Source organism: Streptococcus infantis, from assembly GCF_018499575.1.
GTDB lineage: Bacteria > Bacillota > Bacilli > Lactobacillales > Streptococcaceae > Streptococcus > Streptococcus infantis_K.
Genome location: NZ_JAHDAP010000003.1, coordinates 1 through 55,546, shown reverse-complemented (window position 1 = coordinate 55,546; position 55,546 = coordinate 1). Strand labels below are relative to the sequence as shown.

At 40.0% G+C, this 55,546-nt stretch carries 71 protein-coding genes and 1 tRNA gene (1 of these 72 cut by a window edge); 62 read left to right on the top strand and 10 right to left on the bottom strand.

Annotated elements, in window-relative coordinates; translation table 11 throughout:
* From KJR31_RS07900 to KJR31_RS07880, 5 genes are all read right to left on the bottom strand, one after another.
* Positions 1-116: the 5' end (the start) of a DUF1700 domain-containing protein gene (locus KJR31_RS07900; RefSeq protein ID WP_214262825.1), read on the bottom strand. The gene continues 478 nt to the left of window position 1, outside the view; only the first 116 of its 594 coding nucleotides appear in the window; it begins with the start codon at positions 114-116; its stop codon lies off the left edge, out of view.
* Positions 103-429: a PadR family transcriptional regulator gene (locus tag KJR31_RS07895; protein WP_006154805.1), complete on the bottom strand. Its 327-nt coding sequence runs from the start codon at positions 427-429 to the stop codon at positions 103-105. Before KJR31_RS07895 ends, KJR31_RS07900 begins: the two co-directional genes overlap by 14 nt.
* A gap of 172 nt (positions 430-601) precedes the next feature.
* Entirely contained in the window at positions 602-1,027 is a 426-nt protein-coding gene (locus tag KJR31_RS07890) for a hypothetical protein (RefSeq protein ID WP_214262824.1), read from the bottom strand.
* Positions 1,028-1,068: 41 nt separating this feature from the next.
* The gene (locus KJR31_RS07885; RefSeq protein ID WP_214262823.1) at positions 1,069-2,565 is read right to left on the bottom strand and encodes a gliding motility protein; all 1,497 of its coding nucleotides are present in this window, start codon (positions 2,563-2,565) and stop codon (positions 1,069-1,071) included.
* Between the two features lie 350 nt (positions 2,566-2,915).
* Positions 2,916-4,082, bottom strand: a complete 1,167-nt coding sequence (locus KJR31_RS07880; protein WP_214262822.1) for a CynX/NimT family MFS transporter — start codon at positions 4,080-4,082, stop codon at positions 2,916-2,918.
* A 213-nt stretch (positions 4,083-4,295) separates the two neighbouring features.
* Between KJR31_RS07880 and KJR31_RS07875 the strand changes: the two genes are divergently transcribed.
* From KJR31_RS07875 to KJR31_RS07855, 5 genes are all read left to right on the top strand, one after another.
* Positions 4,296-5,126 (top strand): glycosyltransferase, encoded by an 831-nt coding sequence (locus KJR31_RS07875; RefSeq protein ID WP_214262821.1) that lies wholly within the window; start codon positions 4,296-4,298, stop codon positions 5,124-5,126.
* Between the two features lie 78 nt (positions 5,127-5,204).
* Entirely contained in the window at positions 5,205-7,055 is a 1,851-nt protein-coding gene (locus KJR31_RS07870) for a polysaccharide biosynthesis protein (RefSeq protein ID WP_214262820.1), read from the top strand.
* Between the two features lie 163 nt (positions 7,056-7,218).
* Positions 7,219-7,674, top strand: a complete 456-nt coding sequence (locus tag KJR31_RS07865) for a DUF805 domain-containing protein (RefSeq protein ID WP_214262819.1) — start codon at positions 7,219-7,221, stop codon at positions 7,672-7,674.
* Between the two features lie 177 nt (positions 7,675-7,851).
* Complete coding sequence (locus KJR31_RS07860) at positions 7,852-8,316, top strand: DUF805 domain-containing protein (RefSeq protein WP_214262818.1); 465 nt, start codon at positions 7,852-7,854, stop codon at positions 8,314-8,316.
* A gap of 73 nt (positions 8,317-8,389) precedes the next feature.
* Positions 8,390-8,749 carry a DUF805 domain-containing protein gene (locus KJR31_RS07855; RefSeq protein WP_214262817.1) on the top strand — a complete coding sequence of 120 codons (360 nt, stop codon included), beginning with the start codon at positions 8,390-8,392 and terminating at the stop codon, positions 8,747-8,749.
* A 70-nt stretch (positions 8,750-8,819) separates the two neighbouring features.
* Here the strand turns inward: KJR31_RS07855 and KJR31_RS07850 are convergent, their stop codons facing one another.
* From KJR31_RS07850 to sdaAB, 3 genes are read right to left on the bottom strand one after another with little or no spacing between them, the layout of a single operon-like run.
* Complete coding sequence (locus tag KJR31_RS07850; RefSeq protein ID WP_214262816.1) at positions 8,820-9,452, bottom strand: HAD hydrolase-like protein; 633 nt, start codon at positions 9,450-9,452, stop codon at positions 8,820-8,822.
* Between the two features lie 23 nt (positions 9,453-9,475).
* Positions 9,476-10,348, bottom strand: coding sequence for an L-serine ammonia-lyase, iron-sulfur-dependent, subunit alpha (sdaAA, locus tag KJR31_RS07845; RefSeq protein ID WP_214262815.1), 873 nt, complete (start codon positions 10,346-10,348; stop codon positions 9,476-9,478).
* 8 nt (positions 10,349-10,356) lie between these two features.
* A complete protein-coding gene (gene sdaAB, locus KJR31_RS07840; protein ID WP_004251057.1) occupies positions 10,357-11,028 on the bottom strand; it encodes an L-serine ammonia-lyase, iron-sulfur-dependent subunit beta in 672 nt (223 codons plus the stop codon).
* A 240-nt stretch (positions 11,029-11,268) separates the two neighbouring features.
* Between sdaAB and KJR31_RS07835 the strand changes: the two genes are divergently transcribed.
* Both KJR31_RS07835 and KJR31_RS08570 read left to right on the top strand, forming a co-directional pair.
* Entirely contained in the window at positions 11,269-11,901 is a 633-nt protein-coding gene (locus KJR31_RS07835; RefSeq protein ID WP_214262814.1) for a LysM peptidoglycan-binding domain-containing protein, read from the top strand.
* A gap of 276 nt (positions 11,902-12,177) precedes the next feature.
* Complete coding sequence (locus KJR31_RS08570; protein ID WP_349815561.1) at positions 12,178-12,387, top strand: hypothetical protein; 210 nt, start codon at positions 12,178-12,180, stop codon at positions 12,385-12,387.
* 178 nt (positions 12,388-12,565) lie between these two features.
* On the opposite strand, the gene KJR31_RS07830 is transcribed toward KJR31_RS08570, so the two are convergent.
* Positions 12,566-13,369 carry a hypothetical protein gene (locus KJR31_RS07830; protein WP_214262813.1) on the bottom strand — a complete coding sequence of 268 codons (804 nt, stop codon included), beginning with the start codon at positions 13,367-13,369 and terminating at the stop codon, positions 12,566-12,568.
* A gap of 305 nt (positions 13,370-13,674) precedes the next feature.
* On the opposite strand from KJR31_RS07830, the gene mnmA reads away from it, so the two are divergent.
* The 52 genes from mnmA (at position 13,675) to gap (ending at position 51,320) form a co-directional block, all read left to right on the top strand.
* A complete protein-coding gene (gene mnmA / locus KJR31_RS07825; protein WP_214262812.1) occupies positions 13,675-14,796 on the top strand; it encodes a tRNA 2-thiouridine(34) synthase MnmA in 1,122 nt (373 codons plus the stop codon).
* A gap of 18 nt (positions 14,797-14,814) precedes the next feature.
* Positions 14,815-15,426, top strand: coding sequence for a MarC family protein (locus tag KJR31_RS07820; protein WP_214262811.1), 612 nt, complete (start codon positions 14,815-14,817; stop codon positions 15,424-15,426).
* 148 nt (positions 15,427-15,574) lie between these two features.
* Positions 15,575-16,030, top strand: a complete 456-nt coding sequence (locus KJR31_RS07815) for an NUDIX hydrolase (RefSeq protein WP_214262810.1) — start codon at positions 15,575-15,577, stop codon at positions 16,028-16,030.
* An 8-nt stretch (positions 16,031-16,038) separates the two neighbouring features.
* Positions 16,039-16,470 carry an NUDIX hydrolase gene (locus KJR31_RS07810; protein WP_214262882.1) on the top strand — a complete coding sequence of 144 codons (432 nt, stop codon included), beginning with the start codon at positions 16,039-16,041 and terminating at the stop codon, positions 16,468-16,470.
* On the top strand, positions 16,460-18,376 hold the full coding sequence (gene mnmG, locus KJR31_RS07805; RefSeq protein WP_214262809.1) for a tRNA uridine-5-carboxymethylaminomethyl(34) synthesis enzyme MnmG: 1,917 nt from the start codon (positions 16,460-16,462) through the stop codon (positions 18,374-18,376). The genes KJR31_RS07810 and mnmG overlap by 11 nt, the downstream gene beginning before the upstream one ends.
* A gap of 88 nt (positions 18,377-18,464) precedes the next feature.
* Positions 18,465-18,599: a hypothetical protein gene (locus KJR31_RS08595; RefSeq protein WP_284444680.1), complete on the top strand. Its 135-nt coding sequence runs from the start codon at positions 18,465-18,467 to the stop codon at positions 18,597-18,599.
* Between the two features lie 44 nt (positions 18,600-18,643).
* Complete coding sequence (locus KJR31_RS07800; RefSeq protein ID WP_214262808.1) at positions 18,644-20,197, top strand: damage-inducible protein CinA; 1,554 nt, start codon at positions 18,644-18,646, stop codon at positions 20,195-20,197.
* Between the two features lie 125 nt (positions 20,198-20,322).
* The gene (gene nrdD / locus KJR31_RS07795; protein WP_214262881.1) at positions 20,323-22,530 is read left to right on the top strand and encodes an anaerobic ribonucleoside-triphosphate reductase; all 2,208 of its coding nucleotides are present in this window, start codon (positions 20,323-20,325) and stop codon (positions 22,528-22,530) included.
* Between the two features lie 11 nt (positions 22,531-22,541).
* Entirely contained in the window at positions 22,542-22,682 is a 141-nt protein-coding gene (locus tag KJR31_RS07790; protein WP_214262807.1) for a hypothetical protein, read from the top strand.
* 37 nt (positions 22,683-22,719) lie between these two features.
* Entirely contained in the window at positions 22,720-23,220 is a 501-nt protein-coding gene (locus tag KJR31_RS07785) for a GNAT family N-acetyltransferase (RefSeq protein ID WP_214262806.1), read from the top strand.
* 4 nt (positions 23,221-23,224) lie between these two features.
* Complete coding sequence (gene nrdG, locus KJR31_RS07780; RefSeq protein ID WP_214262805.1) at positions 23,225-23,821, top strand: anaerobic ribonucleoside-triphosphate reductase activating protein; 597 nt, start codon at positions 23,225-23,227, stop codon at positions 23,819-23,821.
* A gap of 315 nt (positions 23,822-24,136) precedes the next feature.
* Positions 24,137-24,445 (top strand): 30S ribosomal protein S10, encoded by a 309-nt coding sequence (gene rpsJ / locus KJR31_RS07775; protein WP_003009585.1) that lies wholly within the window; start codon positions 24,137-24,139, stop codon positions 24,443-24,445.
* Between the two features lie 82 nt (positions 24,446-24,527).
* Positions 24,528-25,154, top strand: a complete 627-nt coding sequence (rplC, locus tag KJR31_RS07770; RefSeq protein WP_004251088.1) for a 50S ribosomal protein L3 — start codon at positions 24,528-24,530, stop codon at positions 25,152-25,154.
* A gap of 24 nt (positions 25,155-25,178) precedes the next feature.
* Positions 25,179-25,802: a 50S ribosomal protein L4 gene (gene rplD / locus KJR31_RS07765; RefSeq protein ID WP_214262804.1), complete on the top strand. Its 624-nt coding sequence runs from the start codon at positions 25,179-25,181 to the stop codon at positions 25,800-25,802.
* Positions 25,802-26,098 carry a 50S ribosomal protein L23 gene (locus KJR31_RS07760; protein WP_001055347.1) on the top strand — a complete coding sequence of 99 codons (297 nt, stop codon included), beginning with the start codon at positions 25,802-25,804 and terminating at the stop codon, positions 26,096-26,098. The genes rplD and KJR31_RS07760 overlap by 1 nt, the downstream gene beginning before the upstream one ends.
* Positions 26,099-26,115: 17 nt before the next feature.
* Complete coding sequence (gene rplB, locus KJR31_RS07755; protein ID WP_006144707.1) at positions 26,116-26,949, top strand: 50S ribosomal protein L2; 834 nt, start codon at positions 26,116-26,118, stop codon at positions 26,947-26,949.
* Between the two features lie 102 nt (positions 26,950-27,051).
* Entirely contained in the window at positions 27,052-27,333 is a 282-nt protein-coding gene (gene rpsS / locus KJR31_RS07750) for a 30S ribosomal protein S19 (protein ID WP_000533766.1), read from the top strand.
* A gap of 11 nt (positions 27,334-27,344) precedes the next feature.
* Positions 27,345-27,689 carry a 50S ribosomal protein L22 gene (gene rplV, locus KJR31_RS07745; RefSeq protein ID WP_000818137.1) on the top strand — a complete coding sequence of 115 codons (345 nt, stop codon included), beginning with the start codon at positions 27,345-27,347 and terminating at the stop codon, positions 27,687-27,689.
* A 12-nt stretch (positions 27,690-27,701) separates the two neighbouring features.
* Positions 27,702-28,355 carry a 30S ribosomal protein S3 gene (rpsC, locus tag KJR31_RS07740; protein WP_000529936.1) on the top strand — a complete coding sequence of 218 codons (654 nt, stop codon included), beginning with the start codon at positions 27,702-27,704 and terminating at the stop codon, positions 28,353-28,355.
* A gap of 3 nt (positions 28,356-28,358) precedes the next feature.
* Complete coding sequence (gene rplP / locus KJR31_RS07735) at positions 28,359-28,772, top strand: 50S ribosomal protein L16 (RefSeq protein WP_214262803.1); 414 nt, start codon at positions 28,359-28,361, stop codon at positions 28,770-28,772.
* Positions 28,773-28,781: 9 nt separating this feature from the next.
* Positions 28,782-28,988: a 50S ribosomal protein L29 gene (gene rpmC / locus KJR31_RS07730; protein WP_000772918.1), complete on the top strand. Its 207-nt coding sequence runs from the start codon at positions 28,782-28,784 to the stop codon at positions 28,986-28,988.
* 24 nt (positions 28,989-29,012) lie between these two features.
* Positions 29,013-29,273, top strand: a complete 261-nt coding sequence (gene rpsQ / locus KJR31_RS07725) for a 30S ribosomal protein S17 (protein WP_000440801.1) — start codon at positions 29,013-29,015, stop codon at positions 29,271-29,273.
* Between the two features lie 25 nt (positions 29,274-29,298).
* Positions 29,299-29,667 carry a 50S ribosomal protein L14 gene (rplN, locus tag KJR31_RS07720; protein ID WP_000616547.1) on the top strand — a complete coding sequence of 123 codons (369 nt, stop codon included), beginning with the start codon at positions 29,299-29,301 and terminating at the stop codon, positions 29,665-29,667.
* A gap of 72 nt (positions 29,668-29,739) precedes the next feature.
* Complete coding sequence (rplX, locus tag KJR31_RS07715) at positions 29,740-30,045, top strand: 50S ribosomal protein L24 (protein WP_000497691.1); 306 nt, start codon at positions 29,740-29,742, stop codon at positions 30,043-30,045.
* Between the two features lie 23 nt (positions 30,046-30,068).
* Positions 30,069-30,611 carry a 50S ribosomal protein L5 gene (rplE, locus tag KJR31_RS07710; RefSeq protein WP_000013542.1) on the top strand — a complete coding sequence of 181 codons (543 nt, stop codon included), beginning with the start codon at positions 30,069-30,071 and terminating at the stop codon, positions 30,609-30,611.
* Between the two features lie 17 nt (positions 30,612-30,628).
* Positions 30,629-30,814: a type Z 30S ribosomal protein S14 gene (locus KJR31_RS07705; RefSeq protein WP_001085699.1), complete on the top strand. Its 186-nt coding sequence runs from the start codon at positions 30,629-30,631 to the stop codon at positions 30,812-30,814.
* Between the two features lie 212 nt (positions 30,815-31,026).
* On the top strand, positions 31,027-31,425 hold the full coding sequence (gene rpsH / locus KJR31_RS07700) for a 30S ribosomal protein S8 (RefSeq protein WP_004251095.1): 399 nt from the start codon (positions 31,027-31,029) through the stop codon (positions 31,423-31,425).
* 186 nt (positions 31,426-31,611) lie between these two features.
* Positions 31,612-32,148: a 50S ribosomal protein L6 gene (rplF, locus tag KJR31_RS07695; protein ID WP_004251096.1), complete on the top strand. Its 537-nt coding sequence runs from the start codon at positions 31,612-31,614 to the stop codon at positions 32,146-32,148.
* 83 nt (positions 32,149-32,231) lie between these two features.
* Positions 32,232-32,588, top strand: a complete 357-nt coding sequence (rplR, locus tag KJR31_RS07690; RefSeq protein ID WP_004251098.1) for a 50S ribosomal protein L18 — start codon at positions 32,232-32,234, stop codon at positions 32,586-32,588.
* A 17-nt stretch (positions 32,589-32,605) separates the two neighbouring features.
* Positions 32,606-33,100 carry a 30S ribosomal protein S5 gene (rpsE, locus tag KJR31_RS07685; RefSeq protein WP_195183502.1) on the top strand — a complete coding sequence of 165 codons (495 nt, stop codon included), beginning with the start codon at positions 32,606-32,608 and terminating at the stop codon, positions 33,098-33,100.
* A 13-nt stretch (positions 33,101-33,113) separates the two neighbouring features.
* A complete protein-coding gene (gene rpmD, locus KJR31_RS07680) occupies positions 33,114-33,296 on the top strand; it encodes a 50S ribosomal protein L30 (RefSeq protein ID WP_000057241.1) in 183 nt (60 codons plus the stop codon).
* A gap of 145 nt (positions 33,297-33,441) precedes the next feature.
* A complete protein-coding gene (gene rplO / locus KJR31_RS07675; protein WP_195183501.1) occupies positions 33,442-33,882 on the top strand; it encodes a 50S ribosomal protein L15 in 441 nt (146 codons plus the stop codon).
* 12 nt (positions 33,883-33,894) lie between these two features.
* On the top strand, positions 33,895-35,205 hold the full coding sequence (secY, locus tag KJR31_RS07670; protein WP_214262802.1) for a preprotein translocase subunit SecY: 1,311 nt from the start codon (positions 33,895-33,897) through the stop codon (positions 35,203-35,205).
* Between the two features lie 154 nt (positions 35,206-35,359).
* Positions 35,360-35,998 (top strand): adenylate kinase, encoded by a 639-nt coding sequence (locus tag KJR31_RS07665; RefSeq protein WP_178895570.1) that lies wholly within the window; start codon positions 35,360-35,362, stop codon positions 35,996-35,998.
* 117 nt (positions 35,999-36,115) lie between these two features.
* Positions 36,116-36,334, top strand: a complete 219-nt coding sequence (infA, locus tag KJR31_RS07660) for a translation initiation factor IF-1 (protein ID WP_001029883.1) — start codon at positions 36,116-36,118, stop codon at positions 36,332-36,334.
* Positions 36,335-36,358: 24 nt separating this feature from the next.
* Positions 36,359-36,475: a 50S ribosomal protein L36 gene (gene rpmJ, locus KJR31_RS07655; protein ID WP_001808836.1), complete on the top strand. Its 117-nt coding sequence runs from the start codon at positions 36,359-36,361 to the stop codon at positions 36,473-36,475.
* Positions 36,476-36,492: 17 nt separating this feature from the next.
* Positions 36,493-36,858, top strand: a complete 366-nt coding sequence (gene rpsM, locus KJR31_RS07650; RefSeq protein WP_004251117.1) for a 30S ribosomal protein S13 — start codon at positions 36,493-36,495, stop codon at positions 36,856-36,858.
* Between the two features lie 17 nt (positions 36,859-36,875).
* Positions 36,876-37,259, top strand: coding sequence for a 30S ribosomal protein S11 (gene rpsK / locus KJR31_RS07645; RefSeq protein ID WP_001118385.1), 384 nt, complete (start codon positions 36,876-36,878; stop codon positions 37,257-37,259).
* 43 nt (positions 37,260-37,302) lie between these two features.
* Positions 37,303-38,238, top strand: a complete 936-nt coding sequence (locus tag KJR31_RS07640) for a DNA-directed RNA polymerase subunit alpha (RefSeq protein ID WP_006153389.1) — start codon at positions 37,303-37,305, stop codon at positions 38,236-38,238.
* Between the two features lie 11 nt (positions 38,239-38,249).
* On the top strand, positions 38,250-38,636 hold the full coding sequence (rplQ, locus tag KJR31_RS07635) for a 50S ribosomal protein L17 (RefSeq protein ID WP_004251124.1): 387 nt from the start codon (positions 38,250-38,252) through the stop codon (positions 38,634-38,636).
* Positions 38,637-38,898: 262 nt separating this feature from the next.
* A complete protein-coding gene (locus tag KJR31_RS07630) occupies positions 38,899-39,165 on the top strand; it encodes an ACT domain-containing protein (protein ID WP_214262801.1) in 267 nt (88 codons plus the stop codon).
* A gap of 9 nt (positions 39,166-39,174) precedes the next feature.
* On the top strand, positions 39,175-40,512 hold the full coding sequence (locus tag KJR31_RS07625; RefSeq protein WP_214262800.1) for a PFL family protein: 1,338 nt from the start codon (positions 39,175-39,177) through the stop codon (positions 40,510-40,512).
* Between the two features lie 308 nt (positions 40,513-40,820).
* Complete coding sequence (rnpA, locus tag KJR31_RS07620) at positions 40,821-41,192, top strand: ribonuclease P protein component (RefSeq protein ID WP_214262799.1); 372 nt, start codon at positions 40,821-40,823, stop codon at positions 41,190-41,192.
* The gene (locus tag KJR31_RS07615) at positions 41,167-41,982 is read left to right on the top strand and encodes a YidC/Oxa1 family membrane protein insertase (RefSeq protein ID WP_214262798.1); all 816 of its coding nucleotides are present in this window, start codon (positions 41,167-41,169) and stop codon (positions 41,980-41,982) included. The genes rnpA and KJR31_RS07615 overlap by 26 nt, the downstream gene beginning before the upstream one ends.
* A gap of 14 nt (positions 41,983-41,996) precedes the next feature.
* Positions 41,997-42,953: an RNA-binding cell elongation regulator Jag/EloR gene (gene jag / locus KJR31_RS07610; RefSeq protein WP_214262797.1), complete on the top strand. Its 957-nt coding sequence runs from the start codon at positions 41,997-41,999 to the stop codon at positions 42,951-42,953.
* Between the two features lie 53 nt (positions 42,954-43,006).
* A complete protein-coding gene (locus tag KJR31_RS07605; protein WP_214262796.1) occupies positions 43,007-43,627 on the top strand; it encodes a ribonuclease P in 621 nt (206 codons plus the stop codon).
* Positions 43,628-43,745: 118 nt separating this feature from the next.
* Positions 43,746-45,722, top strand: coding sequence for a transketolase (gene tkt, locus KJR31_RS07600; protein WP_214262795.1), 1,977 nt, complete (start codon positions 43,746-43,748; stop codon positions 45,720-45,722).
* Between the two features lie 114 nt (positions 45,723-45,836).
* Positions 45,837-46,157 (top strand): preprotein translocase subunit YajC, encoded by a 321-nt coding sequence (yajC, locus tag KJR31_RS07595; protein WP_214262794.1) that lies wholly within the window; start codon positions 45,837-45,839, stop codon positions 46,155-46,157.
* Positions 46,158-46,205: 48 nt separating this feature from the next.
* Entirely contained in the window at positions 46,206-46,643 is a 438-nt protein-coding gene (locus tag KJR31_RS07590; protein WP_214262880.1) for a low molecular weight protein-tyrosine-phosphatase, read from the top strand.
* The gene (locus tag KJR31_RS07585) at positions 46,636-47,049 is read left to right on the top strand and encodes an MORN repeat-containing protein (protein ID WP_214262793.1); all 414 of its coding nucleotides are present in this window, start codon (positions 46,636-46,638) and stop codon (positions 47,047-47,049) included. Before KJR31_RS07590 ends, KJR31_RS07585 begins: the two co-directional genes overlap by 8 nt.
* Positions 47,050-47,348: 299 nt before the next feature.
* Positions 47,349-50,000: a bifunctional acetaldehyde-CoA/alcohol dehydrogenase gene (gene adhE, locus KJR31_RS07580; protein WP_214262792.1), complete on the top strand. Its 2,652-nt coding sequence runs from the start codon at positions 47,349-47,351 to the stop codon at positions 49,998-50,000.
* Between the two features lie 309 nt (positions 50,001-50,309).
* Entirely contained in the window at positions 50,310-51,320 is a 1,011-nt protein-coding gene (gene gap, locus KJR31_RS07575; protein WP_006154814.1) for a type I glyceraldehyde-3-phosphate dehydrogenase, read from the top strand.
* Between the two features lie 169 nt (positions 51,321-51,489).
* On the opposite strand, the gene KJR31_RS07570 is transcribed toward gap, so the two are convergent.
* Entirely contained in the window at positions 51,490-52,425 is a 936-nt protein-coding gene (locus KJR31_RS07570) for an RluA family pseudouridine synthase (RefSeq protein ID WP_349815560.1), read from the bottom strand.
* Between the two features lie 88 nt (positions 52,426-52,513).
* Here KJR31_RS07570 and pbp2a point away from each other — a divergent pair, with 88 nt between their 5' ends.
* The 3 genes from pbp2a (at position 52,514) to KJR31_RS07555 (ending at position 55,541) form a co-directional block, all read left to right on the top strand.
* Entirely contained in the window at positions 52,514-54,739 is a 2,226-nt protein-coding gene (pbp2a, locus tag KJR31_RS07565) for a penicillin-binding protein PBP2A (protein WP_214262791.1), read from the top strand.
* Positions 54,740-54,918: 179 nt separating this feature from the next.
* Positions 54,919-55,401: a sigma factor gene (locus tag KJR31_RS07560; RefSeq protein WP_229026604.1), complete on the top strand. Its 483-nt coding sequence runs from the start codon at positions 54,919-54,921 to the stop codon at positions 55,399-55,401.
* Between the two features lie 68 nt (positions 55,402-55,469).
* Positions 55,470-55,541, top strand: a tRNA-Glu gene (locus KJR31_RS07555).
* Positions 55,542-55,546: the final 5 nt, after the last annotated feature.

Below are 55,546 nucleotides of genomic sequence, written 5' to 3'. Positions count from 1 at the left end.
TCTGGACCAGCATCATCAAAGAGTTCTTTGAAGTAGTCCATGGCTTCGATGCGATCAGCTTGAGGAAGCTTCATCAGATAGGCTTCAAGCTGATTCAAATATTCAGTTCTTGTCATGGCGAACGCTCCCTTCTATGATGCCGTTGATCGTGTCAGTGTAGAGTGTCCATTCTTCTCTAAGGACAAAGAGTTGCTCCTCTCCGATTTCTGTCAAGGAGTAGTATTTGCGCATCCGACCTTGGTATTCGCGAGAGTATGTAGTCAGATAGCGGTTGGTTTCCAGTTTTTTCAAGATGGGGTAGAGGGTGGATTCCTTTATTTTGGCAATGAGTTTAATAGTTTGGCTGATCTCATAACCATAGGAATCCCCTTGTTCTAGGATGGCTAAGATGAGAAATTCAATCAAAGCCGCTGATGTAGGAAAATACATGGGGTACCTCCTTTTTAGTATATAAAAATTTTATATATAATTATTCTACACATACATCATACATCTATTTGTAAGCCCTGTCAAGCAATATGTGTAAAATTTTTATATATAAAAAATCTTCTAGTGAAAACTAGAAGATTAGAGGATGTTTTGTATCAATTTGGGGCAATGCTTATCTGTAATCCTCATCATAAATGGGCGGAAGATAAAAATACTTGTCTTCAATCTTGATTCTAGCACAGAGGATGCCATCTTGATAGACATATCCGTTAAATGGAGGATAGCTATCCAAGTTTTTTAGGATATTCTCAGGCAAAGAACTAAAATTGTAATCCCTCAGAGCCCCAGAACCAATCAATCTTTCAGTCCGATAAGCCTTGATTTCTTTGTCATATTTTTTGAGAAATTCTTCTCGTTTGCTTTCAAAGAGAGCCAAATCTCCGTCATCTAACTGGTAATAGCGTTCGTAACCAGCAATCCAAGAAATATAAACACACAGTAAAGATTTTTCTATCTCTGGAGAGTAGCCAATTGTAAAGTAATTTTCTTTGTCGACCTGCCGATTTTCTACTGTGATAGTCTGTATAAAGTTAGTCATGATAATCTCCGTTTCAAGAATGAACTAGAAAAACTTCTCATTTAAAAATCTTTTAGCTCATCAAAGATTTCTATAAATTTTTCTTTGTCCATCCCTAAATCTTCAGGTAGTAAATCTAAGATCTTGACCAGGGCATCATAGATATCCTCTCTCTCGATTGTTTCAATAAAATAGTTACGCTTGTCCATTTTATTGAAACCTTGAGTATACTCTCTTATGAGGACTTCTATGTGTTTCATAGTGTCCTCGTTGGGGTTTTCTAGAAGCTTTATAAGGCTTGCTCTAGTCTTTCTATATAGAGAGGCTGCTTTTTTTGCGTTTGCGGTTGAAATATTTTCTTGTCCATCCCATGAGCGAAATGGATTGTCTAGGTTTTGGGCTAGCCATTCAGCTTTTCTCGGTTTTGTTATCCAAAGATTTAGTCCCTTGTCCTGCTGTTTTTTATAATATTTTTTGGCTACTTTAGCGGCCTCTTCTGGCAAGCTACTCATCCAAAACATGCTTAATCGAGGTAAATCTTCTGGTTTGGGAATATCTTCTGCAGTAAAGCCAAACAAATCCACAGTGGAAAATACGACTAACTCTTTTAACTCTGATAATTTATGGAAATTAAGAATATGACCAGGTTTCCCCCACAATCTTAATTCCCTAAGCCTTGGATAGTTATTCAAGATTTGTGCAAAGTCTATTTCAAGGATGTTAGAACAATGGATGGCTCCTAAATCTTTTAATCCCAGTACCTTAGGTAGAGAACGATCAAGTTGTAATCGTAAGCTGGCTCCATTGTCCTTTACAAGTATCTGACAATTGTCGCTCATGTCTCCTAATAAGACTAGCTCCTCCAAATCATCGTTCAGTCTAAGTTCCTCTACGCCTGTCAAATCAATGGAAAGCCGATGTATGGAAGTCTTAGAAAAATCCAGTTTTGTTTGTCCATGATTCTCAAGAACTAGTTCTGTAATAAAAGGAGTTGACTGTAAATATTCATATAAATTTTTGTGCCATCTCGTTAATGCCAACTTAGATAAACAAGGAAAGACCTTTAATTCTAATGCATCTTCAAAAGGCGTCCACTCGTCATTGATATTGTGTTTAGAAATACGGCACTCATTTCCTGCAAATGAAACTTTTTCCTTGCTTTTATCTGCTTTCTTAAATAAATCTCTTTTTTCTTTTGGTATTTCTTGCCATTTCAGTTGCCTATAAATATCGTAACCATTCCCCCAAAACATAGCATAAGTATTGGTGCTTTCAGTTGTTAATGGTGTTGTATTACCAATAAAAATATAATTTGACGGTACATGAATATCAACATTACTAAGATGTAAGTTTCTTTCCCAGTACATAAAATCTATATAGAGTGGCTTCAAAGAAGCTAGCTCTTCTTCTCTAAGAGGTTGATCTCCTGACCAGTCTAATGATAGTAGGACAGCCTGCGGCTTTTTCTCCCCTTCTTCTATCTTGGTTATCTGACAAGCTATGTATTTTTTTAGATGGAAATTATAAACACAATATACGTCCCCTGCTTTTGCTAACATACAAATTTCTCCTTATATGATTCGATGGTCTTTGGATAATCGATATTTTTTATCCAATCAAAATTTCTTAATGGCGTTAAAACAATCATAAATGTAGACGTTTATAATTTCAACTTTAGCATCGCTTCAACTATCAATTCCGAAAGTAATAATCTTTTATGTACCCAAACAGTGCTACTCCTAATAAATTGTAACCGAAGTTTTCCTAGCTTTATTATATCATTTTTGCTCATAGTAAGAGTAGTATGCATGGTAAATCTATACTTTGTAAAATGTTGTGAAGATCCAAAAAACCAGACTCAGTCTGGCTTTCAAAGTGTGTTTATTTATAGCAAATTCTAAAAACCTTTTTAGAGGATTTTATCCGATTTATCCACCATAAAGAGGGCGACCGTCATGATGATATCAATAACTAGAAGAGCCAGTACAGCTGGGATCCACGAATGGAAAAAGTTAAAACTATAACCAAAGAGAGTTGGACCGACAGCTGCCAAAATGTAGCCGCCGGTCTGGGCAAGTCCAGATAATTGGGCTGTCTTTTCAGGAGAGCTAGTTTTGATGGAGAAGCAAACCATGAGATAAGGGAAAAGAGCGCTACAGGCAGTACCAATCAAGAGATGCGCTACTAACCAGTAGAGGAAACTCTTGCTCGGGTATAAGAGCATGGCAATTCCAAACATTCCAGCCAGAGAGATGACTGTCAGCATGATTTGACGGTGACGATTGGACAAACGAGTCGTTAAACTTGGAATGGTCATCGAGAAGGGGATACTAATCAGTGAAAAGATAGAAGCCAGAAGGCCAGCGTCTGTATGAGATAGTCCTGCACTGATGGCCATGGTTGGTAACCAGGTCATGCTAGTATAGAAGAGCAAGGACTGAAGTCCACCAAATACAATAATAGCCCAAACTTTCTTGTCTTTTAGAATGTTCTCTCTCTTTTGTTTTTTCTCATGTCCTTCTAGAAAATGATTGTGACGATGATTGGGGAACCAGACCACTAAAGTTAGTAGGCAGACGAAGGATAGGCAGAGGATCAAGCCTTTCCAAGAGGTCGCTTGAGTAATGGGAACAGAGAGATAGGAAGCAAGAGCTGTTGCGATTCCCATGGAAGTCACATATACTGTTGTCAAGAAGCTAATCTTTTGTGGGTAGTTGGCCTGAATAGCGCTAGGAAGGAGCACGTTAAAGATTGCAATACTTGCTCCGATGAGTAAAGTTCCCAGATAGAGTAGAGGAAGATTAAAGATACGAATCACGGAACCTATGGTCAATACGATAAGACTATAGGTGAAAAGGTGCTCGAGCCCAATTTTTTGAGCCAAACGTGTCGCAAAAGAGGAGAAGAGGGCAAACATCAAGAGAGGAAGGCTGGTCAAAACACCAAGTGAACTGACTTCTACTCCCAAACCTTGAGCAATGTCACCTAAAATAGTTGGCAAAGCTGTGAAAGGAGCCCTTAAGACCGCTCCGATTAAGATAATTCCTAGAATAAAAAAGAGTGATCGTTTTTTCATGTGAACCTCAATATGCTGATTTTGATAACAGCTTATTTTAAGGCTTTTTCCCATAGATGTCAAGATAGAGAGAATCCGTTACTTAGCTCAGCGAAATCATGGGAAAAAGAAGAATAGATTTACTAGTTTTTTTCTGGGATTCAAATAAAAATAGGAAAGTCTGGAAATTTGTGATAAAATAGTGAAAGAAAATCTATACATTGGAGAAGTACTGTGTCTGAAAATCGTAAATTTAGCGTCCTGATGTCAGTCTATGTTAAAGAAAATCCAGCCTTTCTAGAAGAGGCGGTAGAGAGTATCTTACATCAAACGCTCAAACCTAGCGAAGTGGTCATCGTCGAAGATGGGCCACTGACACCTGAGCTCTATCAAGTTTTGGAGAAATTGGAAGCACAGTCAAGTATTCCGATCAAACGTTGTCCACTTGAGCAAAATCGTGGTCTAGGCTTGGCCCTTCAATATGGTGTTTTACAGTGTCAGTATGATATCATTGCTCGTATGGATACAGATGATATTGCTGTCGAAGACCGTTTCGAACAACAGTTTGAATTGATGGAAAAGGAAAACTTGGACTTGCTGGGAGGTCATATCGCAGAGTTTATCGACCAACCAGACGAGATTGTGTCCTATCGTCGTGTGCCGATTAATCATGAGGATATCATTGCCTACCAGCGTATGAGAAGTGCCTTTAATCATATGACTGTGATGTTCAAAAAAGAAATGGTGCTCAAGGCTGGTAACTATGAGGATGGTCTTTATATGGAAGATGATCTTCTCTGGCTCAATATGATTAGTGCTGGAGCTCGAACTGGAAATGTGGATCAGATTCTTTGTAAGGTACGAGTAGGGGCTGGGATGTTTGAACGCCGTGGAGGTCTTCGCTATCTCAAGCTCTATCGTCAGGCACGTCAAAGAATGTACGCGCGTGGGCAGATTTCTTATGGTGAATACCTGAAAAGTGTTTTAATTCAGGTTGTCGTTGCTCTGTGCCCAGGCTTTGTGCGGCAGTTTATATTTTTAAAACTTCTAAGAAAAAGCAAGTAATGCTTAGCGGATAGGATTTTAAAACTATATCTTATCATTTCTAGAAAATGTGATTCTGTGTAGGAGGATACCATTCACATGAATAAAAAAATAACAGATTACGTCATTGATCTGGTTGAAGTATTAAATAAACAACAGAAACAAATTTTTTGGGGCTTTTTTGATATTGCCAGTATGGTCTTATCAATTATTGTGTCCTATATTCTATTTTATGGGTTAATCAATCCAGCCCCGGTAGACTATGTCATTTACACCAGTCTAACCTTCCTGTTCTATCAACTGATGATTGGCTTCTGGGGTCTTAACGCTAGCATTAGTCGCTATAGTAAAATCACAGATTTCATGAAGATTTTCTTCGGAGTGACCATCAGTAGTATCTTATCTTATGTTATTTGCTACGCCTTTTTGCCACTCTTTTCTGTCCGCTTTATCGTACTCTTTATCCTATTAACCACCTTTTTGATTTTACTTCCTCGTATCACTTGGCAGTTGATTTACTCAAGACGTAAAAAGGGCAATGGTGATGGAGAACACCGCCGTACCTTCTTGATTGGTGCTGGAGATGGTGGCGCGCTCTTTATGGACAGCTACCAACATCCTACTAGTGACCTTGAGCTAGTTGGAATTTTGGATAATGATGAAAAGAAAAAAGGTCAAAAGCTTGGGAAAATCCCAGTTTTGGGTTCTTATGATAATCTACCAGAATTGGCTAAACGCTACAGAGTAGAAAAAGTTATCGTTGCAATTCCGTCTCTAGATCCATCTGAATATGAGCGAATTCTGCAAATGTGTAACCATATCGGTGTAAAATGCTTTAAGATGCCGATGATTGAGTCAGTTGTGCAGGGAATCCAACCTCAAGCAGGTAGTTTCCAGAAGATTGATATCACAGACCTTTTGGGACGTAAGGAGATTCAGCTCGATGAATCACGCCTGGGTTCTGAAATCACTGGTAAAACAATCTTGGTAACTGGTGCCGGAGGTTCAATTGGTTCAGAAATTTGCCGTCAAGTCAGTCGCTTCAATCCTGAACGTGTCATTCTGCTCGGTCATGGAGAAAACTCTATTTATCTGATTTACCATGAATTGATTCGCAAGTTCCAGGAAATTGATTTTGTTCCTGTCATTGCCGATATTCAAGATTACGATCGTTTGCTTCAAGTTTTTGAACAGTACGAACCAGCGATTGTTTACCATGCTGCAGCCCATAAACATGTTCCGATGATGGAGCGCAATCCAAAAGAAGCCTTTAAGAATAATATCCTTGGAACTTATAATGTTGCTAAGGCAGTTGACGCTGCTCGAGTTCCAAAAATGGTTATGATTTCGACAGATAAGGCCGTTAATCCACCAAACGTAATGGGAGCAACTAAACGTGTGGCTGAGTTGATTGTCACTGGATTTAATCAACGTAGCCAATCTACCTATTGTGCGGTTCGCTTCGGTAATGTTCTGGGTAGTCGCGGTAGTGTGATTCCTGTCTTTGAACGTCAGATTGCTGAAGGTGGGCCTGTAACAGTGACGGATTTCCGAATGACTCGTTACTTTATGACCATTCCAGAAGCTAGTCGTTTGGTGATTCATGCGGGTGCTTATGCCAAGGATGGAGAAGTCTTTATCCTTGATATGGGTAAACCTGTTCGCATCTACGATTTGGCTAAGAAAATGGTTCTACTCAGCGGTCATACTGAAAATGAAATTCCAATCGTAGAAGTAGGTATTCGCCCAGGTGAAAAACTATACGAAGAGTTGCTTGTGTCAACTGAACTAGTTGACAATCAAGTAATGGACAAGATCTTTGTTGGTAAGGTAAATGTGATGCCTCTTGAGATGATCAATAAGAAGATTGAAGAGTTCCGTACCTTGCAAGGTTCTGAATTGAAGAGAGCAATCATAGCTTTTGCTAATGAAACAACTCATGTGGATTAAATATAAAAAATAAGGTATTATCCGTCAAATCTTCTTTAAGTGGAGGTGACAGGTAATATCTTTTCTCTATATTTAGAGGAATTTTCAGCTAATTTTAAACATATTTGCTCTAAGTGAACAGATATGGTAAAATATAATAAATAACAATAATAGGGAGTATCTTATGATTAACGCTTATAAAAGTTTCTTTAAAGGCTATGTAGATTTTGCAGGCCGTTCAACACGTTCTGATTTCTGGTGGGTTTGGCTTGGAAATATGATTCTTTATATTCCTTTCTTCTTAACATACGGAAATGCTCTAGCTAATTCACGAAACAAGAGCGCTCTTATTGCTTTGGGCTTTATCGCTATTATCTATTTTATTTTTGGCTTAGCACTTTTCTTACCGTCGCTTGCTTTGATGGTCCGTCGCCTTCGTGACGCTGGTTTCCACTGGGCACTTATCTTTATTTTATTCGTTCCACTGGGTAGTATTGTTCTTCTAGTACTTTTTGCTATGCCAACAAAGGAAGAAGCAACTCCAGTTATGAACCAAGTAAAAGAAGTTCAAGCTGAAGAAGTTGTAGAGGCAGTTGAAGCTCAAGAAGTCTCACCATTTGAAGAAATAGACAAGAACTAAAGTAAAATTGTTAAAGCATCTCTAGTTGATAAGATCTTTTAAGATTGTAAAGCTAGATCCTAAAAATACTCCTAGGTCTAAATTTAAGATTTGGGAGTGTTTTATGTCTATTCACAGTCGCTCTACAAATCTTATTAAGTATTCTAAACGATAAAAATAATAATAGGGGAGTAGCTTATGATTCAAGCTTATAAGAATTTTTTCAAGAATTATGCAGAGTTCACCGGTCGTTCGACGCGTCCAGATTTCTGGTGGGTTTGGTTAGGAAACCTCATCCTTTCTATTCCTTTCTGGATTATCTATTTCTACACTGTATTTCTTAGTACCGTGATGTATTCAGTGAGCGATTCAGCTAGCGAAGCTACTTTCATGGTTTTTGGTTTAGTTGCCATTATTTATGCAGTTTTCTACCTAGCAATTTTAGTGCCGACTTTAGCTTTGTCAGTTCGTCGTTTGCGTGACGCCGGATTCCACTGGGCCTTTATCTTCCTTCGCTTCGTTCCAATGGGAGGAATTGCTCTTTTGGTCCTTTTCGCTATGCCAACAAAAGAGACTGAAGTGGTAAACTATAGTGAACCTCAAACAGTCAAAGTCGAAGAAGTCATCGAAGACACACCGTTCGAAGAATCAGATAAGAGCTAAGAGATTCTTGTTTTACAGTTGAATCTTGTCTGGTAGTTCTCACGCCTGTTTAACATATAATTAGGAGTATCTTATGATTGAAGCCTATAAAAATTTCTTTAAAGGGTTTTTAGATTTCACAGGCCGTTCAACGCGTCCGGATTTTTGGTGGGTTTGGATAATGAACAGCCTTTTATCCATTCCTCTTTATATTACCTATTTTCAGGCTGTCTTCACTAAAGAAGAAGTAGCAGACCCTATCGCAAGTGTGGGAATTCTGAGTTTTTATATCATTTTTTATTTAGTGATATTCATACCGAGTATCGCTCTAAGAGTTCGTCGTTTACGTGATGCAGGCTTTCACTGGGCCTTCATTTTTCTCGCTTTCGCTCCAATGGGAGGATTTATTCTTTTAGTCCTGCTGGCAATGCCAACCAAGGAAGTGTCTGGCTAATAAATGGCGGACCGAAGTAATCACTAGTTAAAAACACTCCAATAAAATTGGAGTGTTTTTTTAAAATATTCTATTGTAGTTGACGTAAAATGTCAGCTGGTTGATGAGCAACCCAGTCAGGTTGATAGGTCATGAGATCTTTCTCATCACCAAATCCCCAAGTAACAGCTAGTTTTTTAAGGCCAGTTTCTTGGGCGCCAATCATATCAAACTTAGTATCTCCGATAAGGACCACTTTTTCTGGGTCCAAGTTATGAGTTGCCAAAGCTTGACGAATGACATCTGCCTTGTGCACTGCTTGAGGGCTTGAACCATAGATGCCATCAAAGAAATGATCGATTTCAAAGTTGCTTGTCATATGGACTGCTGTCGGGGTATTTTTGGTTGTTGTGATATAGAGAGGATATTGTTGAGCTAGTTCAGCGAGTAGGTCCTTGATTTGTGGAAAGAGATGGGCTTCATAAACTCCTTTTTCCTTATAGTAGGAACGATAAAGCTGGATAGCTGACTCAATCCGATCTTCTGGGAGGCAACTAGCGAAACTAGTTTCTAAAGGAGGTCCCATAAAACCACGGATGGTTTTTGCATCTGGACTAGGGACTCCCAGTTGTTCAAAAGTATAGGTGAAGCCATTGTGAATACCGATTGAGCTGTCTACAAGGGTTCCATCTAGATCAAAAAAGATAGCTGATAGGGATGACATTGATTCTCCTAGTAATCTTGAAATTATTCGCCGAAGATTTCTTTTTGAAGGCGACGACCTGTCGGTGTGGCAGCGAGCCCACCCTCGGCAGTTTCACGAAAGGCAGTTGGAAGACTAGAGCCTACTTGGTACATGGCATCAATGACTTCATCAACTGGAATTTTTGATTCGATACCAGCTAAAGCCATATCAGCTGCGATGAAGGCGAAGCTTGCTCCCATAGCATTACGCTTGACACAAGGGACTTCAACCAAACCTGCAACGGGGTCACAGATAAGACCGAGCATGTTTTTGATAACGAAGGCGATAGCCTGACTCGCTTGATAAGGAGTTCCACCTGCAGCTAGAGTTAGGGCAGCAGCGCTCATGGCAGAGGCAGATCCAACTTCGGCTTGACAGCCTCCTTCAGCTCCCGAGATAGAAGCGTTGTTAGCAATGACGAGCCCAAAAGCACCAGCAGCAAAGAGAAAATCTAGTTGTTGTTCATGCGTTAAATCTAACTTTTGAATAGCAGATGTGAGAACTGCAGGAAGACAGCCTGCGCTACCTGCGGTTGGTGTCGCACACACAAGGCCCATTTTGGCATTGTGCTCATTAACGGCAATGGCGTTACGGGCAGCAGACAAGACAGTGAGGTCTGATAAGGTCGTTCCTTTTTTGATGTAGTGGTCGAGCTTAGCTGCATCACCACCAGTCAAACCGCTACGAGATTTCTTTTCGCTGAGACCAAGCTCGACGGAAGCTTTCATGACTTCGAGGTTACGTTCCATGAGGAGGAGAACTTCTTCTCGCTCACGACCAGTTAGCTCAAACTCAGTCCTAATCATGAGCTCAGCAACATTTCCTTGGAAGTCAAGTTCGGCTTGTTCGACTAATTCTTTGATAGAGTAAAACATATTTTCTCCTATTGAAAGAAATTGACATTGTGCAAATGAGGAATTTTCCGAATTTCTTCGATAGATTCTTCACAGTTACGACTATCAACTTCAATAATCATGATTGCTTTCTCGCCGGCTTTTTCTCGAGTTACATTCATTTGGGCGATGTTGATGCCAAAGCGAGAAAGAGCTTCTGTCACGTGAGCAATCATACCTGGAACATCTTGATGAACGATGATGATGGTAGGGGTGTTCATGTTGAGAGATACGGCAAAACCATTTAATTCTGTCACCTGGATATTTCCGCCGCCGATCGAAATTCCTGTTACGCTGATAGTCTTACGATCGTTCTTCACAGTGATTTTAGTGGTATTTGGATGGGGAGCATTACTGTCCTTTTGGATGGTCCATACGATTTTAATGCCACGCTTGTGGGCAATTTCTAAACTATTTGGGATTTCAGGATCATCCGTATCCATTCCCAAAATACCAGCGACAAGAGCAAGGTCTGTTCCGTGTCCACGATAGGTTTTTGCAAAAGAGTTAAAAAGCTGAAATTCGACCTCGGTTGGAGTATCATCAAAGATAGATGAAACAATTTTACCGATACGGACAGCTCCTGCCGTGTGACTACTAGATGGCCCAATCATCACAGGCCCGATAATATCAAAGACAGATTGAAAACGAAGTGATTGCATCTGTTTCCCCTCACAAAGATTCTTACTTCTATTATAGCAAAGATTAGATGTAAGTGCTTAATTACTTTCTGAAATATACAAAAAGATTAAAATGCTTTTATAACAAGGGTTTTGTAACAAAAAGTGGCTTTTTTAAGTAAATAAATCACAGTTCTGTAACATTTCTACACAAATTCGTTAACAAATAGTAACATTAGAAAGGTATCATGGTAGTATAAGAAAAAAGGAGAACTTTTTTAAATGAAATTAAACATTAAATCTAAACTTGCAGGATTTGCAGTTGTACTTGCTTTCCTTGCACCATCACTAACTTTTGCACAAGAAACAAAAACTTACACAGTTAAACCTGGAGACACTCTTTCAGAAATTGCTGAAACTCACAACACAACAGTTGAAAAGTTAGCTAAATTGAACAACATTAAAAATGTTGACCTTATCTTTATTGACCAAGTATTGGTTATCGATGGGGAAGCTCCAGTTGCTGAGACTACAACAACAGAAGCTCCTGTAGCAGAAGTTGAAGAAACTCCTGCAGTTGCTGAAACTGTTGTAGAAGAAACTTATGAAGCTCCAGCACCTGCAGCGGCAGAAAGTTACTCAGCACCTGCAGCAACAGAGAGCTACTCAGCACCAGCGGCAACAGTAAGTGGATCAGAAGCAGAAGCCAAAGAATGGATCGCTCAAAAAGAATCAGGTGGTAGCTACACAGCGACAAACGGACGTTACATCGGACGTTACCAATTGACAGATTCTTACTTGAACGGTGACTACTCAGCTGAAAACCAAGAACGTGTAGCAGATGCTTATGTTGCAGGACGTTACGGTTCATGGACAGCTGCTAAGAACTTCTGGCTCAACAACGGTTGGTATTAAGAAGATATAGAAAAGGAAGTCTCAATGACTTTCTTTTTTGTTTACAAAGATATCAACTTATCGCTCTAGTTCTGTTAGTAAGTGTTCATCTTCTACTAGCTTAGCTAAGGAGAGTCCATTTTGTATCAACTGAGTATCATTAGTATAAATGCCTATACGAATATAGGAGAACGCAAGTATGTCATACTGTCTGCTTATTTTTGTTTCCTCCAAGAGAGTGTAGCAAAGCTGTTTGCAAAGTAACTTATCACCATTGTAAAGATGAAGAGTTGAGAGATTCAGCAGCAACATCATATTTTGTCATTTTTATTATATCTAAGCATGTCTACTAGTCCAATAATTGGACTAGTGATTGGACATACTGAAATAAATCCAATAAATTCTATTATTATTATTATTATTATAGCTCTTAGTACGATATGGGCATTAATTTTGATATTATCAAGGGTGTATAGGAAATATTTTTATAGAGACGAAGATGACTAAAGTTTTTATCAATAATTGGCTCCATAATATCCATAGGGAATTTACCTGCTACAAATATCATAGAGCCCTAAAAAAGAGCCGTTTAAGGCTCTTTTTGTGTGTTTACATTTGATGAGAGATCATTATAAACATTGGTGTTGAGGGCTTACAAGTTTATGGGATTTCGCCATCTAGATTATTAGTTAGACGAACTGGTTGTATCGTTATTAGACTCTGATTGAGAACCTGAAGAATCAGCAGTTTGACCTCCTGTATTAGCGCCATTATCTCCTCCACTGCTAGCACTATCAGTTGAGTATTGGTCCGTTGCAGGTGCTTGGGAATTAGATATGCTTCCATTTGTTTCTGGATAGCTTTGAATATAGCTACTATCTTCTGAACGACTGGCTTCTATTCCGGCATCTCTAGTAGTTGTTTCTGTTTGGGTAGTTTTTTCTTCTTCTTTTTTGGTCAAGACTTCAACTTGTTTTTGGAATTTAGAGATTAGTTCTTGAATTGGTTTTATCTTTTCTTCAAGAGCAACTTGGTCGCTGGCAGAATTAATGTTTTTAATGATGTCTATTATTTTTTGCAAGGAAGTGATGGCTGTCTCAAGTGTTTGTTTATCTTGAAACTGGCTATCAGAATCCTTTATATCTAATTTCAAAGCTTTTTCACTATAATGATTTGTGACTTTATCGGCAGTAGAAGCGAGAAAGTCTGCTAATGTCTTTTTGCCTTCATCAGTAGTTGGTTTTAATTCTTGAATTTTTTTCCAATCTTCTATAATGGTTTCAGAATCAATATTGAAGTCTTTAATGGCGTTTTTTACTTGTTCGACATCTTGTTGATTTTTTTGTTGTTTGATGAGAGCAACGTTCCCTCTCTCTGCTTGGATTTTTTCTTGATGGAGGACTAAGCCTGTCAAAAGTCCAATACCTGCAATAAGTGTAATAATAAAAATAGTATTTTTTGATTTTAGAATATCTTTGTAGTTGTTCACATTAGTCCTACGCACATGGATGATAGTGTATATATGGAATCATGTGCGCATTCCTCCTGATTAAAGTATATCATTTTTAGTTGATTTTAAAAATAAGTTTTTAAAGAGAATAGAGATTTAGGAATGAATTGATTTCTTTTGTATCCTGATTTTCATGTATTGACAGAAGAGGTTGATAGATTGTCAGCCTCTTCCTTGTCTTCTCTATCCAAGCATGTTATAATGAAAACTGCTCAAACGACCTTCAATCGTGATAGCAAACACGACCTTCAATCGTGAATAAACGAATAGATGGGAGAACTACCATGAGTGATAACTCTAAAACACGTGTTGTCGTGGGGATGAGTGGTGGTGTCGATTCGTCGGTAACGGCTCTTCTTCTCAAGGAGCAGGGCTATGATGTGATCGGTATCTTCATGAAGAACTGGGATGACACAGATGAAAACGGCGTCTGTACGGCGACCGAAGATTACAAGGATGTGGCTGCGGTAGCAGACCAACTTGGCATTCCTTACTACTCTGTCAATTTTGAAAAAGAGTACTGGGACCGCGTTTTTGAGTATTTCCTAGCGGAATATCGTGCAGGACGCACGCCAAATCCAGATGTGATGTGCAACAAGGAAATCAAGTTCAAGGCCTTTTTGGACTATGCTATGTCCTTGGGAGCAGACTATGTAGCGACTGGGCACTATGCTCGAGTAGCGCGTGATGAGGATGGCATCGTTCACATGCTTCGTGGTGTGGACAATGGCAAGGACCAGACCTATTTCCTCAGCCAGCTTTCGCAAGAACAATTACAAAAAACCATGTTCCCGCTGGGGCATTTGGAAAAGCCTGAAGTTCGCAGACTAGCAGAAGAAGCTGGCCTTGCGACTGCTAAGAAGAAAGACTCGACAGGGATTTGCTTTATCGGAGAAAAGAACTTTAAAGAATTTCTCAGCAACTATCTACCAGCCCAGCCTGGTCGTATGATGACTGTGGATGGTTGCGATATGGGCGAGCATGCCGGTCTGATGTACTATACAATTGGTCAGCGTGGTGGGCTCGGTATCGGGGGGCAACACGGTGGTGACAATGCTCCTTGGTTTGTTGTCGGAAAAGATCTAAGCAAGAATATTCTCTATGTAGGCCAAGGCTTCTACCATGACTCGCTTATGTCAACTAGCTTAGAAGCCAGTCAGGTCCACTTTACTCGTGATATGCCAGAAGAATTTGAAATGGAATGTACAGCAAAATTCCGTTATCGTCAACCTGATAGTAAAGTTACTGTAAAGGTTAAAGGTGATAAAGCTGAGGTGGTTTTTGCTGAACCTCAACGTGCTATTACACCTGGGCAAGCAGTTGTTTTTTATGATGGACAAGAATGTCTAGGTGGTGGTATTATAGACCAAGCCTATAAAGACGGAAAAGTTTGTCAGTATATCTAGCTGGATGAGGTAAAAAGTATGAGTTCTCAATTTTTTTATGCGTTTATGGCCTTTTTTGCCATAATGAATCCAATTTCAAACCTTCCTGCCTATATGGCTTTAGTAGCAGATGATAGTCAAAAGATTTCACGAAAAATTGCATTTAAGAGTCTTCTAATTGCCTTTATAATTGTTACAGTCTTTGTATTTTCTGGAGATTTGATTTTCAAAGTTTTTGGAATTACAATCGATTCTTTTAGAGTTGCAGGAGGAATATTGGTCGCTGTTATAGGTTATCATATGATTAATGGAAACCATTCACCAAGCTACAAGGGCATGGAGCAGCAGGCTTCAAATTCAGACCCTATGTCTGTAGCTATTTCTCCTCTCGCGATGCCACTTTTTGCAGGACCAGGGACTATTACGACAACCCTAAACTTAGCCAATGGGGGTATAAAAAATCAATTGATAACGGTAGTTGCCTTTGCTTTACTATGTGCCATCACTTATCTACTTTTAAGAAGTGCAAAACAAATTGCAGGATTTTTGGGAGAAAATTTGATGAAAATTATAACGAAAATGATGGGACTTTTACTATTTTCGATAGGTGTACAAATGATTATCATTAGTGTTCAATCATTAATCAAATAGTGATTGGAATTGACAAAACAATTTGATTTGATAAAATAATTTTAACAATAGTCATGATGGTCAAAGCTCATGGATGTTGCAGGCTTTTTTGTCCTGCACTTCTTTGGAGTTTTGACTGTTTTTGTGTCGTTTAAGGGAAAGGATAAAAATGATTCAACAAGACTTTCGTACCAAAATAGAGAATACGGTCTTTGGAGTTAGGGCTACCGCTCTGATTGTAGAAGATGGCAAGTTGTTAGTGGTAGAAGATGAGGATGGTTTTTATACGATTGGTGGTGCTATCCAAGTCGGCGAAAGAACGGAAGAGGCTGTAATTCGTGAAGTGAAAGAAGAGCTGGGTGTCAAAGCTCAAGCTGGGGAACTAGCTTTTGTGGTTGAAAATCGTTTTGAACAAGCTGGTGTCCACTTCCATAATATCGAGTTTCATTATTTTGTTTATTTGTTAGAAAGAGCTCCATTGACTATGCAGGAAGATGCAAAGCGATTACCTTGTCGGTGGATAGCTCTGAATCAATTGCATACAGTTCCTCTGAAGCCAACCTTTTTAAAAACAGCCTTACCAGAATGGAACGGACAACTAAGACACATTCATCTTGAGGAATAGGAGAAAAAATAATGGTTAAGCTTATTGCCCATGTACTTGTTCATAGTGGTGATGATTATTTGCTCATTCAGCGTTCGGAAATTAAAAGAGGACAACCCAACGTTTATCCAACTTACTGGGATATTCCTGGTGGTGGGGTTGAAAATGGTGAGCTTCCGCGAGATGGGGCTCTTAGAGAATGTGTTGAAGAAGTGGGAGTTAGGCTAGATAGCAGTTCGCTCAAACTTCTTCACGAAGATAGTCAACTGGATACATCTAAGGATACTGTTTTTACTCGCTTAGTTTATAAAGCAGAGTGGGTTGGGGAGAAGCCAATTATCAGATTAGATCCTGAAGAGCATACACATTTTAAATGGGTTACTATGGATCAAGCTCTAGAGGAGGAGAAGTTAGTTCCTTATTTGCGAGAAATTTTTGAAAGGTTAAGAAATGACTTATAACTTTACTGAAGAATACGATATTATTGTAATCGGTGCAGGTCACGCTGGGGTGGAGGCATCTCTAGCTGCCAGCCGTATGGGCTGCAAGGTCTTGCTTGCGACCATCAACATTGAAATGTTGGCTTTCATGCCATGTAATCCCTCTATCGGTGGTTCTGCCAAGGGGATTGTTGTGCGTGAAGTCGATGCCCTCGGTGGTGAAATGGCTAAGACCATTGACAAGACTTACATCCAGATGAAGATGCTCAACACTGGGAAAGGTCCAGCAGTTCGAGCTCTTCGTGCGCAGGCTGACAAGGAGCTTTACTCTAAGGAAATGCGCAAAACGGTTGAAAATCAAGAGAACCTCACTCTTCGTCAAACCATGATTGATGAGATTTTGGTAGAGGATGGCAAGGTTGTCGGTGTGCGTACAGCCACCCATCAAGAGTATGCTGCCAAGGCTGTTATCGTGACTACAGGGACAGCCCTTCGTGGGGAAATTATCATCGGAGACCTCAAGTACTCGTCAGGACCAAACCATAGTCTAGCTTCGATTAACCTAGCTGATAATCTTAAGGAACTGGGACTTGAAATTGGTCGTTTCAAGACAGGAACCCCTCCACGTGTCAAGGCTTCCTCTATCAACTATGATGTGACAGAAATCCAGCCAGGAGACGAAACGCCTAATCACTTTTCATACACTTCACGTGATGAAGATTATGTCAAAGACCAAGTTCCATGCTGGTTGACCTACACCAATGGTACCAGTCACGAGATCATCCAAAACAACCTTCACCGTGCGCCTATGTTTACTGGTGTGGTTAAGGGAGTAGGACCGCGCTATTGTCCGTCGATTGAGGATAAGATTGTTCGCTTTGCGGACAAGGAACGCCACCAACTCTTCCTTGAGCCAGAAGGTCGCAATACCGAGGAAGTTTATGTCCAGGGCCTTTCAACTAGCCTTCCTGAGGATGTGCAACGTGAATTGGTGCATTCTATCAAAGGTTTGGAAAATGCAGAGATGATGCGTACTGGTTATGCCATTGAGTATGACATGGTCTTGCCTCATCAGTTGCGTGCGACTCTGGAAACCAAGAAAATTTCAGGACTTTTCACAGCTGGTCAGACCAATGGGACGTCAGGTTATGAAGAAGCTGCTGGTCAGGGGATTATCGCTGGTATCAACGCAGCTTTGAAAATCCAAGGCAAGCCTGAGTTGATTTTGAAGCGAAGCGACGGTTATATTGGGGTCATGATTGATGACTTGGTGACCAAGGGAACGATTGAACCCTACCGTCTATTGACCAGTCGTGCAGAATACCGCCTCATTCTCCGTCATGATAATGCGGATATGCGTTTGACTGAGATTGGTCGTGAGGTTGGTCTTGTCGACGATGAACGCTGGGCTCGCTTTAAAATCAAGAAAAACCAATTTGACAATGAGATGAAGCGTTTAGACAGCATCAAACTTAAACCAGTCAAGGAAACGAACGCTAAGGTTGAAGCGATGGGATTCAAACCATTGACTGATGCCGTGACAGCCAAGGAATTTCTCCGTCGCCCAGAAGTCTCTTACCAAGATGTGGTGGCCTTTATCGGACCTGCTGCTGAAGAGTTAGATGACAAGATTATCGAATTGATTGAAACAGAGATCAAGTACGAGGGTTATATTTCCAAAGCCATGGATCAGATTGCCAAGATGAAACGCATGGAAGAAAAACGCATTCCAGCCAACATCGACTGGGATGACATTGATTCCATTGCGACAGAAGCGCGCCAGAAGTTCAAACTCATCAATCCGGAAACCATTGGCCAAGCCAGCCGTATCTCTGGAGTAAATCCGGCAGATATTTCCATTCTTATGGTGTATCTAGAAGGTAAAAATCGAAGCATTTCAAAAAATTTAGAAAAGAAAGCTGATTAAAAACAAAAGGCTGAATTCTCAAAAAGAGAATTCAGCTTTTTTAGATTTTTCTTCTTTTTCCGAATAAAAAAGAAAAGGAGGAACGATAGTGCTCACAGTAGAAGAAAAAACTTTTTTAGCTCACTATAAAAAAGCTTTATATCACCGTTTTTATGAGGTCGAACGCTTTGCTTCCTTGTCTGAAAAATTGTGTAAACATCCGCCACAAGCTGACAAGAACTAGACTTTTTGATATACTAGAACAAATTAAAATATAGGAGAGAATGTATGAGTGTATATGGTAGATTAGAAGACGAACCAACTCCAACTTGGATGGGGAGTCATGATGCTCCAGTAGAGAATGAGGAACAACTCGAGATTGAGACTCGTCAACCTGCCCGCTTACCATTTTTTAATATCCTCATTTTGAGTACTCTAGTGGTCTTTGTGTCCGTAATCCTCCCCTTCTTCTTAGGATTAATAAGTCCTGAGCAGTCCCAGGATTTTTATATTGGATGGGCTATGCATCAGAGCGGCGACGTCTACACAGATTATTTTGGAACGAGTGGTATCCTCTATTACTTTTTACAGTATGTAACCCAGGGAAGTATTTTGTTTGCCGTCTTTAATTGGTTAGCTTTAGTAGGTGCCGGATTCTTTCTTTTTCCTTCAGCTTACAATCTGACGGAACAAAATAAACAATCACAACAAGTATTGACAGTCTTTTATATCCTAGCTAGTGCTCTTAGCTTTGGTGGTGGCTATGCAACTATTCTTGCTCTCCCATTCTTGTTTTATGCTCTAAGTTTAGTGACGGCTTATTTGGCAGAACCAAACCAAGATAGGGGTTTCTTACGTATTGGAGCTAGCTTGGCTCTAGCATTTTTCTTTGCACCTTTGGTTACAACCTTGTATGCATTCGTCTTGTTTCTTGCAGTAACAGCTTTTAATGTCGGTCGCAACAAATTGACTCATGGTGTCTATCAATTTTTTGCTGCGGGCCTTGGTTTTTCAATTTTCTTTTATCCAATTGGCTACTACACGGTTTATAAAGGTAGTTTTGGAAATGCGATTAGTCAAATACTCTACCCAGTAGATAGTTTGAACTTTACGTCTAACCCGGGATTGCTAGACAACATCCTTTTCTATGGATTGTTAGCCATTGCTCTTGGAGCGTTGACGATGGCATTTACAGGCCTCTTCCAATCTAAACCATTGAAACAGTCTGTCTTATCAATCTTTGCTGCAATTGCTGTCATTTTGGTATTGGTTTTAGAAATTTTTTCTACAGACCAAATCCACGGCAGTCGTATGGTGGAGTTACTTCCTTTCTTGTCTCTTCTTTTACTGGCTGGGATTCGTACAGAGAAACCAGAAGGAGCCAATCGTCGTAGACGATCTAGAGAAGAAACTTCGGTATGGGGAGCTTTTGTAAAAGGGAATGCCTATCTGCCAATTTTAGCTCTTACTTATCTATTTTTAGCACCTGTACTATCACGATATTTGCTTCATGCGGAACAATTTCAAGAACGAACTAGTATTGAAGCTAAGGTCAAAGGGGAAACGCAAGCTACAGATCGTATCTATGTTTGGGATGATCAGACAAGTAGTTATAAGGCTAGCGAACGCTTGGCTGCTAGTCAGTTATTATCACCGAGATTGCATACAGGACTTGATGCAAATCGTACCAAGCTTGTAAATGATCTACGAGATAATCAACCAAAGATGATTGTAGTGAATACAAAAACAAGCCTATGGACAGAAGTTGAGCAACTTTTAGCTGAAAATTATCAAGCGGTTCAAAGTGAATTCAAAGACTTTAAACTCTACAAATTAAAATAAAAACTATCAATATCTTGTGTAATTTTAAAAAATTTTTATTTTTTAACACAAGATATTGATTTTTATTTTTTTAGTGATATAATACTTTTTAGAATCAATATTATATTTAAGAAAAGGGTATGGATATGATTGTATTGGAAGAGAAGGCTGTCCCTGATCCGACTTTATTCGTTGAAAAGCGTGACGGCAGACGTGTAATTTTTGATGTAGACAAGATTGACAAAGCGCTTCATAAGGCTGCTGAAAAGGTGATGGATGTAACCCCTTTGGTTGAAAAGCGACTTAGTACCCTAGTTGAACGTATCGTTGAAGAGATTCATAGCCGTTTCCCGCAAGGTGTAAAAATCTACGAAATCCAAAATATCGTAGAACACGAGTTGTTGGAAGCTAAAGAATACGCTTTGGCCGAGGAGTATATTACTTATCGGACCCAGCGTGATTTTGAGCGCTCAAAAGCAACAGATATTAACTTCAGCATCCATAAACTGCTCAATAAAGATCAGGCGGTTGTAAATGAAAATGCCAATAAGGACAGTGATGTCTTTAATACCCAGCGTGATTTGACAGCAGGGATTGTAGGGAAGTCGATTGGACTCCAAATGTTACCTAAGCATGTAGCTAATGCCCATCAAAAAGGGGATATCCACTATCACGATTTGGATTACAGCCCCTACACCCCTATGACCAACTGTTGTTTGATTGATTTCAAGGGCATGTTGGAAAATGGTTTTAAGATTGGGAATGCAGAGGTAGAGAGCCCTAAGTCTATTCAAACTGCGACAGCACAGATTTCACAAATCATCGCCAACGTTGCATCAAGTCAGTATGGAGGCTGTTCAGCAGACCGTATTGATGAAGTTTTGGCTCCTTATGCAGAGAAAAATTACCAAAAGCACCTCAAGGATGCGGAGGAATGGGTCCTACCTGACAAGCGTGAGGAGTATGCCTGGAAGAAAACCCAAAAAGACATCTACGATGCCATGCAATCTCTAGAGTACGAGATTAATACCCTCTTTACATCAAATGGGCAAACGCCATTTACCTCTCTTGGTTTCGGTCTAGGAACCAGTCGTTTTGAACGTGAAATTCAAAAGGCGATCCTGAACATTCGTATCAAGGGGCTTGGTTCAGAACACCGTACAGCCATCTTCCCTAAACTCATCTTTACTCTAAAAAGAGGTCTTAACTTAGAGGAAGGCTCACCTAACTACGACATCAAGCAGTTGGCTCTTGAGTGTGCAACTAAGCGCATGTACCCGGATGTTTTGTCTTATGATAAGATTGTCGAGTTGACTGGTTCTTTCAAAGTTCCGATGGGATGCCGTTCATTCCTTCAAGGATGGAAGGATGAAAATGGAGTAGAAGTCAATTCGGGCCGTATGAATCTAGGGGTGGTGACGGTCAATCTTCCTCGTATTGCCCTCGAATCAGAAGGCGACCTGAACAAGTTCTGGGAAATCTTCAACGAGCGCATGAACATCGCGGAAGATGCCTTGGTTTACCGTGTGGAAAGAACCAAGGAAGCCACTCCAGCTAATGCACCAATTCTTTATCAATATGGAGCCTTCGGACGTCGTCTTGGAAAAGAAGAAAGCGTTGATCAACTCTTTAAGAATCGTCGTGCAACTATTTCTCTGGGCTATATTGGCTTGTACGAGGTAGCGACCGTCTTCTATGGTAATGATTGGGAAACTAATCCAGAAGCCAAGGAATTTACACTGGATATTATTCGTGATATGAAGCGTCGAGTGGAAGAGTGGTCTGACCAATATGGGTACCATTTCTCAATCTACTCAACACCATCTGAAAGTTTAACGGACCGATTCTGTCGTTTGGATACAGAGAAATTCGGCTCTATTCCAGACATTACTGATAAAGAATACTACACAAATTCCTTCCATTATGATGTCCGCAAAAATCCAACACCTTTTGAAAAATTGGACTTTGAGAAAGTTTACCCAGAAGCAGGTGCCTCAGGTGGCTTTATCCACTACTGTGAGTACCCAGTTCTTCAACAAAATCCAAAGGCTTTGGAAGCTGTGTGGGATTATGCTTATGACCGTGTCGGTTATCTAGGAACCAACACTCCGATTGACCGCTGTTACAAGTGTGATTTTGAAGGAGATTTTGAACCTACTGAGAGAGGGTTTGCGTGTCCTAACTGTGGAAATAATGATCCCAAAACAGTAGACGTTGTTAAACGAACCTGTGGCTATCTCGGAAATCCTCAAGCTCGTCCGATGGTTAATGGACGCCACAAGGAAATTGCTGCGCGTGTCAAACACATGAACGGTTCTACTATCAAAACAGCAGGACATGAAGTGAGAAATTAGAAAGAAAAAGAATGGGAAAATATCAATTAGACGATAAAGGCAAGGCCTTGGTCCAACGATTCCACGAGAAACATTCAAAGGGTGGAAACAATAAAAAAGACCGAGTGGCTAGCCTTAGAGAGCAATTTTTAAATAAGAATAAGAAAAAGTGAGAGTCTGCTCTCGCTTTTCTCTTAATTGGAGGTAAAAATGATACTACGCAGACCAAGATTAGCAGATAAAGAAACAGTTTTAGAGATGATGGCAGAGTTTGAACAGACTCAATCAGCCCACGATGGAGGATTTTGGGATACTGAGAACTTTGACTACGAAAAGTGGTTGGAGACAAATATGCAAAAAGAAATGGGAATAAATTTGCCTGAAAATCGTGTTCCTTCTATTCAATTTGTATCATTTGATGATGTAGGTCGTGCTCTAGGATTTTTGAATCTGCGATTGAGACTGAATGAGGGCTTGCTGAATTATGCAGGGAATATAGGATATTCCATCCGCCCTTCTGAAAGGGGAAAAGGTTATGCCAAGGAAGCTCTCCATCAAGGTCTGCAAGTAGCTAAAGAAAAGAACATCCATCGTGCTCTGGTGACTTGTAGCACAGAAAATCCAGCAAGCCGAGCTGTTATCTTAGCTAATGGTGGAGAGTTGGAGGATGTTCGAAACGGGACGGAGCGCTATTGGATAGAGTTGGAGTAGAAGGATGACATGGAATACACCAAAGCCTGGTGAGTGGAAGAGTGAAGAGCTCAGTCAGGGGCGAATCATTGACTATAAGGCTTTTAACTTTGTCGATGGAGAGGGAGTGCGCAACTCCCTTTACGTAGCAGGCTGTATGTTTCACTGTGAAGGCTGTTACAACGTAGCGACCTGGTCCTTTAATGCAGGCATACCTTATACCCCAGAGTTGGAAGAGCAAATCATAGCAGACCTAGCCCAACCATACGTTCAAGGCTTGACTTTATTAGGCGGAGAACCCTTCCTAAATACAGGAATCCTCTTGCCTCTCGTGAAACGTATACGGAAAGAATTGCCAAAAAAAGATATCTGGTCTTGGACGGGATACACATGGGAAGAGATGATATTGGAAACACCTGATAAACTGGAGCTCTTGTCCATGATTGATATCTTAGTTGATGGACGGTATGATAAAAGCAAACGCAGCCTCATGCTTCAATTCCGTGGCTCTTCCAATCAACGAATTATCGATGTGCAAAAATCTCTCAAAAGTGGGCAGGTAGTGATTTGGGACAAACTAAATGACGGAAAAGAAAGCTATGAACAGGTGAAAAGAGAATAAAAAAATAATTGCAGAAACTGTATCTATTATTATTATCTATTATTCTATAGAAGAAAAGTTAGAAATTATACTCCTAAAATAAGAAAGACTCAGTCAGTAAAGTGAGGAAAACAGTTTCATGTTAAAAATTAAAAAAATCTTAACAAATCCCTTGCAATAGCAGGGGCTTTGTGTTATTCTATTATGGTGCTGTAAATTACAGCCTTAGCTTTGATGCAAGAGGTTGCGACACGCTCGGTTGCATTGCCACGCAACGCGCGTCGGTTTTCTTGTGGAGCTAGCCTATTATCTTAAATAGACGAAAAGGAGAAAAAGATGGCAAACAAAAAAATCCGTATCCGTTTGAAAGCTTACGAACACCGTACGCTTGACACAGCGGCTGCAAAAATCGTAGAATCAGCTACTCGTACAGGTGCACAAGTTGCGGGCCCAATCCCACTTCCAACTGAGCGTAGCCTCTACACAATCATTCGTGCGACTCACAAATATAAAGATTCTCGCGAACAATTCGAAATGCGTACACACAAACGTTTGATCGACATCATCAACCCAACTCAAAAAACAGTTGACGCTTTGATGAAATTGGATCTTCCAAGTGGTGTAAACGTAGAAATCAAACTTTAATTTAAAGCTTGATACCTTGAGCATAAAAAACGCTCGTTAAAAACTTTTTGAATAAAAAATATAGAAAAGGAACTATTTTCTCATGACAAAAGGAATCTTAGGGAAAAAAGTGGGAATGACTCAAATCTTCACTGAAGCTGGCGAATTGATCCCTGTAACAGTTATCGAAGCAACTCCAAACGTTGTTCTTCAAGTTAAAACTGTTGAAACAGATGGTTACAACGCTATCCAAGTTGGTTTCGATGACAAACGCGAAGTATTGAGCAACAAACCTGCTAAAGGACATGTAGCAAAAGCTAACACGGCTCCTAAGCGCTTCATTCGTGAATTCAAAAACGTTGAAGGCTTGGAAGTTGGTGCTGAAATCACAGTTGAAACTTTCGCAGCTGGAGACATTGTTGATGTAACTGGTACATCTAAAGGTAAAGGTTTCCAAGGTGTTATCAAACGCCACGGACAATCACGTGGACCTATGGCTCACGGTTCTCGTTACCACCGTCGTCCAGGTTCTATGGGACCTGTTGCACCTAACCGCGTATTCAAAGGTAAAAACCTTGCAGGACGTATGGGTGGTGACCGCGTAACAATTCAAAACCTTGAAGTTGTACAAGTTGTTCCAGAAAAGAACGTTATCCTTATCAAAGGTAATGTACCAGGTGCTAAGAAATCTCTTATCACTATCAAGTCAGCAGTTAAAGCTGGTAAATAATAAGGAAAGGGGAATACAGTCAAAATGGCAAATGTAACATTATTCGACCAAACTGGTAAACAAGCGGGCGAAGTTGTTCTTAACGATGCAATCTTTGGTATCGAACCAAACCAATCTGTTGTGTTTGATGTGATCATCAGCCAACGTGCTAGCCTTCGTCAAGGAACTCACGCAGTTAAAAACCGCTCAGCTGTTTCAGGTGGCGGACGCAAACCATGGCGTCAAAAAGGAACTGGACGTGCTCGTCAAGGTTCTATCCGCTCTCCACAATGGCGTGGTGGTGGAATCGTCTTCGGACCAACTCCACGTAGCTATGCGTACAAACTTCCTCAAAAAGTTCGTCGCCTTGCACTTAAATCTGTTTACTCAGAAAAAGTTGCTGAAAACAAATTTGTAGCCGTTGATTCTCTTGAATTTACAGCTCCAAAAACTGCTGAATTTGCAAAAGTTCTTGCAGCTTTGAGCATCGATTCTAAAGTCCTTGTTATTCTTGAAGAAGGAAACGGATTCGCAGCTCTCTCAGCTCGTAACCTTCCAAACGTGAAAGTTGCGACTGCTACAACTGCAAGTGTTCTTGACATCGCAAATAGTGACAAACTTCTTGTTACTCAAGCAGCTATCTCTAAAATCGAGGAGGTTCTTGCATAATGAATTTGTATGATGTTATCAAAAAACCTGTAATCACTGAAAGCTCAATGGCTCAACTTGAAGCAGGGAAATATGTATTTGAAGTTGACACTCGCGCACACAAACTTTTGATCAAGCAAGCTGTTGAAGCTGCTTTCGAAGGTGTTAAAGTTGCAAATGTTAACACAATCAACGTAAAACCTAAAGCTAAACGTGTTGGACGTTACACTGGTTTTACTAACAAAACTAAAAAAGCTATCATCACTCTTACAGCTGATTCAAAAGCAATCGAGTTGTTTGCTGCTGAAGCTGAATAATCTAAGGAGGAAATATCGTGGGAATTCGTGTTTATAAACCAACAACAAACGGTCGCCGTAATATGACTTCTTTGGATTTCGCTGAAATCACAACAAGCACACCAGAAAAAACTTTGCTTGTTGCTTTGAAGAACAAGGCTGGTCGTAACAACAACGGTCGTATCACAGTTCGTCACCAAGGTGGTGGACACAAACGTTTCTACCGTTTGGTTGACTTCAAACGTAACAAAGACAACGTTGAAGCAGTTGTTAAAACTATCGAGTACGATCCAAACCGTTCTGCAAACATCGCTCTTGTACACTACACTGACGGTGTGAAAGCTTACATCATCGCTCCAAAAGGTCTTGAAGTTGGTCAACGTATCGTTTCAGGTCCTGAAGCAGATATCAAAGTCGGAAACGCTCTTCCGCTTGCTAACATCCCAGTTGGTACTTTGATCCACAACATCGAATTGAAACCAGGTCGTGGTGGAGAATTGGTACGTGCTGCTGGAGCATCAGCTCAAGTATTGGGTCAAGAAGGTAAATACGTTCTTGTTCGCCTTCAATCAGGTGAAGTTCGTATGATTCTTGGAACTTGTCGTGCAACAGTTGGTGTTGTCGGAAACGAACAACATGGACTTGTAAACCTTGGTAAAGCAGGACGTAGCCGTTGGAAAGGTATCCGCCCAACAGTTCGTGGTTCTGTAATGAACCCTAACGATCACCCACACGGTGGTGGTGAAGGTAAAGCACCAGTTGGTCGTAAAGCACCATCAACTCCATGGGGCAAACCTGCTCTTGGTCTTAAAACTCGTAACAAGAAAGCGAAATCTGACAAACTTATCGTTCGTCGTCGCAACGAGAAATAATTTTAAACTAGTCGCTTAAGTGCTAGATAATCCGCCAGCTCGGTAGCGCTCCTCGTGAGCGCAAGCCGCTGTGGTACTATATTTAAAGGAGAAAATAATAAAATGGGACGCAGTCTTAAAAAAGGACCTTTCGTCGATGAGCATTTGATGAAAAAAGTTGAAGCTCAAGCTAATGACGAAAAGAAAAAAGTTATCAAAACTTGGTCACGTCGTTCAACGATCTTCCCAAGTTTCATTGGTTACACTATCGCAGTTTATGATGGACGTAAACACGTACCTGTTTACATCCAAGAAGACATGGTAGGTCACAAACTTGGTGAATTCGCACCAACTCGTACTTACAAAGGTCACGCCGCAGACGACAAGAAGACACGTAGAAAATAAGGAGAACATAAATGGCAGAAATTACTTCAGCTAAAGCAATGGCTCGCACAGTACGTGTTTCACCTCGTAAATCACGTCTTGTTCTTGACAACATCCGTGGTAAAAGCGTAGCCGATGCAATCGCAATTTTGACATTCACTCCAAACAAAGCTGCTGAAATCATCTTGAAAGTTTTGAACTCAGCTGTAGCTAACGCTGAAAACAACTTTGGTTTGGATAAAGCTAACTTGGTAGTATCTGAAGCATTCGCAAACGAAGGACCAACTATGAAACGTTTCCGTCCACGTGCGAAAGGTTCAGCTTCACCAATCAACAAACGTACAGCTCACATCACTGTAGCTGTTGCAGAAAAATAAGGAGGTAAAATCGTGGGTCAAAAAGTACATCCAATTGGTATGCGTGTCGGCATCATCCGTGATTGGGATGCCAAATGGTATGCTGAAAAAGAATACGCGGATTACCTTCATGAAGATCTTGCAATCCGTAAATTCGTTCAAAAAGAACTTGCTGACGCAGCAGTTTCAACTATTGAAATTGAACGTGCAGTAAACAAAGTTAACGTTTCACTTCACACTGCTAAACCAGGTATGGTTATCGGTAAAGGTGGTGCTAACGTTGATGCACTCCGTGCTAAACTTAACAAATTGACTGGAAAACAAGTACACATCAACATCATCGAAATCAAACAACCTGATTTGGATGCTCACCTTGTTGGTGAAGGAATTGCTCGTCAATTGGAGCAACGTGTTGCTTTCCGTCGTGCACAAAAACAAGCAATCCAACGTGCAATGCGTGCTGGAGCTAAAGGAATTAAAACTCAAGTATCAGGTCGTTTGAACGGTGCAGATATCGCCCGTGCTGAAGGATACTCTGAAGGAACTGTTCCACTTCACACACTTCGTGCGGATATCGATTACGCTTGGGAAGAAGCAGATACTACATACGGTAAACTTGGTGTTAAAGTATGGATCTACCGTGGTGAAGTTCTTCCAGCTCGTAAAAACACTAAAGGAGGTAAATAACCAATGTTAGTACCTAAACGTGTTAAACACCGTCGTGAATTCCGTGGTAAAATGCGCGGTGAAGCTAAAGGTGGAAAAGAAGTAGCTTTTGGTGAATACGGTCTTCAGGCTACAACTAGTCACTGGATTACTAACCGCCAAATCGAAGCTGCTCGTATCGCCATGACTCGTTACATGAAACGTGGTGGTAAAGTTTGGATTAAAATCTTCCCACACAAATCATACACAGCTAAAGCTATCGGGGTTCGTATGGGATCTGGTAAAGGGGCACCTGAAGGTTGGGTAGCACCAGTTAAACGTGGTAAAGTAATGTTTGAAGTTGCTGGTGTACCTGAAGAGGTCGCTCGCGAAGCGCTTCGTCTTGCAAGCCACAAATTGCCAGTTAAATGTAAATTCGTAAAACGTGAAGCAGAATAAGGAGAAGGCATGAAACTTAATGAAGTAAAAGAATTTGTTAAAGAACTTCGTGGTCTTTCTCAAGAAGAACTCGCGAAGCGCGAAAACGAATTGAAAAAAGAATTGTTCGAACTTCGTTTCCAAGCTGCTACTGGTCAATTAGAACAAACAGCTCGCTTGAAAGAAGTTAAAAAACAAATCGCTCGTATCAAAACAGTTCAATCTGAAGCGAAATAATAGACTAGGGAAGGAGAAATTTCAATGGAACGCAATAATCGTAAAGTTCTTGTTGGACGTGTTGTATCTGACAAAATGGACAAGACAATCACAGTTGTAGTTGAAACAAAACGTAACCACCCAGTCTATGGTAAACGTATTAACTACTCTAAAAAATACAAAGCACATGATGAAAACAATGTTGCCAAAGAAGGCGATATCGTACGTATCATGGAAACTCGCCCGCTTTCAGCTACAAAACGCTTCCGTCTTGTAGAAGTTGTTGAAGAAGCGGTCATCATCTAATCAAACCTGAAAGGAGAAAACTGAAATGATTCAAACAGAAACTCGTTTGAAAGTCGCAGACAACAGCGGTGCTCGCGAAATCTTGACTATCAAAGTTCTTGGTGGTTCAAAACGTAAATTTGCAAACATCGGTGATGTTATTGTGGCATCTGTAAAACAAGCTACTCCTGGTGGTGCGGTTAAAAAAGGTGACGTTGTAAAAGCAGTTATCGTTCGTACTAAATCAGGCGCTCGTCGTGCTGATGGTTCATACATCAAATTTGACGAAAACGCAGCAGTTATCATCCGTGACGACAAAACTCCTCGCGGAACACGTATCTTTGGCCCAGTTGCACGCGAATTGCGTGAAGGTGGCTTCATGAAGATCGTGTCACTTGCTCCAGAAGTACTTTAATCAATAAAAACAAACACAGTCCCCTGGCCTAGCCAGGGTGCCCATTGGGCGTAAGAATAAAAGGAGAAAAAAATGTTTGTAAAAAAAGGCGACAAAGTTCGCGTAATCGCTGGTAAAGATAAGGGAACAGAAGCTGTTGTCCTTACTGCCCTTCCAAAAGTAAACAAAGTTATCGTTGAAGGTGTTAACATCGTTAAGAAACACCAACGTCCAACTAACGAGCTTCCTCAAGGTGGTATAATCGAGAAAGAAGCAGCTATCCACGTATCAAACGTTCAAGTTTTGGACAAAAATGGTGTAGCTGGTCGTGTTGGTTACAAATTTGTAGACGGTAAAAAAGTTCGCTACAACAAAAAATCAGGCGAAGTGCTTGATTAATCACGAAGGAAAGGAGAAGTATAATGGCAAATCGTTTAAAAGAAAAATATCTTAATGAAGTAGTTCCTGCTTTGACAGAACAATTCAACTACTCATCAGTGATGGCTGTTCCTAAAGTGGATAAGATCGTTTTGAACATGGGTGTCGGTGAAGCAGTATCAAACGCTAAAAGTCTTGAAAAAGCTGCTGAAGAATTGGCACTTATCTCAGGTCAAAAACCACTTATCACTAAAGCTAAAAAATCTATCGCCGGCTTCCGTCTTCGTGAAGGTGTTGCGATCGGTGCAAAAGTTACCCTTCGTGGTGAACGTATGTATGAATTCTTGGATAAATTGGTTTCAGTATCACTTCCACGTGTACGTGACTTCCACGGTGTTCCAACAAAATCATTTGATGGACGCGGAAACTACACACTTGGTGTGAAAGAGCAATTGATCTTCCCAGAAATCAACTTTGATGACGTTGACAAAACTCGTGGTCTTGACATCGTTATCGTAACTACTGCTAACACTGACGAAGAGTCACGTGCATTGCTTACAGGCCTTGGAATGCCTTTTGCAAAATAATATAGGAGGTATAACTAATGGCTAAAAAATCTATGATTGCTAAGAACAAACGCCCAGCGAAGTTCTCTACTCAAGCATACACTCGCTGTGAACGTTGTGGACGTCCACACTCAGTTTACCGCAAGTTTAAACTTTGCCGTGTTTGCTTCCGTGAATTGGCATATAAAGGTCAAATTCCTGGTGTAACAAAAGCATCTTGGTAATATCATGATACAAAGAGCGTAACAACCCCAGCAAAAATAGGAGATTTGGTGCAGGAACGATGCTCCAAGACAAATCTATCTTTTTTGCCCAGGTTGTAGCTCGTGTTCAAATGGAGATTATCTAGTTTGAATGTATCAATACTTTCTGAGCTCAGCTCAATCATTAACTAGCAAGTGCAACTTGCAAACTACTAGTAAGAGGAGAAAATAAAATGGTTATGACTGACCCAATCGCAGACTTCCTAACTCGTATTCGTAACGCTAACCAAGCAAAACACGAAGTACTTGAAGTACCTGCATCAAACATCAAAAAAGGGATTGCTGAAATCCTTAAACGCGAAGGTTTTGTTAAGAACGTAGAAATCATCGAAGATGACAAACAAGGCATCATCCGTGTATTCCTTAAATACGGAGCAAACGGTGAACGAGTTATCACTAACTTGAAACGCGTTTCTAAACCAGGACTTCGTGTCTACAAAAAACGTGAAGATCTTCCAAAAGTACTTAACGGTCTTGGAATTGCTATCCTTTCAACTTCAGAAGGTTTGCTTACTGATAAAGAAGCTCGCCAAAAGAATGTTGGTGGGGAAGTTATCGCTTACGTTTGGTAATATTTAGCTCCCAATTTCGTTGTGACTCTTCGTTATCGTCTCTTGCCTAACCCAAAGTTATGCCTACGAGGCAATGCCTCGATTCACTTTGAAATTGAGACCTAAACATTAACTTTTAAATCAAAAAGATTTAAACCCCGTGAAAACTGGCCGTCATGGCCTGACAATTTAACAGGAGAATAAAACATGTCACGTATTGGTAATAAAGTTATCGTGTTGCCTGCTGGTGTTGAACTCACTAACAATGACAACGTTGTAACTGTAAAAGGACCTAAAGGAGAACTTACTCGTGAGTTCTCAAAAGATATTGAAATCCGTGTGGAAGGTACTGAAGTAACTCTTCACCGTCCAAACGATTCAAAAGAAATGAAAACTATCCACGGAACTACTCGTGCACTTTTGAACAACATGGTTATTGGTGTTTCAGAAGGATTCAAGAAAGAACTTGAAATGCGTGGGGTTGGTTACCGTGCTCAACTTCAAGGAAACAAACTCGTTTTGGCTGTTGGTAAATCACATCCAGATGAAGTTGAAGCTCCAGCAGGAATTACTTTTGAACTTCCAAACCCAACGACTATCGTTATCAGCGGAATTTCAAAAGAAAAAGTTGGTCAAACAGCTGCTTACGTACGTAGCCTTCGTTCACCAGAACCTTACAAAGGTAAAGGTATCCGTTACGTTGGCGAATATGTTCGTCTTAAAGAAGGTAAAACTGGTAAATAATGTTGAGTGGTTGATTTTCAACCGCCAACCTCATTACCAACTTTGTGCATAGCACACGATTTAAAATTAAAGAGGTGAAAACTGTGATTTCTAAACCAGATAAAAACAAACTCCGCCAAAAACGCCACCGTCGCGTTCGCGGAAAACTCTCTGGAACTGCTGATCGCCCACGTTTGAACGTATTCCGTTCTAATACAGGCATCTACGCTCAAGTGATTGATGACGTAGCGGGTGTAACGCTCGCAAGTGCTTCAACTCTTGACAAAGAAGTTTCAAAAGGAACTAAAACTGAACAAGCCGTTGCTGTCGGTAAACTCGTTGCAGAACGTGCAAGTGCTAAAGGTATTTCAGAAGTGGTGTTCGACCGCGGTGGATATCTATATCACGGACGTGTGAAAGCTTTGGCTGATGCAGCTCGTGAAAACGGATTGAAATTCTAATAGGAGGACACTAGAAAATGGCATTTAAAGACAATGCAGTAGAACTTGAAGAACGCGTAGTTGCTGTTAACCGTGTTACAAAAGTTGTTAAAGGTGGACGTCGTCTTCGTTTCGCAGCTCTTGTAGTTGTTGGTGACCGCAATGGTCGTGTAGGATTTGGTACTGGTAAAGCTCAAGAAGTTCCAGAAGCAATCCGCAAAGCAGTAGAAGATGCTAAGAAAAACTTGATCGAAGTTCCTATGGTAGGAACAACAATCCCACATGAAGTTCTTTCAGAATTCGGTGGAGCTAAAGTATTGTTGAAACCTGCTGTAGAAGGTTCTGGAGTTGCCGCTGGCGGCGCTGTTCGTGCCGTTGTGGAATTGGCAGGTGTGGCAGATATTACATCTAAATCACTTGGTTCTAACACTCCAATCAACATTGTTCGCGCAACTGTTGAAGGTTTGAAACAATTGAAACGCGCTGAAGAAGTTGCTGCTCTTCGTGGTATTTCAGTTTCTGATTTGGTATAAGAAAGGGGATAAAATGGCTCAAATTAAAATTACTTTGACTAAGTCTCCAATCGGACGTATTCCATCACAACGTAAAACTGTTGTAGCACTTGGACTTGGCAAATTGAACAGCTCTGTTATTAAAGAAGATAACGCTGCAATTCGTGGTATGATCACTGCAGTATCTCACTTGGTAACAGTTGAAGAAGTAAACTAATAAAATTTTAGGGGATGTGCAGTAGACCATCCCCTAAAACTAGATATAGTCATCTTAGATGACACAGTATAGGCGAGTTGATAGGGGAGACAACCTTTTCTCTCTTATCGGCGCTAGCATTTTACAAAAGAGGAGAAAATATATAATGAAACTTCATGAATTGAAACCTGCAGAAGGTTCTCGTAAAACTCGTAACCGTGTTGGTCGTGGTACTTCATCAGGTAACGGTAAAACATCTGGTCGCGGTCAAAAAGGTCAAAAAGCTCGTAGCGGTGGCGGAGTACGCCTTGGTTTTGAAGGTGGACAAACTCCATTGTTCCGTCGTCTTCCAAAACGTGGATTTACTAACATCAACGCTAAAGAATATGCAATTGTTAACCTTGACCAATTGAACATCTTTGAAGATGGTGCAGAAGTAACTCCAGTTGTTCTTATCGAAGCAGGAATTGTTAAAGCTGAAAAATCAGGTATCAAGATTCTTGGTAACGGTGAGTTGACTAAGAAGTTGACTGTTAAAGCTGCTAAATTCTCTAAATCAGCTGAAGAAGCTATCACTGCTAAAGGTGGTTCAGTTGAAGTCATCTAAGTGAGGTGACCTATGTTTTTTAAATTATTGAGAGAAGCACTCAAAGTTAAACAGGTTCGATCAAAGATTTTATTCACAATTTTTATCGTGTTTGTTTTTCGTATTGGTACTAGTATCACTGTACCGTGGGTAAATGCAAATAGCTTGAACGCTTTGAGTGGTCTATCCTTCTTGAATATGTTGAGCTTGGTGTCAGGGAATGCCATGAAAAACTTTTCAGTTTTTGCTCTTGGAGTCAGCCCCTACATTACAGCCTCAATCGTCGTCCAACTCTTGCAAATGGATTTGTTACCGAAGTTTGTGGAGTGGGGCAAACAAGGGGAAGTTGGTCGTAGAAAGTTAAACCAAGCGACTCGATACATTGCACTAGTGCTTGCATTTGTTCAATCAGTTGGGATTACTGCTGGTTTTAATGCTCTGTCTGGAGCTAAACTTTTGACTGTTCCACTTACACCACAGGTCTTTCTTGTGATTGGAGGAATCTTAACAGCAGGAAGCATGATTGTAACCTGGTTGGGAGAGCAAATCACAGATAAGGGATATGGTAATGGTGTTTCAATGATTATCTTTGCAGGGATTGTTGCTTCAATTCCTGACATGATTAAGGGCATTTATGTAGATTACTTTGTCAATGTACCAAGTAGTCGATTGACATCGTCTCTCATTTTTGTCGCTATTTTAATCATCGCTGTTTTGTTGATTGTTTACTTTACAACTTACGTTGAACAAGCTAAATATAAGATTCCAATTCAGTATACAAAGGTAGCTCAAGGAGCGCCATCAAGTTCCTATCTTCCTTTGAAAATTAACCCTGCTGGGGTTATTCCTGTTATCTTTGCTAGTTCCATTACAGCAGCACCAGCTGCAATCTTACAATTTGTGAGTGCGTCTGGTCTTAATTGGGAGTGGGTTAAAACAGCTCAAGAGTTGGTTTCTACTTCAACTCCGACAGGTGTTGCTTTGTATGCTCTGTTGATCATTCTCTTTACATTCTTCTATACATTTGTACAGATCAATCCAGAGAAAGCAGCAGAAAATTTACAAAAGAGTGGAGCTTATATCCATGGTGTCCGTCCTGGTAAAGGGACAGAAGAATACATGTCAAAACTTCTTCGTCGTCTCGCAACAGTCGGATCAATCTTCCTAGGTGTGATTTCTATCCTACCTATTGTAGCTAAAGATTTATTTGGTCTTTCAGAAGTTGTCGCTTTTGGGGGAACAAGTTTGCTAATCATTATCTCTACAGGTATCGAAGGAATTAAACAATTGGAAGGTTATCTATTGAAACGTAAGTATGTTGGTTTCTTAGATACAACAGAATAATTGTAATAGAAAATAAAATTCACTATTGCTCAGAGAGTGGAGTGTAAAAATCAAAGACATTGTCAGATTTTTATCTCCTCTCTTCTATTTTGTTTTTAAATAGGAGTTGAAATGAATTTTTGCTTCTATTTAAAAATAAAAAGGAGTTTGAATCATGAATCTTTTGATTATGGGTTTACCTGGTGCAGGTAAAGGAACACAAGCAGCAAAAATTGTTGAACAATTTCATGTTGCACACATCTCAACAGGTGACATGTTCCGTGCAGCAATGGCTAACCAAACTGAAATGGGTGTGTTGGCTAAGTCTTATATCGACAAAGGTGAATTAGTTCCAGATGAAGTTACAAATGGAATTGTTAAAGAGCGTCTTTCACAAGATGATATTAAGGAAACTGGCTTCTTGTTGGATGGTTACCCACGCACGATTGAACAAGCTCATGCCTTAGACAAAACATTGGCTGAACTTGGAATTGAACTTGAAGGTGTGATCAACATCGAGGTAGATCCATCTTGCCTACTTGAACGTTTGAGTGGTCGTATCATTCACCGTGAAACTGGAGAAACTTTCCATAAGGTATTCAACCCACCAGTTGATTACAAAGAGGAAGATTACTACCAACGTGAAGATGATAAACCAGAGACAGTTAAACGTCGTTTGGATGTCAATATTGCTCAAGGTGAACCAATTATTGCTCACTATCGTGCTAAAGGTCTAGTACATGATATCGAAGGTAACCAAGATATCAATGATGTCTTTAAAGATATCGAAAAGGTATTGACAAATTTGAAATAAAAGCGTTTTTCAGACTTGCAAAATGTCTTGACAAATGTTATACTGAGTTAGTCTGACTTATAATTGTTGTCTCTGTGTCTAGAGGCATCAAATCGAAATTTAGGGAGGTACTTTTGCGTGGCAAAAGACGATGTGATTGAAGTTGAAGGCAAAGTAGTCGATACGATGCCGAATGCAATGTTTACGGTTGAACTTGAAAATGGACATCAGATTTTAGCAACAGTTTCTGGTAAAATTCGTAAAAACTATATTCGTATTTTAGCGGGAGATCGTGTTACTGTTGAAATGAGTCCATATGACTTGACACGTGGACGTATCACTTACCGCTTTAAATAATCGAAAAACTTGGAGGGATAAGAAATGAAAGTAAGACCATCGGTCAAACCAATTTGCGAATACTGTAAAGTAATTCGTCGTAATGGTCGTGTTATGGTAATTTGCCCAGCAAATCCAAAACACAAACAACGTCAAGGATAAGATAGAAAGGAGAAAACATGGCTCGTATTGCTGGAGTTGATATTCCAAATGACAAACGCGTAGTTATCTCATTGACTTATGTCTATGGTATCGGACTTGCAACATCTCAAAAGATTTTGGCAGCTGCTGGAGTTTCAGAAGATATTCGTGTTCGTGACCTTACATCAGATCAAGAAGATGCTATCCGTCGTGAAGTGGACGCAATTAAAGTTGAAGGTGACCTTCGCCGTGAAGTGAACTTGAACATCAAACGTTTGATGGAAATCGGTTCATACCGTGGTATCCGTCACCGTCGTGGACTTCCTGTCCGTGGACAAAACACTAAAAACAACGCTCGCACTCGTAAAGGTAAAGCTGTTGCGATTGCTGGTAAGAAAAAATAATATAGGAGGTAAAAGTCTTGGCTAAACCAACACGTAAACGTCGTGTGAAAAAGAATATCGAATCTGGTATTGCTCATATTCACGCTACATTTAATAACACTATTGTTATGATTACTGATGTGCATGGTAATGCAATCGCTTGGTCATCAGCTGGTGCTCTTGGTTTTAAAGGTTCTCGTAAATCTACACCATTTGCTGCTCAAATGGCTTCAGAAGCTGCTGCTAAATCTGCACAAGAACACGGTCTTAAATCAGTTGAAGTTACTGTAAAAGGTCCAGGTTCTGGTCGTGAGTCAGCTATTCGTGCTCTTGCTGCCGCTGGTCTTGAAGTAACAGCAATTCGTGATGTGACTCCAGTGCCACACAATGGTGCTCGTCCTCCAAAACGTCGCCGTGTATAATCATTACCTTTACACTGCTTTTCGTTTAAGAGGGAGTAACTAAATGATCGAGTTTGAAAAACCAAATATAACAAAAATTGATGAAAATAAAGATTATGGCAAGTTTGTCATCGAACCACTAGAACGTGGATACGGTACAACACTTGGTAACTCTCTTCGTCGTGTACTTCTTGCTTCTCTTCCAGGAGCAGCTGTTACATCTATCGATATTGATGGAGTATTACATGAGTTTGATACAATTCCTGGTGTTCGTGAAGATGTGATGCAAATCATTTTGAACATTAAAGGTATCGCAGTTAAATCTTATGTAAAAGACGAAAAGACTATTGAACTTGATGTTGAAGGTCCTGCTGAAGTTACAGCTGGAGACATTTTGACTGACAGTGATATCGAAATCGTAAATCCAGATCATTATCTTTTCACAATCGGAGAAGGTGCTTCATTTAAAGCGACTATGACTGTAAACAGTGGTCGTGGATATGTACCTGCTGATGAAAATAAGAAAGATAATGCTCCAGTTGGAACACTTGCTGTAGATTCTATTTATACACCAGTCACAAAAGTTAACTATCAAGTTGAACCTGCTCGTGTAGGAAGCAATGATGGTTTCGATAAATTAACCCTTGAAATCTTGACAAATGGAACTATTATTCCGGAAGATGCTTTAGGGCTTTCAGCACGCATTTTGACAGAACATCTTGATTTGTTTACAAATCTTACAGAGATTGCTAAAACTGCAGAAGTGATGAAAGAAGCTGATACTGAATCGGACGACCGTATTTTGGAACGTACGATTGAGGAACTTGACTTGTCTGTACGCTCATATAACTGTTTGAAACGTGCTGGTATCAATACTGTGCATGACTTGACAGAAAAATCTGAAGCTGAGATGATGAAAGTAAGAAATCTTGGACGCAAGAGTTTGGAAGAAGTGAAACTCAAACTCATTGATTTGGGTCTTGGATTAAAAGATAAATAAAGGAGGAATACATGGCTTACCGTAAACTAGGACGCACTAGCTCACAACGTAAAGCAATGCTTCGCGATTTGACAACTGACCTTTTGATCAACGAATCAATCGTGACAACTGAAGCTCGTGCTAAAGAAATCCGTAAAACTGTTGAAAAAATGATTACTCTAGGTAAACGTGGTGATTTGCATGCACGTCGTCAAGCTGCTGCTTTCGTACGTAATGAAATCGCATCTGAAAACTATGATGAAGCAACTGATAAGTATACTTCTACTACAGCACTTCAAAAATTGTTTTCAGAAATCGCACCTCGTTACGCAGACCGTAACGGTGGATACACTCGTATCCTTAAAACTGAACCACGTCGTGGTGATGCAGCGCCAATGGCGATCATCGAATTAGTATAAAATCATCAATTTTGTTGAGTGTTATGATGATGGAGCCTTGTGCTCTTAGTCTAGCTCTGGTCTACCGCTAGGACTTTTGTCCTAGCGGGAACACTCATCATAAGGTGATCGGGTAGACGCTTGTTTACGAAATTGTTTTTCTTTTAAGAACAATTTCGTAAGCAGGCGTTTTTTAGTTTTTTTATTGTAAATATGCTATACTGAGAAAAAAGAAAAATGAAGTTAGACTGTTTTTCTATGAATTCAAATATGGAGGGCTGATATGAAAGCTATTATAACTGTTGTTGGTAAAGATAAGGCTGGTATTGTTGCTGGTGTTGCGACTAAGATTGCTGAATTAGGGTTAAATATTGATGATATCTCACAGACTGTTTTAGACGATTTTTTTACGATGATGGCTGTAGTATCCAGTGATGAGAAACAAGATTTTACCTATTTAAGAAAAGAATTTGAAGCCTTTGGTCAGACCCTGAATGTTAAAATTAATATTCAGAGTGCTGCAATTTTTGATGCTATGTATAATATCTAGGAGGTATTTATGGATATTAGACAAGTTACCGAAACAATCGCAATGATTGAGGAGCAGAATTTTGATATCAGAACAATTACCATGGGAATCTCTCTACTTGATTGTATTGATTCAGATATTGATAAGGTTGCAGATAAAATATATGAAAAGATTACTACTAAGGCGGCAAATTTAGTTACTGTCGGTGATGAAATTGCTGCTGAGTTAGGTATTCCTATTGTCAATAAACGTGTATCGGTAACGCCAATTTCCTTAATTGGTGCTGCAACAGATGCAACGGACTATGTACCTTTAGCTAAAGCTCTCGACAGAGCTGCTAAAAAAATTGGTGTTGACTTTATCGGTGGCTTTTCTGCTTTGGTACAGAAAGGCTATCAAAAAGGTGATGAAATCCTCATCAACTCGATTCCTCGTGCTTTAGCTGAGACAGACAAAGTGTGCTCGTCTGTTAATATCGGTTCAACCAAGTCAGGAATCAATATGACCGCAGTTGCCGATATGGGACGAATCATTAAGGAAACTGCTAGTCTTTCGGATATGGGTGCTGCTAAATTAGTCGTTTTTGCCAATGCGGTCGAAGACAATCCCTTTATGGCGGGAGCCTTTCATGGTGTTGGCGAAGCTGATGTTATTATTAATGTTGGTGTGTCAGGCCCTGGTGTAGTCAAACGTGCTTTAGAAAAAGTTCGTGGCCAAAGCTTTGATGTAGTAGCTGAGACTGTTAAGAAGACAGCTTTCAAGATTACTCGGATTGGTCAATTAGTTGGACAGATGGCCAGTGAAAGACTAGGTGTTGATTTTGGTATTGTTGATTTAAGTTTAGCGCCGACTCCAGCAGTTGGTGACTCAGTGGCTCGTGTCCTCGAGGAAATGGGATTGGAAACAGTTGGAACACATGGAACAACTGCTGCTCTAGCTCTTTTAAATGATCAGGTGAAAAAGGGCGGAGTGATGGCCTGCAATCAAGTTGGTGGACTATCAGGTGCTTTTATCCCAGTTTCTGAGGACGAGGGGATGATTGCGGCAGTACAAAATGGTTCTCTCAATCTTGAAAAGCTAGAAGCCATGACGGCTATCTGTTCAGTTGGGTTGGATATGATTGCTATCCCTGAAGATACACCTGCCGAAACCATTGCGGCTATGATTGCGGATGAGGCAGCAATTGGTGTCATTAACATGAAAACAACAGCTGTCCGTATCATCCCTAAAGGGAAGGAAGGCGATATGATTGAATTTGGTGGCTTGCTAGGAACAGCCCCAGTTATGAAAGTTAATGGGGCTTCATCTGTCGACTTCATTGCTCGTGGAGGTCAAATTCCAGCTCCCATTCATAGTTTTAAAAATTAATCAAAAAATAAAATGATTTAAGTTCGGTTTAAGGATAAGCGTGTATACTCTAATCATTAAATAAAGACCTCCTAACTTTATTTAATAGAAATCCTAAACTTTTTCATAATAATCTCCTACAAAAGTCGCTCGTAAGAGTGGCTTTTGTTTTGTATGTTCAAAAAAATAGGAAAATAGCTTTGATTCTGGTCAGTTATTTTTTAATTGACTACTTTTTCGGAGTCAAAACAGCCTAAAACCTTGCCATGATTGGCTTTTTGAAAAATTATGGTATAATAGTAGTAGTTCTATTAGATGGAGTATGATTTTTGAGAAAAAGCTTTCGTGTAAAAAAAGAGAAAGATTTTGATGCCATATTTAAAAAAGGAGCAAGTGTAGCTAATCGAAAATTTGTTATTTATCGATTAGAAAACAATGAGAAACATTTTCGAGTCGGTTTGTCAGTCAGCAAGAAGTTAGGAAACGCTGTGACAAGAAATCAGATCAAGAGAAGAATTCGACATGTTCTTATTCAAAATAGTCATCAAATTGTTGATAATGTCGATTTTGTTGTAATTGCTCGAAAAGGCGTTGAGTTACTAGAATTTGCAGAAATTGAAAAAAATTTACTTCATGTTTTGAAATTAGCAAAGATTTACCAGGAAGGAAATGAGAGTGAAGAAGAAATTACAATTGACTAGTTTATTAGGTTTGTCCTTGTTGGTAATGACTGCTTGTGCAACTAGTGAAGTATCTGCGGATTCGGCAGACTTTTGGAGTAGACTTGTTTATTTTTTTGCTGAAACCATTCGTTTTTTGTCATTTGATGTCAGTATTGGTTTAGGGATTATTCTTTTCACAGTTTTGATTAGAACAATACTGCTACCAGTCTTTCAAACACAAATGGTAGCATCCAGAAAAATGCAAGAAGCGCAACCTCTTATAAAAGAACTGCGCGAACGTTATCCAGGTCGCGATATGGAAAGTCGCACTAAGCTCGATCAGGAAACACGTAAATTATTTAAAGAATTAGGTATTAAACAATCTGCATCATTCTGGCCACTATTGATTCAGATGCCGATTCTTTTGGCTCTTTTCCAAGCTTTATCAAACGTAGATTTTTTGAAGACTGGCCATTTCTTGTGGTTCAATCTAGGTGGAGCTGATACAACTTTCGTATTACCTATTTTAGCTGCCCTATTCACCTTCCTCAGTAGCTGGCTTTCAAATAAAGCTTTGCCTGAGAAAAATGGTGCAATGACAGGTATGATGTATGGGATGCCTGTTATCATCTTCTTGTTTGCAATATCTGCTCCAAGTGGTGTCGCTCTTTATTGGGCGGTTTCAAATGCTTATCAAGTATTGCAAACCTACCTTTTGAACAATCCATTCAAAATCATTGCAGAGCGTGAAGCGGATGTACAAGCTAAGAAGGATTTAGAAGTTAAGAAAAGAAAAGCTCTAAAGAAAGCACAGAAAAAGAAAAAATAAGGAGAAATCTGATAATGGTATTATTTACAGGTTCAACAGTTGAAGAAGCAATCCAAAATGGATTGAATGAATTAAATATTCCGAGAATGAAGGCTCATATCAAAGTTGTTTCGAGAGAGAAAAAAGGATTTTTTGGACTTTTTGGTAAAAAACCAGCTCAAGTTGATATTGAAGCAATCAGTGAGACAACCGTTGTAAAAGCAAATCAGCAGGCAATCAAAGGTGTTCCGAAAGAAATTAATGATCAAAACGATCCAGTTAAAACAGTCAGTGAAGCGACAGTTGATTTGGGACATGTAGTTGCAGCTATCAAGAAAATTGAAGAAGAAGGCCAAGAAATTTCTGAAGATGTTAAGGCTGAAATTCTTAAGAATGATAAAAAAGCCAGCACGATTTTAGAAGAAACAGGCCATATTGAAGTTTTAAGAGAATTGCAACCTGAAGAAGCTCAAGATGAAATTGATGCTGAAAAAGACAGTGATTTAGAAAACCTTGGTTTGAAAGTTGAGCCGACTTATGACACTGAAAAGGTTGTTGAAGAAGTAACCAATTATGTTCAAGCAATCATCGATGATATGGATGTTGAGGGAACTATTTCTAGCACCTCTAACCGTCGCTCTATCAACATGCAAATTGATACAAATGAGCCAGGCCGTATCATTGGTTACCATGGTAAGGTTTTGAAATCCCTTCAACTTTTGGCACAAAATTACCTCTACAACCGTTATTCAAAAACTTTCTACATTACTATCAACGTGAATGATTATGTTGAACATCGTGCAGAAGTGTTGCAGAGCTATGCCCAGAAATTAGCTACACGTGTCTTGGAAGAAGGACGTAGTCAAATGACGGATCCAATGTCAAGCAGCGAGCGTAAAATTATCCATCGTATCATCTCACGAATGGAAGGTGTTACTAGCTACTCTGAAGGTGACGAGCCAAATCGTTACGTTGTAGTTGACACAGAATAAAAAATGAAAAATCAGGGGAAACCTGATTTTTTTCTAACGAAAGAAGAAATAAAATGAAAGAAATCAAGGACTATCTTGCTTATCAAGGGGAACAGTACCGGAATCCTGAAAAAGCAGGAGCTGAAAAGGATAAAATGCTAGACCTGCGTCAAAAAGGGCAGGAAGCGCGAAAGGCATTTACTCACCTAGCGGAATGTTTTCAAGCTAGGCATTCCGATTGGAATTTACACCCAACCAGTCAATGGATGAATCAAGCGCAGAGATTACGACCACATTTCTGGGTTTATTTACAGAGAGAGGGGCATGTAACAGAGCCCATGATGGCTCTTCGTTTGTATGGAAATCAGAATGATTGGGGAATCTCTATAGAAGTCAGCTTTGTAGAGAGAAAGAAAGATGAGACTACCTTGTCAAAACAGGCTAAAGTCTTGGATGTTCCGGTGGTCGAGGGAATTTATTATTGGGTTCAGAAAAACGACGAGAGTTACCGAGTGCAAGCTACCGAGGAGAATAGACAACTTTTAAGACAACAATTATCCAATCAGGAGATTCGTAAGGTTTTAGTAAAAGTTGATATTCCAGTAGCCGATGAAGATACTATAGATAAGGTTCTAGATAAACTTGATAGAGGTTTTGAAAACCTATCACCTTACTATCAAGCGACTAGAAATTAGCCTAATCGGCTGAGTCAGTTTATAGTAAATTGTTTTATTGCTATTCTAGGTATTTTTTCATATAATAGTAAAATAGGACACGTGGTATACTTATCACCTCAAAGAGAAAGGAAATTCTATGTCAAATTTATCTGTTAATGCGATTCGTTTTCTAGGTATTGACGCTATCAACAAAGCAAACTCAGGTCACCCAGGGGTGGTGATGGGTGCTGCTCCGATGGCATACAGCCTATTCACTAAAGAACTTCGTATCAATCCAGCTCAACCAAACTGGATCAACCGCGACCGTTTTATTCTTTCAGCAGGTCATGGTTCAATGCTCCTTTATGCCCTTCTTCACCTTTCTGGTTTTGAAGATGTGAGCATGGATGAGGTAAAGAACTTCCGTCAATGGGGCTCTAAAACACCAGGTCACCCAGAATTTGGGCATACTGCAGGGGTTGATGCAACAACAGGACCTCTAGGACAAGGGATTGCGACTGCGACAGGTTTTGCACAAGCGGAACGTTTCCTTGCAGCTAAGTATAACCGTGAAGGATATAATATCTTTGATCACTATACATATGTTATCTGTGGAGATGGCGACTTGATGGAAGGTGTCTCAAGCGAAGCTGCTTCTTATGCAGGTTTGCAAAAACTTGACAAGCTGGTTGTTCTTTATGATTCAAATGATATCAACTTGGATGGTGAGACAAAAGATTCATTCACAGAAAGTGTTCGTGATCGTTACAAGGCTTATGGTTGGCATACAGCCTTGGTTGAAGATGGAACCGACCTTGAAGCTATTCATGCTGCTATTGAAGAAGCTAAGGCTTCAGGAAAGCCATCTTTGATTGAAGTCAAAACTGTTATTGGTTATGGTTCTCCAAACAAACAAGGAACGAATGCAGTACACGGTGCCCCTCTTGGAGCTGATGAAACTGCTGCAACTCGCCAAGCACTTGGTTGGGACTACGAACCGTTTGAAATTCCAGCAGAAGTATACGCAGACTTTAAAGAAAATGTTGCAGACCGTGGTGCTTCAGCCTATGAAGCATGGACAAGACTAGTTGCAGATTATAAAGAAGCTCACCCAGAACTTGCTGCAGAAGTTGAAGCAATCATCGAAGGGCGCGATCCAGTTGAATTGACTCCAGAAGACTTTCCAGCTTTAGAAAATGGCTTCTCTCAAGCGACTCGTAACTCAAGTCAAGATGCCTTGAATGTTGTAGCAGCTAAGTTGCCAACCTTCTTGGGTGGATCAGCCGACCTCGCTCATTCAAATATGACTTACATCAAAACAGACGGACTTCAAGACGATGCAAATCGCTTGAATCGTAACATCCAATTTGGTGTTCGTGAATTTGCAATGGGTACTGTCTTGAACGGAATGGCTCTTCACGGTGGTCTTCGTGTTTACGGAGGAACTTTCTTCGTCTTCTCAGACTATCTTAAAGCAGCAGTTCGTTTGTCAGCCTTGCAAGGTCTTCCAGTGACTTATGTCTTCACACACGATTCAATCGCGGTTGGTGAAGATGGACCAACTCACGAACCAATAGAGCACTTAGCAGGACTTCGTGCGATTCCAAACCTTAATGTTTTCCGTCCAGCAGATGCGCGTGAAACCCAAGCAGCATGGTATCTAGCAGTGAAGAGTGAGACAACACCAATTGCCCTCGTCTTGACTCGTCAAAACTTGACCGTTGAGGAAGGAACAGACTTTGATAAAGTTGCAAAAGGTGCATATGTTGTCTACGAAAATGCGGCAGACTTTGACACGATTTTGATTGCAACAGGTTCAGAAGTGAATCTTGCTGTTGCGGCTGCTAAGGAATTAGCAAGTCAAGGTGGAAAAGTTCGTGTAGTCAGCATGCCATCTACAGATGTTTTTGATGCACAAGATGTAGCATACAAAGAAGAAATCCTACCAAATGCAGTTCGACGCCGTGTGGCAGTCGAAATGGGAGCAACTCAAAACTGGTACAAATATGTTGGCCTTGATGGAGCAGTTCTCGGTATTGATACCTTTGGAGCGTCTGCACCAGCTCCAAAAGTTTTGGCAGAATATGGATTTACAGTTGAAAACTTAGTGAAAATTGTAAACAACTTGAAATAATAAAAATCAGAGCTTTGCTCTGATTTTTATTAACCTAAAACCAAGGTGTAATCTTGTAAAAATAGTTTAAATTTGATATAGTAGTTTTATCTAAATTACAAAGGAGAAAATACTATGGATGCAAATTTAACATTTGTGATTATGCTTGTAGTCATGTTTGGATTGATGTTCTTTATGCAACGTTCTCAAAAGAAACAAGCTGAAAAACGCATGGAGAGTCTCAACAAACTTCAAAAAGGCTACGAAGTTATTACTATCGGTGGTTTATACGGTACAGTCGACGAAGTTGATACCGAAAACAGAACGATCGTACTTGATGTAGACGGAGTTTACTTGACTTTCGAATTAGGAGCAATTAGAACAGTTTTGCCAGTTAAAGAAGCTGTCACACCTGAAGGTACAGTTGTCGAAGGTGAAAGTGCGATCGAAGAATAAAACGGGGTGAATCTCATTCCCGTTTTTCTATGAAGATGAGGAATAATGATGAAAAAGATTGTTTTTGTTTGCCTTGGTAATATTTGCCGAAGTCCTATGGCAGAATTTGTGATGAAATCCTTAACTGATGATTATGTGATTGAAAGTAGAGCAACTTCTTCTTGGGAACACGGAAATCCAATTCACGAAGGGACTCAAGAAATCTTTAAATCTCACAAGATTCCTTATAATTCATCAAAAACATCGCAACAAATCTCTAAGGATGATTTTGAATATTTTGATTATATCATTGGAATGGATGAGTCTAATCTTCTCGATCTGACTCGCATGTGTCCTCAAAGCCAGAAACACAAGATAGAGGCATTCGCTTCTGAAGGTGTTCTGGATCCTTGGTATACAGGAGACTTTGATGAAACTTATGATCGGGTTTTAACAGGTTGTAAAGCTTGGCTAGCACGTTTAGAAAATGAGGCAAAAAATGGATAATATAAAGAAATTCTATGATAGATACAGTGTCTATATAACGCGTCCTCGTTTAGAAATTGCGACAGTAGTGGTCATAGCTCTTTGCGCGATATTCGTATTTGTAGGGAACATGCCTAAGCAAGGAGTATTAAAATTGGATGGAGATTCCTTAGTATATGACGGAAGTATCGTTCGTGGAAAGATGAATGGCAAAGGGACCCTGACTTTCGCAAATGGTGATACCTACACTGGGGAATTCAAAAATGGCGCATTTAACGGCAAAGGAACCTACCAAGCTAAGGAAGGCTGGGTTTATGAAGGTGACTTTGTTAATGGCCAGGCTGAAGGTAAAGGAAAACTGACTACTGAGCAAGATGTAGTCTATGAAGGTGATTTTAAACAAGGTCTCTTTCAACAAGCGCAATAACCTCCTCTTAGAGGGGGTATTATACTGCGTAAACAGAAAGCGCTTACATGGAAATTGAGATGCTTTACAATACCTTTTTACAATGGAATTTGTGAAAAATAAAAGTTTTATTGAATTATTCACAAAGTGGGAGTGTAAAAGTGCATGTGTAGGCATGTACAAAAATATTTTCACAAGGAAATAAAAAAAGTTTGTGAAATTTCTATGAAACTGTTTACAAATTTTGGAAAAAGAGGTATAATAAGATTGTGAAAAAATTAACAATGGATTTACAATCCTTGAAAGCTATGGAGGAAAATATGGCTGATAAAAAAACTGTAACACCAGAGGAAAAGAAACTCGCTGCTGAAAAGCATGTCGACGGTTTGGTGCAAAAAGCTTTGGTTGCTCTTGAAGAAATGCGTAAACTTGACCAAGATCAAGTCGATTATATCGTAGCAAAAGCTTCAGTTGCAGCACTTGATGCTCACGGAGAATTGGCTCTACATGCCTTTGAAGAAACAGGACGTGGAGTATTTGAAGATAAAGCAACTAAGAACCTATTTGCTTGTGAGCACGTAGTAAACAACATGCGCCACACTAAAACAGTTGGTGTTATCGAAGAAGATGATGTAACAGGATTGACTCTTATCGCTGAACCAGTTGGTGTTGTTTGTGGTATCACTCCAACAACTAACCCTACTTCAACAGCAATCTTTAAAGCATTGATTTCATTGAAGACTCGTAATCCTATTGTCTTTGCATTCCACCCATCAGCTCAAGAATCATCAGCTCACGCAGCTCAAATCGTTCGTGATGCAGCGATTAAAGCAGGTGCTCCTGAGAACTGTATACAGTGGATTACTGAACCATCTATGGAAGCAACTAGCGCATTGATGAACCACGAAGGTGTTGCGACAATCCTTGCGACAGGTGGTAATGCCATGGTTAAAGCGGCTTACTCATGTGGTAAACCAGCTCTTGGGGTAGGTGCCGGAAACGTTCCAGCTTATGTTGAAAAATCAGCTAACATCCGCCAAGCTGCTCACGATATCGTAATGTCTAAATCATTTGATAACGGTATGGTCTGTGCATCTGAACAAGCGGTTATCATCGATAAAGAGATTTACGATGAATTCGTAGCAGAGTTCAAATCATATCACACTTACTTTGTAAACAAAAAAGAAAAAGCTCTTCTTGAAGAATTCTGCTTCGGCGTGAAAGCAAACAGCAAAAACTGTGCTGGTGCAAAATTGAACGCTGACATCGTTGGTAAACCAGCAACTTGGATTGCAGAGCAAGCAGGATTTACTGTTCCAGAAGGAACAAACATTCTTGCTGCAGAATGTAAAGAAGTTGGTGAAAACGAGCCATTGACTCGTGAAAAATTGTCACCAGTTATCGCAGTTTTGAAATCTGAAAGCCGTGAAGATGGTATTGCTAAAGCTCGTCAAATGGTTGAATTTAACGGACTTGGACACTCAGCTGCCATCCACACTGCTGATGAAGAATTGACTAAAGAATTTGGTAAAGCTGTTAAAGCTATTCGTGTTATCTGTAACTCACCTTCTACTTTCGGTGGTATCGGGGACGTTTACAATGCCTTCTTGCCATCATTGACACTCGGATGTGGTTCTTATGGACGTAACTCAGTTGGGGATAACGTTAGCGCCATTAACCTCTTGAATATCAAAAAAGTCGGAAGACGGAGAAATAACATGCAATGGATGAAACTTCCTTCAAAAACATACTTTGAACGTGATTCAATTCAATACCTTCAAAAATGTCGTGACGTTGAGCGTGTCATGATCGTTACTGACCATGCTATGGTAGAGCTTGGCTTCCTTGATCGTATCATCGAACAACTTGACCTTCGTCGCAATAAGGTTGTTTACCAAATCTTTGCAGATGTAGAACCAGATCCAGATATCACTACAGTTGAACGTGGTACTGAGATTATGCGTGCCTTCAAACCAGATACAATCATCGCTCTTGGTGGTGGATCACCAATGGATGCTGCTAAAGTAATGTGGCTCTTCTACGAGCAACCAGAAGTGGACTTCCGTGACCTTGTACAAAAATTCATGGATATCCGTAAACGTGCCTTCAAATTCCCATTACTTGGTAAGAAGACTAAATTCATCGCTATCCCAACTACATCTGGTACAGGATCTGAAGTAACTCCATTTGCCGTTATCTCTGATAAAGCGAACAACCGTAAATACCCAATCGCTGACTACTCATTGACACCAACTGTGGCAATCGTAGACCCTGCTTTGGTATTGACAGTTCCTGGATTTGTTGCTGCTGATACTGGTATGGACGTATTGACTCACGCGACTGAAGCTTACGTATCACAAATGGCTAGCGACTACACTGACGGTCTTGCTCTTCAAGCGATTAAACTCGTATTTGAAAACCTTGAAAGTTCAGTTAAGAATGCAGACTTCCATTCACGTGAGAAAATGCATAACGCTTCAACTATTGCTGGTATGGCCTTTGCTAATGCCTTCCTAGGTATTTCTCACTCAATGGCTCACAAGATTGGTGCACAATTCCACACAGTTCACGGACGTACAAATGCAATCTTGCTTCCATACGTTATCCGTTACAATGGTACACGCCCAGCTAAGACAGCTACATGGCCTAAGTACAACTACTACCGTGCAGATGAGAAATATCAAGATATCGCTCGTATGCTTGGACTTCCAGCTTCTACTCCGGAAGAAGGAGTTGCATCTTATGCTAAAGCTGTTTACGAACTCGGTGAGCGCGTAGGTATCGAAATGAACTTCAAAGCACAAGGTGTTGACGAGAAAGAATGGAAAGAACATTCACGTGAATTGGCCTTCCTTGCTTATGAAGATCAATGTTCGCCTGCAAACCCACGTCTTCCAATGGTTGATCATATGCAAGAAATCATCGAAGATGCTTACTATGGTTACAAAGAAAGACCAGGACGTCTTAAATAATTGATTATCAGTCAGAGGCAGGAGTAATCCTGTCTCTTTTTATAGTTTTTCAAAATAGAAGAGGTTAAAAGTTTAACAAAAAAATTTTGTAAATAACTATAAAGATGTATGTTGATAGACTTTTGACAAAGGGAATCTATATAAAATTGTGTATCTAGAAAGTAGAAAACTGAAGTGAAAATCAACGTCAGCGCTTGCAATAAAACTAAAATAGTTATATAATAGGTTTGTTGAAAGGTGATTTGTAGTGATTCAAGTTACTCTTTTCACAATAAAATTTTCATGATTTTCATAAGGAGGAAATCACTAATGGTAGTTAAAGTTGGTATTAACGGTTTCGGTCGTATCGGACGTCTTGCTTTCCGTCGTATCCAAAACGTAGAAGGTGTTGAAGTTACTCGCATCAACGACCTTACAGATCCAGTAATGCTTGCACACTTGTTGAAATATGACACAACTCAAGGTCGTTTCGACGGTACTGTGGAAGTTAAAGAAGGTGGATTCGAAGTTAACGGTAAATTCGTTAAAGTTTCTGCTGAACGCGATCCAGAACAAATCGACTGGGCTAACGACGGTGTAGAAATCGTTCTTGAAGCAACTGGTTTCTTTGCTACTAAAGCAGCTGCTGAAAAACACTTGCATGCTGGTGGTGCTAAGAAAGTTGTTATCACTGCTCCTGGTGGATCAGATGTTAAAACAGTCGTATTTAACACTAACCACGATATTCTTGATGGTACTGAAACAGTTATCTCAGGTGCTTCATGTACTACAAACTGCTTGGCTCCAATGGCTAAAGCTCTTCAAGATAACTTCGGTGTTGTTGAAGGATTGATGACTACTATCCACGCTTACACTGGTGACCAAATGATCCTTGACGGTCCACACCGTAAAGGTGACCTTCGTCGTGCTCGTGCTGGTGCTGCTAACATCGTTCCTAACTCAACTGGTGCTGCTAAAGCAATCGGTTTGGTTATCCCTGAATTGAACGGTAAATTGGACGGAGCTGCACAACGCGTTCCTACTCCAACTGGATCAGTTACTGAATTGGTAGTTGTTCTTGAAAAGAACGTCACTGTTGATGAAGTAAATGCAGCTATGAAAGCTGTAGCTAACGAATCATACGGTTACACTGAAGATCCAATCGTTTCTTCAGACGTTGTAGGTATGTCTTACGGATCATTGTTTGACGCAACTCAAACTAAAGTTCTTGACGTTGACGGTAAACAATTAGTTAAAGTTGTATCATGGTACGACAACGAAATGTCTTACACTGCACAACTTGTTCGTACTCTTGAATACTTCGCAAAAATTGCTAAATAATTTCTGAGTCGATAAAAGCAAGGCCAACTGGTCTTGCTTTTTTTGTATATATGAAAAAATGAGGCTGGGACAAAAGTCCTAGCCTCTCAATTGTCTTTGGATTGTGGAGCAAGACGCAGTGGTTGAGTGGGCTCTACTACGCTGATTTCATCAGCTTTTACAGCCTTACTCAATTGTGCGGAGGTGGAACGACGAAATCGAATTCTAACGAATTACCGATTTCTGTCCCACTCTCATTTTGTTTTATTTCTCTTTCAAATGAATCTGATAGAGCAGTAAAGCTTAGTTGTTTTAAAGTCAGAGGGTGGATAAAGGATAGTTTATATGCGTGAAGCATTAGTCTGCTAGTTCTAGAACTTGGATTATAGAGGGGGTCTCCAGCGATTGGATGGTTGTGGTGAGATAGGTGGACTCGAATCTGATGAGTACGTCCTGTTTTTAATCTACACTGAACGAGACTGGTTTTGTTTTGAAATTGTTTTAACCGAGTTACATGAGTTTCGGCGTATTGACCGTTTTTTTGATCCACAATTCTTTTTCTACGATCGTGACGATTGCGACCGATTTTATCTCGGAAGATCAAGTCCTTAGCCTCTAATCTTCCATCAACCAGAGCCCAGTATTCTCGAGAAATCTCTTTCTTTTCTAATAAGCGATTAAGGATAGGCAGAATGAATGGATTCTTCGCAAACAGTACGAGACCACTTGTTTCCATATCTAGTCTATGAACAACATAGCAAGTTTGACCAACATAGGCGCTGACATGATTGAGAAGAGCTATCTCATCGGGCTGATTCCCATGTGTCTTCATACCCTCGGGTTTATTGACGATAATTAAATACTGATCTTGATAGACTTCTTCGACAAGTTTGGGGTTTCCCCAGAGAATTTCTTTTGTAGGATAATCTTCCTCGTCGAAAATCAATTGGCACTCATCTCCGGCCTTGACCGTTTGATGCCAATGGACTTCTTTTTGATTAACGAGAATGTGTTTCTTGATTCTCAAAAAGTGCCTGATTTTTCGAGGAATTAACAGCTGTTCTTCTAGGAAAAATTTGACGGTCATTTCAGGTAGAGAATCTGGGATTATAAAGGTAATTTTCATACAGATATTGTAACAAAAAATGGTGTATTTGGACAGGGCAACCAGCAAAATTCTTGTCTTCCTATGGGGAAGATGATAAAATATACGCATGAAATTAGATACATTATTTGAAAAATTTCTTTCCTTATTTAAGAAAGAAGAATCTGAAATTGAAGAAACAGAGATTAACGAAGTTGACTATGAAGAAAATGAGTCAAGTAATTTAAGACGTTCAAGAGGGGGGCGAAAGAAGACCGGTGCAGTTGGCCCTATTCGAAAATTTTGGCGTCGCTATCACTTGACCAAAATTTTTCTGATTCTAGGACTCAGCGCCAGCTTGTTTGTCGGAGTCTATCTATTTGCTTTAGCAAAATCAACAAATGTTACCGACCTGCAAAACGCCCTGAAAACTCGGACCTTGATTTTTGATAGGGAGGAAAAAGAAGCAGGTGCTCTGTCAGGACAAAAAGGAACCTATGTTGAGCTTGCTGATATTAGTGAAGATTTGCAGAATGCTGTTATTGCGACAGAAGATAGAAGCTTCTATAAGAACGATGGTATTAATTATGCTCGTTTCTTCCTAGCAATAGTAACGGGCGGGCGCTCAGGGGGTGGCTCCACAATTACCCAACAATTAGCGAAGAATGCCTATCTTTCTCAAGACCAGACTGTTCAGAGAAAGGCAAAAGAATTCTTTCTAGCTTTAGAATTGACAAAAAAATACAGCAAAAAAGAAATTCTAACCATGTACTTGAACAATGCCTACTTCGGAAACGGAGTTTGGGGTGTTGAAGATGCAAGTAAAAAATACTTTGGGGTTTCAGCTTCTCAACTGACACTTGATGAAGCCGCAACCTTGGCAGGAATGCTCAAAGGACCGGAATTATATAACCCTATCAATTCTATTGAAGATTCTACTAATCGTAGGGATACCGTCTTACAGAACATGGTAGCTGCTGGTTATATTGATAAGAACAAAGAAGAGGAAGCTTTGGGTGTTGATATGGCATCTCAGCTACAAGATGCTTATGAAGGGAAAGTTTCAGACTACCGATATCCATCCTATTTTGATGCAGTTGTTAATGAAGCAATTGAAAAGTACAATCTAACAGAAGAAGAAATTGTGAACAACGGCTATCGTATATATACGGAACTAGATCAAAATTACCAAGCTAACATGCAGGTCATTTATGAAAACACTTCTCTATTCCCAACAGCAGAAGATGGAACTCATGCTGAGTCGGGTAGTGTTGCTCTAGAACCAAAAACAGGAGGAGTTAGAGGAGTTGTTGGTCGTGTAGCAGGGGATGATAAAGCTGGTTTCCGAAATTTCAACTATGCAACTCAATCAAAAAGAAGTCCAGGTTCAACGATTAAGCCTTTAGTTGTTTACACGCCAGCAGTTGAAGCTGGATGGGCTCTTAATAAAGAGTTGGATAATCATACCATGGAGTATGGCGATTACAAGGTAGATAATTACGCAGGAATCAAGACGTCTCCAGAAGTTCCGATGTACCAAGCTTTAGCTGAATCGCTAAATCTTCCTGCAGTAGCAACAGTTAAGGAGCTTGGGATTGATAAGGCTTTTGAATCAGGCGAGAAATTTGGACTAAACTTGACGAACGTAGACCGTGTCTTAGGTGTTGCTCTGGGGGGTGGTGTAGAAACAAATCCGCTCCAGATGGCACAGGCTTATGCAGCATTTGCAAACGACGGTTTGATGCCAGAAGCACATTTTATTACTCGCATTGAAAATGCAAGTGGACAAGTAATTGCCACTCACAAAAATTCTCAAAAACGCGTAATAGATAAATCCGTAGCTGATAAAATGACTAGTATGATGCTAGGAACCTTTACAAATGGTACAGGAATAAGTTCGTCACCAGATGGTTATGTTATGGCGGGGAAAACAGGTACAACAGAAGCGGCTTTCAACCCTGTGTATACAAGTGACCAGTGGGTTATTGGGTACACGCCTGATGTCGTCATTAGTCATTGGCTTGGTTTTCCGACTACTGATGAAAATCATTATCTAGCAGGTTCGACATCCAATGGAGCTGCTCATATTTTTAGAAGTATGGCAGAAACAATTCTTCCTTATACGCCGGGAACTACCTTTAAAGTTGAAAATGCCTATAAACTTAACGGGATTGCACCTGAAAATGTTCCAAGCCAGTCAACTGATAATGGAGGCACACAAACAAATGACTCAATCAGTGATATCCAAGGACGCGCTCAAAATCTTATAGATGAAGCAGAACGAGCAATTTCTGATGCTAAAATTAAAGAAAAAGCCAAAACTATCTGGGATACAATCGTAGATTTATTCCAATAAATCTTGAATGACAAGAATCAGTTCTTGTCATTTTTTGTATCCTGAAAAGCCTCAAAAATAATCTAAAAGAAATGTTAAAATATCCCAAGTATAAGTTTAGACAAGTATACAAGCAAAATAAAAAAGAAAGAGTTCTGTAAAACTTAGCTCTGATATACTGGATAAAGAAAAGGAGGGTAATGATGTTAGAAAAATATTACCATGAAGTAAAAGCCATCGTGCATAAGTGCCGAAAAGAGTACTATCTACATCTATGGGAAAAAGAAGATTGGGATCAAGAGGGAATGATTTGCCTTAACGAATTATTAGAAAACTACCCGGAATTCACCGAAAAAAGAGATAAACAATTCTACACCTATTTCAAAACAAAATTCCGAAACCGAATTTTAGACGCAGTTCGAAAACAAGAAAGTTATAAAAGAAGATTAGATCGGCAAGCATATGAAGAGGTCGGAGAAATTAGCCACCGATTAGGAGAAGGAGGTCTTCTGTTAGATGAGTCATATGCTTTACAAGAAGTACTTAAAGGATATAAAGCAGGATTAGGAAAAGAAAAATTGGAACTTTATGAGAGATTGATTGCTGATGAGAGATTTAAAGGAAGAAAAGCGATGTTAAAAGAGCTGAGACATGTGCTAAAAGATTTTTCGCCAAAAAGATAAAAAAAGTAGTCAAACCAGTTGACAAGCGTCAAAAAGTGTATATAATAGAAAGAGTTGAAAAAGCTCAGGGTCCGTTGGTCAAGGGGTTAAGACACCGCCTTTTCACGGCGGTAACACGGGTTCGAATCCCGTACGGACTATGGGT

Coding starts and splice junctions, on each gene's coding strand:
- KJR31_RS07605 (WP_214262796.1), top strand. CDS start 43,007: ATGAAAGAAATCAAGGACTATCTTGCTTATCAAGGGGAACAGTACCGG.
- sdaAB (WP_004251057.1), bottom strand. CDS start 11,028: ATGCAATCACTTCGTTTTCAATCTGTCTTTGATATTATCGGGCCTGTG.
- rpsH (WP_004251095.1), top strand. CDS start 31,027: ATGGTTATGACTGACCCAATCGCAGACTTCCTAACTCGTATTCGTAAC.
- rpsM (WP_004251117.1), top strand. CDS start 36,493: ATGGCTCGTATTGCTGGAGTTGATATTCCAAATGACAAACGCGTAGTT.
- rplD (WP_214262804.1), top strand. CDS start 25,179: ATGGCAAATGTAACATTATTCGACCAAACTGGTAAACAAGCGGGCGAA.
- rplO (WP_195183501.1), top strand. CDS start 33,442: ATGAAACTTCATGAATTGAAACCTGCAGAAGGTTCTCGTAAAACTCGT.
- KJR31_RS07855 (WP_214262817.1), top strand. CDS start 8,390: ATGATTGAAGCCTATAAAAATTTCTTTAAAGGGTTTTTAGATTTCACA.
- KJR31_RS07870 (WP_214262820.1), top strand. CDS start 5,205: ATGAATAAAAAAATAACAGATTACGTCATTGATCTGGTTGAAGTATTA.
- KJR31_RS07850 (WP_214262816.1), bottom strand. CDS start 9,452: ATGTCATCCCTATCAGCTATCTTTTTTGATCTAGATGGAACCCTTGTA.
- KJR31_RS07895 (WP_006154805.1), bottom strand. CDS start 429: ATGTATTTTCCTACATCAGCGGCTTTGATTGAATTTCTCATCTTAGCC.
- rpmC (WP_000772918.1), top strand. CDS start 28,782: ATGAAACTTAATGAAGTAAAAGAATTTGTTAAAGAACTTCGTGGTCTT.
- KJR31_RS07860 (WP_214262818.1), top strand. CDS start 7,852: ATGATTCAAGCTTATAAGAATTTTTTCAAGAATTATGCAGAGTTCACC.
- KJR31_RS07665 (WP_178895570.1), top strand. CDS start 35,360: ATGAATCTTTTGATTATGGGTTTACCTGGTGCAGGTAAAGGAACACAA.
- nrdG (WP_214262805.1), top strand. CDS start 23,225: ATGACATGGAATACACCAAAGCCTGGTGAGTGGAAGAGTGAAGAGCTC.
- mnmG (WP_214262809.1), top strand. CDS start 16,460: ATGACTTATAACTTTACTGAAGAATACGATATTATTGTAATCGGTGCA.
- gap (WP_006154814.1), top strand. CDS start 50,310: ATGGTAGTTAAAGTTGGTATTAACGGTTTCGGTCGTATCGGACGTCTT.
- rplC (WP_004251088.1), top strand. CDS start 24,528: ATGACAAAAGGAATCTTAGGGAAAAAAGTGGGAATGACTCAAATCTTC.
- KJR31_RS07570 (WP_349815560.1), bottom strand. CDS start 52,425: ATGAAAATTACCTTTATAATCCCAGATTCTCTACCTGAAATGACCGTC.
- KJR31_RS07560 (WP_229026604.1), top strand. CDS start 54,919: ATGATGTTAGAAAAATATTACCATGAAGTAAAAGCCATCGTGCATAAG.
- sdaAA (WP_214262815.1), bottom strand. CDS start 10,348: ATGTTTTACTCTATCAAAGAATTAGTCGAACAAGCCGAACTTGACTTC.
- yajC (WP_214262794.1), top strand. CDS start 45,837: ATGGATGCAAATTTAACATTTGTGATTATGCTTGTAGTCATGTTTGGA.
- rplX (WP_000497691.1), top strand. CDS start 29,740: ATGTTTGTAAAAAAAGGCGACAAAGTTCGCGTAATCGCTGGTAAAGAT.
- rplP (WP_214262803.1), top strand. CDS start 28,359: ATGTTAGTACCTAAACGTGTTAAACACCGTCGTGAATTCCGTGGTAAA.
- KJR31_RS07625 (WP_214262800.1), top strand. CDS start 39,175: ATGGATATTAGACAAGTTACCGAAACAATCGCAATGATTGAGGAGCAG.
- tkt (WP_214262795.1), top strand. CDS start 43,746: ATGTCAAATTTATCTGTTAATGCGATTCGTTTTCTAGGTATTGACGCT.
- rpsQ (WP_000440801.1), top strand. CDS start 29,013: ATGGAACGCAATAATCGTAAAGTTCTTGTTGGACGTGTTGTATCTGAC.
- rpsJ (WP_003009585.1), top strand. CDS start 24,137: ATGGCAAACAAAAAAATCCGTATCCGTTTGAAAGCTTACGAACACCGT.
- jag (WP_214262797.1), top strand. CDS start 41,997: ATGGTATTATTTACAGGTTCAACAGTTGAAGAAGCAATCCAAAATGGA.
- KJR31_RS07630 (WP_214262801.1), top strand. CDS start 38,899: ATGAAAGCTATTATAACTGTTGTTGGTAAAGATAAGGCTGGTATTGTT.
- rpmJ (WP_001808836.1), top strand. CDS start 36,359: ATGAAAGTAAGACCATCGGTCAAACCAATTTGCGAATACTGTAAAGTA.
- rplQ (WP_004251124.1), top strand. CDS start 38,250: ATGGCTTACCGTAAACTAGGACGCACTAGCTCACAACGTAAAGCAATG.
- KJR31_RS07760 (WP_001055347.1), top strand. CDS start 25,802: ATGAATTTGTATGATGTTATCAAAAAACCTGTAATCACTGAAAGCTCA.
- KJR31_RS07835 (WP_214262814.1), top strand. CDS start 11,269: ATGAAATTAAACATTAAATCTAAACTTGCAGGATTTGCAGTTGTACTT.
- rplV (WP_000818137.1), top strand. CDS start 27,345: ATGGCAGAAATTACTTCAGCTAAAGCAATGGCTCGCACAGTACGTGTT.
- KJR31_RS07640 (WP_006153389.1), top strand. CDS start 37,303: ATGATCGAGTTTGAAAAACCAAATATAACAAAAATTGATGAAAATAAA.
- rplF (WP_004251096.1), top strand. CDS start 31,612: ATGTCACGTATTGGTAATAAAGTTATCGTGTTGCCTGCTGGTGTTGAA.
- KJR31_RS07815 (WP_214262810.1), top strand. CDS start 15,575: ATGATTCAACAAGACTTTCGTACCAAAATAGAGAATACGGTCTTTGGA.
- secY (WP_214262802.1), top strand. CDS start 33,895: ATGTTTTTTAAATTATTGAGAGAAGCACTCAAAGTTAAACAGGTTCGA.
- rplE (WP_000013542.1), top strand. CDS start 30,069: ATGGCAAATCGTTTAAAAGAAAAATATCTTAATGAAGTAGTTCCTGCT.
- KJR31_RS07705 (WP_001085699.1), top strand. CDS start 30,629: ATGGCTAAAAAATCTATGATTGCTAAGAACAAACGCCCAGCGAAGTTC.
- rplN (WP_000616547.1), top strand. CDS start 29,299: ATGATTCAAACAGAAACTCGTTTGAAAGTCGCAGACAACAGCGGTGCT.
- KJR31_RS07880 (WP_214262822.1), bottom strand. CDS start 4,082: ATGAAAAAACGATCACTCTTTTTTATTCTAGGAATTATCTTAATCGGA.
- rpmD (WP_000057241.1), top strand. CDS start 33,114: ATGGCTCAAATTAAAATTACTTTGACTAAGTCTCCAATCGGACGTATT.
- pbp2a (WP_214262791.1), top strand. CDS start 52,514: ATGAAATTAGATACATTATTTGAAAAATTTCTTTCCTTATTTAAGAAA.
- KJR31_RS07885 (WP_214262823.1), bottom strand. CDS start 2,565: ATGTTAGCAAAAGCAGGGGACGTATATTGTGTTTATAATTTCCATCTA.
- rpsS (WP_000533766.1), top strand. CDS start 27,052: ATGGGACGCAGTCTTAAAAAAGGACCTTTCGTCGATGAGCATTTGATG.
- nrdD (WP_214262881.1), top strand. CDS start 20,323: ATGATTGTATTGGAAGAGAAGGCTGTCCCTGATCCGACTTTATTCGTT.
- KJR31_RS07590 (WP_214262880.1), top strand. CDS start 46,206: ATGAAAAAGATTGTTTTTGTTTGCCTTGGTAATATTTGCCGAAGTCCT.
- KJR31_RS07785 (WP_214262806.1), top strand. CDS start 22,720: ATGATACTACGCAGACCAAGATTAGCAGATAAAGAAACAGTTTTAGAG.
- mnmA (WP_214262812.1), top strand. CDS start 13,675: ATGAGTGATAACTCTAAAACACGTGTTGTCGTGGGGATGAGTGGTGGT.
- KJR31_RS07585 (WP_214262793.1), top strand. CDS start 46,636: ATGGATAATATAAAGAAATTCTATGATAGATACAGTGTCTATATAACG.
- KJR31_RS07790 (WP_214262807.1), top strand. CDS start 22,542: ATGGGAAAATATCAATTAGACGATAAAGGCAAGGCCTTGGTCCAACGA.
- KJR31_RS07865 (WP_214262819.1), top strand. CDS start 7,219: ATGATTAACGCTTATAAAAGTTTCTTTAAAGGCTATGTAGATTTTGCA.
- KJR31_RS07800 (WP_214262808.1), top strand. CDS start 18,644: ATGAGTGTATATGGTAGATTAGAAGACGAACCAACTCCAACTTGGATG.
- adhE (WP_214262792.1), top strand. CDS start 47,349: ATGGCTGATAAAAAAACTGTAACACCAGAGGAAAAGAAACTCGCTGCT.
- KJR31_RS07820 (WP_214262811.1), top strand. CDS start 14,815: ATGAGTTCTCAATTTTTTTATGCGTTTATGGCCTTTTTTGCCATAATG.
- rpsE (WP_195183502.1), top strand. CDS start 32,606: ATGGCATTTAAAGACAATGCAGTAGAACTTGAAGAACGCGTAGTTGCT.
- KJR31_RS07890 (WP_214262824.1), bottom strand. CDS start 1,027: ATGACTAACTTTATACAGACTATCACAGTAGAAAATCGGCAGGTCGAC.